Raw genomic sequence first — 53759 nt, forward strand, 5'->3', positions numbered from 1 at the left:
CATGAAGCGCTGCCGGACATGCTGTCGCTCAACAGCAGCGAATACCGCGCGGCCTACCAGGCCTTGATGAAACGGGTCGAACAGGCCCGCATGGAACTGACCAGGACCATTCTGCGCGAGCCGCGCCCGGGCCCTTCGTCACGTAGCTGACGCGTGCCCGGTACGCCGCAGGTGTTCACGCGGCGTACCGGGAACCGCTTACTGCTGGACCTGCTGGGGCGTCTCCTGCCCCATGCAGCGCACCGCCTGCTTGCGGTTGTCCACCAGCACGCCGGTCAGGCCCTTCTGTTCGGTGTCGAACAGCACCAGCACGCCATCGATGCACTGCGCCACCTGCGCCGCCGGCTTGAGCGAGATCTTGTAGTCCTCCCCCGGCACCGTCTTGAGCATGGTGTAGTCGGCCAGCAACAGTGCATCCTGGGGCTTGGCGAAATGCAGGTAGCCGTAGTACCAGAGCACGCCCACCGTACCGATGATGCTGCAGATACCGGTAATGATCAGCGGGATGGCGTTGCGTTCTTCACTCATTGCGACTTCTCGTCAGGGTAATTGGGGACTTCGGCCAGGCGCCGCAGCCCGTTGAAATGCTCGGGGTCATCCAGAAAGCGCAGCATCACCTGGCGCCAGGTCTTGTCGGCGAAGGTCTGCACATGCCCGCCACGGGTCAGTTGCAGAACCCGCGGTGGCGGCGCGGCGCGGTACAGCGCCAGGCCGTTGGCCAACGGCACGATCGGGTCGTCGATGCTGTGGAAGAACAGCTTGGGCGGCGAGCTCAGCTGGTCGATCGACCCGATGGCGCTGTCGCCATCGGGTACCAGCCACGACAACGGCACCTGGAACGGCCAGGTCAGCCAGGAAGTGCTCAGGGCAAACTGGCCCACCTTGCGGTAGCTGGCCGGCACCCCGTCGAACACCAGGGCCTTGAAGCGCTGGCGCTGCTCGGGATGCTGCGCCAGGTAGTGAATGCCCATCGCCCCGCCCAGGCTCTGCCCCAGCAGCACCAGCGGCTTGCCCTGCACTTCGGGAGCCTGCTGCAACCAGTCCAGCGCCGCGGCGATGTCCTGGTACACCGCCGGCAGGGTCGGTTCGCCCTGGGACACCCCGTACCCCCGGTAGTCCACCAGCAGCACCTGGTAGCCCTGCTCGGGCAGCCACCAGCTGGCGCCCAGATGCCAGGCCAGGTTACCGCCATTGCCATGCAGGTGCAGTACCGTGCCCTTGACCGGCACCCCGGCCTTGGCCGGCAACCACCAGCCGTGCAGGCGCGTGCCGTCCTCGGTGGTCAGGCTCACGTCGCGGTAGGCCAGCCCGGCCTTCTCGGGCGTGAACGGCAGGCCACGCTCGGGGTAGAACAACAGCGAACTGCAGCCGGCCAGGCTCAGCAGCGCGGCCAGCAGCCCGACCCGCCAGTGCTCAGAGAATGTTCGAATAATCGGCTTCAATCCGGTCCAGGCTCAGATGGTTGAGGAAGTTGGAAAAACACATCCAGGCCGACAGCGCGTTCAGGTCGCGGAACTGCTCGGGCAGGTACTTGGGTGGCTCCACCAGGCCTTCATCGACCAGTTGGCGCAGGGTGCGCATGTCTTCCAGGGTGGTCTTGCCGCAGAACAGCAACGGAATCTGCTCCAGCTTGCCCTTGCGCACGGCCAACTGAATGTAGTTGTAAACCATGATGAAGCCCTTGAGGTAGGACAAGTCCTTGGTGAATGGCAGGCCATTGGGCACCGAGCCGCGGAACACGCGGCTGGCATTGCCATAGCTTTCGGCCATTTCAAACCCCTGGGCACGGAAGAACTCGTACACCTGCATGAAGTCCGCCCCCTCCTCGACCATGTGGATGGCGCGGGTGCGGTTGGTGAGCTTGCGCAGGCGGCTGGGGTAGGAGGCAAAGGCGATCACTTCCATCAGGATCGCCAGGCCTTCCTGGGTCACCGTCGACGAGGGCGGGCCCTTGGCCAGGAAGGTGCAGATCGGCTGGTTGAGGCCGTTGAGCGTGGTGCCCACGTGCACCAGCCCTTCATGCACCTCCAGCGCGCGCACGTCGCGGCTGTTGAACATCGCGTCGCTGCGGATCTTGATGTAGTCGGCGCCCGCCGCCGCGTCGGCGACGATACCGTCGGACTCGAACACGCGGATGGTTTCCTCGGCCTCGCCGAACACCTTGTTCAGGCGGCCCTGGAGCAGCTCCACGGCCTGCTTGGCGGTGAGGTCCTTGGGTTCGTCCTTGAGGTCGCCGCGCCCGTCGATGTTGTTCAGGTAGTCCGAGAGCATCAGGCCCAGGTCGGCCAGGGTCGGGTCGCCGGCATGGAAGGCGTCGGAGGCGGCGCCGTAAAGCTCCTGGGAAATCAGGCCGAAGTCTTCGGTGCCGCGCGCCTCGAGCATGCGCACCACCATGCGGTATTCCTTGCACATGCGCCGCATGATCTGCCCGACCGGGTTGAACTGGCCGAGCTGGCGGGTGATGTCGCGCTCGATGTTCTGGAACTCGAGCTTCACCGCGCTGGAGTCGAACGACAAGGGCCTGCCCTGGTAGTAGGCGCGGTCCACGGCCGGCATTTCCCGGCCCTTGGCCTTGAGGAAACCCTGGCGAATGCTGTCGTCCCATTTCACCGCATCGAGTACGCGAATGGGGGTTTGCGCCAGGACAATGCGATCAGACAGGGTGCGTATCGTCTGCTGGTACTCGTCCACCCGAAACTCCTTGTGTTGGCCAGCCTACTTGCCGGCCCGCTGAAAACGTGCGACTTCGATGAACAGGTCGGAGTTGGCCGGGTCGTCCAGGTAGGCCAGCACCCGCGCCGCCGGGCTGTCGATGAGCACGCCCTGGCCGTTTTCCTCCGGTACCTCGATGGCGCGACCGCTCAGTTCCTTGTTCTTCAGGGCCTGGTTGATCTGCTCGACATCCAGGTTGTAGATCACCAGTTGCTTGTTGTCGATCACCTCGAACCCGCCGATCAGGAAGTTGCCCCCCAGGCGCTTGGGCACGGCGGCCGAGAGGTACCAGCGGTTGCCATGGCGGGCCACGGTGAAGGCGTAGGTTTCAGGCTTCTTGCCCTTGGCGGTGGCCACCGCCTTGTAGGCGTTGTCGCCCCTGCGGCTGATCTGCAACGTCAGCGGCTCGCCCCAGGCGTCCTTGCTGGTCCATTTGCCGAGCAGGGCCTTGGGCGCCGGCTGGTTGGTCGGGATCGGCTCGTTGAACGTCACCAGGCAACCACTCAACAGCACAAACGACAGGGCCAACAGCACACGCCAGGCTTTCATCCGATACTCCTTGAATTAGGTAGAGCCTCAGGCCGATGCCAGCACCAGATGCAGGTATCGGGTAAGGATAGCGAGCATCTGCGCTTCGGCCTGGGGTTGTGCAGCATCGAGCAGGCCCTGATATTCCATCTGCTCGATGATGGCCGTCAACACTATGGCATCTTGCTGTGGCTGGCGCGAACCCACCACCTGCAACAGCTGGCAGGTGCCGCGCAGCAGGATCTGCGCATGCAGGCGCACCAGTTCGGCCAGCCGCGGGCACAGCAGCGCTTCCTGGCGAAACGCCTGCTCGGCCATCAGGAAGTCGCGGCGGTTGTGCAACTGGCGCTGCACGTACTCGGCGCCCATCTTCGCCACTTCGTCGGCCAGCTGCGCGCGGGCGCCGGGGCTGCCGTCGCCCTTGGCGATCAGCTGGCGCAACAACACCTCGGTGTTTTCCCACAGCTTGGCCATGTAGGCCGCGCTGCGTTCGACATACTGGGCGAAGGTGTCGGTGAGCAGGTCTTCGATGTCCTTGAAATAGTAGGTGGTGGCCGACAGCGGCACACCGGCCTCGGCGGCCACCGCACGGTGGCGCACGCCGCGCACGCCATCACGCACGATGATGCGCATGGCCGCGTCGAGGATCTGCTGACGGCGCTGCTCGCTGCCCTGGCGGCTGGCCTTGCGCCCCTGGTACTGAACACTTTCGGCTACCGCTGTGGCCACGCCAGCAGCACCTTGTTGAGCCATTGCAGTCGTCACTGGGGTCTACCTCGTTGAATGCTGACTGATCGATCAGCTTGTCGCAGACATGAAAAAGCCGCCCCTAGAGGCGGCTTGTTCAAGACACTCAGGCCTGCGGGCGCATGTGCGGGAACAGGATCACGTCGCGGATCGACGGCGAGTTGGTCAGCAGCATCACCAGGCGGTCGATACCGATGCCCTCACCGGCAGTGGGCGGCATGCCGTACTCCAGGGCGCGCACGAAGTCGGCATCGTAGTGCATGGCCTCGTCGTCGCCGGCGTCCTTGTCGGCCACCTGGGCCATGAAGCGCTCGGCCTGGTCCTCGGCATCGTTGAGCTCGGAGTAGGCGTTGGCGATCTCGCGGCCGCCGATGAACAGTTCGAAGCGGTCGGTGACGTTCGGGTTCTGGTCATTGCGACGGGCCAGCGGCGACACTTCGAACGGGTACTGGGTGATGAAGTGCGGCTGCTCCAGCTTGTGCTCGACCAGCTCTTCGAAAATCATCACCTGCAGCTTGCCCAGGCCTTCGAAGCCCAGCACCTTGGCGCCGGCCTGCTTGGCGATGGCGCGGGCCTTGTCGATGTCGTTGAGGTCGTCGGCGGTCAGCTCGGGGTTGTACTTGAGGATCGAGTCGAACACCGACAGGCGCACGAACGGCTCGCCGAAGTGGAACACCTTGTCGCCGTACGGCACGTCGGTGCTGCCCAGCACCAGCTGCGCCAGCTCGCGGAACAGCTCTTCGGTGAGGTCCATGTTGTCTTCGTAGTCGGCGTAGGCCTGGTAGAACTCGAGCATGGTGAACTCGGGGTTGTGCCGGGTCGAGACGCCTTCGTTACGGAAGTTGCGGTTGATCTCGAAGACCTTCTCGAAACCACCGACCACCAGACGCTTGAGGTACAGCTCCGGCGCGATGCGCAGGAACATCGGCATGTCCAGCGCGTTGTGGTGGGTTTCGAACGGCTTGGCCGCAGCGCCACCGGGGATGGTCTGCAGCATCGGCGTTTCCACTTCCAGGAAGTCGCGCTGGATGAGGAAGTTGCGAATATGGTTGATGACCTGCGAGCGCACACGGAAGGTGTGGCGGGTTTCCTCGTTGACCATCAGGTCGACGTAGCGCTGGCGATAGCGCTGCTCGGTGTCGGTCAGGCCGTGGTGCTTGTCCGGCAGTGGGCGCAGCGACTTGGTCAGCAGGCGCACGTTGGTCATCTCGACGTACAGGTCGCCCTTGCCCGAACGGGCCAGGGTGCCTTCGGCGCTGATGATGTCGCCCAGGTCCCAGGTCTTGACCGCTGCCAGGGTTTCCTCGGGCAGGGTCTTGCGGTTGACGTAGACCTGGATGCGCCCGGTCATGTCCTGGATCACCATGAACGAGCCACGGTTGAGCATGATGCGACCGGCAACCTTGACCGGGATCGCTGCAGCTTCCAGCTCTTCCTTGGTCTTGTCGACATACTGTTTCTGCAGGTCGTTGCAGTAGCTGTCACGGCGGAAGTCGTTGGGGAAGGCGTTGCCCTTGGCGCGCTCTGCGGCAAGCTTTTCCTTGCGCAGGGCAATCAGGGTGTTTTCTTCCTGTTGCAGGTCTTGCGGGTCGAGTTTGAGGTCGCTCATGTGGTCACATTTTCCATCAGGGGTTCATTGCCCCCGCCCGCAGGCGAGGGTCTTGTAGCGGGTCGCGAAACTTACAGCCCCTGCTTGAGGCTGGCTTCCAGGTACTCGTCGATATCGCCGTCGAGCACCTTGTCGCAGTCGCTGCGTTCGACGTTGGTGCGCAGATCCTTGATCCGCGAGGCGTCGAGCACGTACGAACGGATCTGGTGACCCCAGCCGATGTCCGACTTGCTGTCTTCCAGGGCCTGCGACGCGGCGTTGCGCTTCTGCATCTCCAGCTCGTACAACTTGGCCCGCAGCATCTTCATGGCGGTGTCCTTGTTGGCGTGCTGGGAACGTTCGTTCTGGCAGCTGACCACGGTGTTGGTCGGCACGTGGGTGATACGCACCGCCGAGTCGGTGGTGTTCACGTGCTGGCCGCCGGCACCCGAGGAGCGGTAGGTGTCGATACGCAGGTCGGACGGGTTGATCTCGATTTCGACCTTGTCGTCGATCTCGGGGGACACGAACACCGCCGAGAACGAAGTATGGCGGCGTGCGCCGGAGTCGAACGGGCTCTTGCGCACCAGACGGTGCACACCGATCTCGGTGCGCAGCCAGCCAAAGGCGTACTCGCCCTTGATGTGCACGGTGGCGCCCTTGATGCCGGCCACATCGCCTTCGGACAGTTCCATGATGGTGGCGTCGAAACCACGCTTGGACGCCCAGCGCAGGTACATGCGCAGCAGGATGTTGGCCCAGTCCTGGGCCTCGGTGCCGCCGGAACCGGCCTGGATGTCCAGGTAGGCGTTGTTCATGTCCATCTCGCCGCTGAACATGCGACGGAATTCGAGCTGGGCCAGGGAGTCTTCCAGGCCCTGGAGCACTTCGACGACGTCATTGACGGCGCCTTCGTCGTTCTCCTCGACAGCCATGTCGAGCAGCTCGCGGGCGTCGACCAGGCCGCCGGACAGTTCGTCCAGGGTGTCGACGATCTGCGCCAGCATGGCGCGTTCGCGGCCCAGTTCCTGGGCGTACTCGGGCTTGTTCCAGACGTTCGGGTCTTCGAGCTCGCGGTTGACTTCGATCAGGCGGTCATGCTTGTGATCGTAGTCAAAGATACCCCCGAATGGATTCGGAGCGCTCGGTCAGGTCCTTGATGGTGTTCAGGATCGGTTGGATTTCCATGGGCGGGCAGCTCTCGTGCGTATTCTGTGAAAAGCCGGAGAGTATAAACGAGTCTGCAGGTGCGCGGCAGCCCGTCGGGCGGCCTTTGGAGAAGCCGGCGCCTGATCGCGGATCAGCCGCCCCCACAAGGGCGGCACGATGCCCGTGGGAGCGGGCTTGGCCCGCGATGGCGGTCTGTCAGGCCACCCCGACCTGATTGCGCCCGCCATTCTTGGCCTGGTACAGGCCCTTGTCCGCCGCCGAGATCAACTGTCGGCAATGGCTGCCGACTGCCGGCGTGTGGGTGGCCAGGCCGATGCTGATGGTCAGCACGCTGCCCGCCTGCGGCATGTTGTGCGAGATGGCCAGGCCCACCACGGTCTGGCGCAGCTTCTCGGCCACCAGCCGCGCCCCGCCCGGCGAAGTGTTGGGCAGCACCAGGGCGAATTCCTCGCCACCGTAGCGTGCCGGCAGGTCGCTGGGGCGGCTGCACGAGGCACGAATCGCCTCGGCCACCTGGCGCAGCGCCTCGTCCCCGGCCAGGTGGCCGAACGAGTCGTTGAAGGCCTTGAAATAGTCGACGTCGATCATCAGCAACGACAGCTGCGACTGGTCACGCATGGCCCGGCGCCATTCCAGTTCCAGGTACTCGTCGAAATGCCGGCGGTTGGACAGCCCCGTCAGGCCGTCGGAGTTCATCAGCCGCTGCAGCACCAGGTTGGTGTCCAGCAACTGCTGCTGGCTGACCCGCAGCGCCCGGTAGGCTTCGTCACGCTGCAGCAGGGTGAGGTAGGAGCGCGAGTGGTACAGGATGCGCGCGACCAGCTCGATGTTGTCGGGCAGCTTGACCAGGTAGTCGTTGGCCCCGGCGGCGAACGCGGCGCTCTTGACCAGCGCGTCTTCCTTGGACGACAGCACGATGATCGGGATGTCCTGGGTGGCCGGGTTGCTGCGGTACTCGCGCACCAGGCTCAGGCCATCGAGGCCGGGCATGACCAGGTCCTGCAGGATCACCGTGGGCTTGATCCGGATCGCCTGCGCAACTGCCTGATGCGGGTCGGCGCAGAAGTGAAAGTCGATGTTGGCCTCGTTGGCCAGGCCGCGACGCACGGCTTCGCCGATCATCGCCTGGTCGTCGACCAGCAGCACCATCGCCGAGTTTTCATTGGTGGTCGGGAACCCCACGAGCGGTAGATCATTCATGCGCGCCCTGCTCCCTGGCGAACGACCGGTTTGGTTCATTACACATCGTCATTTCGAAAAAATCTCCATCAGGCGCGGCGCAATGCGCTCCAGCGCACGTATCTCGACGGCGGCATCGATGGCCGCAGCCGCCTTGGGCATGCCGTAGACCGCACTGCTCTGCTGGTCCTGGGCGATGGTCAGAAAGCCCTGCTCGCGCATCAGCTTGAGCCCCTGTGCGCCATCGCGGCCCATGCCGGTCAGCAGTACGCCCACCGCATCGCCCTGCCAGAAGCGCGCCACGCTCTCGAAGAACACATCGATCGAAGGGCGGTAGATCGCGTTGACCGGTTCGGCGGTGTAGGCCAGGGTGCCGTCCTTCAACAGACGGATATGGTGGTTGGTGCCGGCCAGCAGCACCTGCCCGGGCTGGGGTGCTTCGCCCTCGCGGGCCAGGCGTACCGGCAGGCCGGAGGCGCTGCTCAGCCACTCGGCCATGCCGGCGGCGAACACCTGGTCGACGTGCTGGACCAGCACGATGGCCGCGTTGAAATCCTGCTCCAGGCTCTTGAGCAGCACCTCAAGCGCCGCCGGGCCACCGGCCGAGGAACCGATCGCCACCAGGCGCTGACGTTGTGCGCCCTGGCGCTGAGGGGCTGCCACTGCCCGCACACGGTTGCTGCCGTGCTGGCCGATCAGCCAGCTGATATTGAGGATCTTGCGCAACAGCGGCGCGGCCGCCTCACGCGGGTTGCCGGCGCCTACCGCCGGGGTGTCGACCACGTCCAGGGCGCCGTGGCCCATGGCCTCGAACACGCGGTGCACGTTCTGCTGGCGGTCGACCGTGACGATCACGATGGCGCAAGGGGTCCGGGCCATGATCTGGCGCGTGGCCTCCACGCCGTCCATGACCGGCATGATCAGGTCCATCAGGATCAGGTCGGGGGTGTGCTCGGCGCAGCGCTGCACCGCCTCGGCGCCATTGCCGGCCACCCAGATCACCTCGTGCTGCGGCTCGAACGCCAATGCCCGGCGCAGGGCTTCCACGGCCAGGGGCATGTCGTTGACGATGGCGATCTTCATCCCTGGGCTCCCCCGATAAGCTCCACCACGGCTTCCAGCAAGGCATCATCATGAAAACTGGCCTTGGCCAAATAGTAGTCGGCCCCGGCGTCCAGTCCACGACGACGATCTTCCTCGCGGTCCTTGTACGACACCACCATCACCGGCAACGACTGCAACCGGCTGTCGCGGCGCAGCAGGGTGACCAGTTCGATGCCGTCCATGCGCGGCATGTCGATGTCGGTGATCAGCAGGTCGAAATCCTCGCTGCGCAAGGCGTTCCAGCCATCCATGCCGTCCACCGCGACGGCCACTTCGTAACCGCGGTTGGTCAGCAGCTTGCGCTGCAACTCGCGCACGGTCAACGAGTCATCCACCACCAGCACGCGCTTGCGCGTCGCTTCGCGGGCGGCGCGCTGGCCGCGCTCGATACGTTCCAGGCGGCCGGTGCTGAGCAGCTTCTCGACCGAGCGCAGCAGGTCCTCGACGTCCACGATCAGCACCACCGAGCCGTCATCGAGCAGGGCCCCGGCCGAGATGTCCTGCACCTTGCCCAGCCGCGCGTCCAGCGGCATCACCACCAGCACGCGCTCGCCGATCAGACGCTCGACGGCCACGCCATACAGGGTGTCGCGCTCACGGATGACCACCACCTTGATGGCCTGTTCCGCCGCCTGGCTGGGCGGCCGGTTGAGCAACTGGGAGGCGGCCACCAGGCCGATGTGCCGGCCTTCATGCCAGAAATGCTGGCGCCCCTCGATCTGCACGATGGCCTCGGCGGGCAGGTCCAGGGTGCGTTCGATATGCGCCAGCGGGAAGGCGTAGGCCTCGCCCCCCACCTCGACCACCAGGCTGCGCACCACCGACAGGGTCAGCGGCACCTCCAGGTGAAAGCGGCTGCCCTTCCCGCTGTGCTGGCTGAGGTCGATGAAGCCGCGCAACTGGCGCACGCTGTGCTGCACCGCATCGAGCCCCACGCCGCGCCCGGAAACCTCGGTGACCTTGTCGCGCAGGCTGAACCCCGGCAGGAACAGGAACGTCAGCAGTTCGGCTTCGCTCATCTGCGCCACGGTGTCGGCCGGCGACAACTGGCGCTCGACGATGCTGTGGCGCAGGCGTTGCAGGTCGACGCCGCCACCGTCATCGCTCAGTTCCAATACCAGCAGGCCGGCCTGGTGCGAGGCGCGCAGGCGGATCAGGCCCTCGGCCGGCTTGCCTGCCAGCAGGCGTTGCTCGGGCAGTTCGATACCGTGGTCCACGGCGTTGCGCAGAAGGTGGGTGAGCGGCGCCTCGAGTTTTTCCAGCACGTCACGGTCGACCTGGGTCTTTTCGCCCTCGATCTCCAGACGCACCTGCTTGCCCAGCGACCGCCCCAGGTCGCGAACCATGCGGCTCTGCCCGTTGAGCACGTCGGCGAACGGGCGCATGCGGCAGGCCAGCGCGGTGTCGTACAGCAGTTGCGCGCGCTGGCTGGCCTGCCAGCCGAACTCGTCCAGGTCGGCGGCCTGCTGCTGCAGCATCTCGCGGGTTTCGCCGAGCAGGCGCTGGGCCTGCGCCAGCGCTTCCTGCACCTCCGGTCGCTGGCCGCCGGTGTCCAGCTCGGCCTTGAGCGTATCGAGGGCGCGAATGCTCTGGCCGTGCATGCGCTTGAGGCGCTGCAGGGTGGCCAGGTAGGGCTTCAGGCGCTGGGTTTCGACCAGCGACTTGCTGGACAGGTCGAGCAGGCTGTTCAGGCGCTCGGCCGTGACCCGCAGCACCCGCTCGCCGCCTTCGCTGCGCTTGCCCGGCGCAAGGGCCACGGGCTCGGCAGACGCCTCCGGTTGCGCGAGCGCCTCAGGCTCGGGCGCCGGGGGCACCAGCTGCGGCGCAGCCGGTGCGGGTTCAGGATTCTGCGTCGGCTCGGGCGCGTCGCCGATTGCCGGCCCCGTCGCCATCAGCGCACTGGCCGGATCGAGCAGCACGGCCATCTGCACCACGAAGGCCTGGACCGCCGCCTCGGTGGCCGCACCGCCCAGGGTGGCGATGCGCATCAGCAGGTCGGTGCCCTGCAGCAGCGCATCGATGTGCTCGGGGCGCAGGCGCAGGCGGCCTTCCTGGGCCTCGACCAGGCAGTCTTCCATCACGTGGGCGACGCTGACCCCGGCGTCGATCCCCACGATGCGCGCCGCGCCCTTGAGCGAGTGGGCGGCGCGCATGCAGGCCTCGAGCTGGTCACTCTGGGTAGGGTTGCGTTCCAGGGCCAGCAGGCCGGCGCTGAGCACCTGGGTCTGCGCCTCGGCCTCCAGGCTGAACAGCTCGAGCAGCGAAGCGTCGCGCATTTGCTCTGGGGTCATGACAGGCTCCGGTTCACGGCAGACAACAGCTGTTCTTCATCCAGCACCCGCACGCTGCGACCGCGCCATTGCAATACCGCTTCGGTGAAGCGTGCATCGGTGGCGGTGTCGCTGGCCGGCTGCCCGGGGTCGAGGGCATGGATACCGTCCACTTCGTCCACCGGCAGCACCACGGCGCCGCCGCTGGCACCCAGGATCAGCATGCGTGGCATGACCCGCGCCGACACCGCTACCGGGCTGCCAGGCTCGAGCCCCAGCAGGTCGCCCAGCGACAGGCACGGCACCAGCGCACCGCGCACATTGGCCACCCCCTGCAGCACCCGCGAGCGCTGGTGCGGCAAGGAGTGCACCGGCTGCAGCGGCGCCACCTCGACCAGGCAGCGGGTCGCCAGGGCCAGCCATTCCTCGCCCAGGCGAAACAGCAACAGCGAGCGCCCGACACTCACCGGTGCCTGCACATGCGTCTGCGCATGGGCGTCCTGGGCCAGCGCATAGCGGTCCAGCAGGCGCGTGGCCGCTGCCGCGTACACCTGGCAGTTGCGACAGTGAATATGCTCGGCCAGCAACGGGCAGCTCTTGTCGCCGTGCACACCGATACGGTTCCAGCAATCGTCGATGGCCTCGACCGTGGCGGCCATCACGCCCAGCTCTGCCTGGCCGCTCATCGTTCAGGCTCCCGCTCGCTGCGCTCTCGGCGCGCCGCACGCTCCTGCAGGCGCCGGGCGCCCACCTCATCGCCCTGGGACGCCAGCAGCGCCGCCAGGTGCGCCAGGGCCTCGGGGTGCTGGGGTTGCAGGTACAGCACCTTGCGGTAGTGGCTCACGGCCTGGGCCGCATCGCCGGCGGTATCGCTGAGCAGGCCCAGCCAGTAATACACCTGCGCATCCGGTGCATGCTGCTGCAGATAGCGTTCGCAGGCCGCGCGTGCCTCGTCGCTGCGGCCCTCGTTGGCCAGCGTGGCGATCTGCGCCAGCAGCTGTTCGGCGCCGGGCTTGCCGGCGGCTGGGGGCGCAACCCGGGCAGGCTGCGGTGCCGGGGCTGGCGCACGGCGCGCCAACGGCGCAGGCGCCCGCCGTGGACTGGGTGCAGGCATCGGGGGCGGCGGCGAAAGCACTGGGGGCGGCTCCTGCGGGATATGCCGTACATAGGCGAACGACTGCGCGATACCCAGCGGGCGCATGCCCATGCGTGCCAGCAGGCTGCCTTCGGCCGGGCCGATGAACAGTACGCCGTCTTCATGGGTGAGGCTTTTCAGTACGTCGAACACCCGTTGCTGGGTGGGTACATCGAAATAGATCAGCAGGTTGCGGCAGAAGACGAAGTCGTAGCTGCCCCTGCGGGTGCGCAGCGCCGGGTCGAGCACGTTGCCCACCTGCAGCTCGACCTGCTGGCGAACCCGCTCGTCGAGGCGATGGCCCTGCTCCACCTCGCTGAAGTGGCGCTGGCGGAAGGCGATGTCACTGCCGCGAAAGGAGTTGCGGCCATACACCGCCTGTTCGGCGCGGGCGATCGAGTTGGGGCTGATGTCGATGCCGTCGACGCGAAACCCGGGGCCGGCGATACCGGCATCGAGCAGGGCCATGGCAATCGAATAGGGCTCTTCACCGGTCGAACACGGCAGGCTGAGCACCCGCAGCGGCCGGGTGCCATTGAGCTCGGCCAGGCGCCTGAGGGCAAGCCCGGCCAGCGCGCTGAACGACTCGGGATAACGGAAGAACCAGGTTTCAGGCACGATCACCGCTTCGATCAGCGCCTGCTGCTCCGGGGTCGACTGCTGCAGGCGCACCCAGTAGTCGTCCAGGTCGCGGGCCTGCAGGGCAGCACAGCGCTGGCGCAGGGCCCGCTCGACCATCGGCGCGCCAACCGAGGCGACATCCAGGCCGATACGCTCCTGCAAGAAACGAAAGAACCGCTGCTCGTCGCTCATGGCTGCACCTCCACGGGCGGGTACAGCAAGGCGCGGGCCTGGTCGGTCAGCAGGTCCTGGACGCTGATGCGTTGCATCAGGCCCTGGGCATCTTCGCGCACCGGCCCCAGGTAGGGGGCCTGCAGGTTGTCGACGCCATAGGGGCGAAACTCGTCGGGGTGGCAACGCAGGGTGTCGCTGGCCTGCTGCAGGATCAGGCCCAGCAACTGCGGCTCGGCCTGCGCCTGGCCCCGGTAGTGCACCAGCACCAGCCGGGTGCTGGTACGCAGCGGCGCCGGGGTGCCGAACCCCAGGTCGCCCACGTCGATCACCGGTACCAGCGCACCGCGATGCGCCAGCACCCCCGCCACCCAGCGCGGGGTGTGGGCGATGGGCTTGAGTGGCAGGCGCGGCAGCACCTCCACTACCTCATGGGTGTCCAGGGCAAAGCGCTGCTCGCCGATACGAAATACCAGGAACAGGCGCCCTGGCGTAGGCACCGAAGTGTCGCGGCGTGACTGAAGGTCGCTCATCGGGGCTTCAGACTTTGAACCGCGACACACCACCACGGAGGCCGACCGCTACCTGGCTCAGCTCGTCGATGGCGAAACTGGCCTGGCGCAGCGACTCCACGGTCTGGCTGCTGGCATCGCCCAGCTGCGCCAGTGCATGGTTGATCTGCTCGGCACCGGTGGCCTGGGCCTGCATGCCTTCGTTGACCATCAGCACCCGTGGCGCCAGCGCCTGCACCTGGTGGATGATCTGGGTCAGTTGCTCGCCCACCTGCTGCACCTCGGCCATGCCGCGACGCACTTCCTCGGAAAACTTGTCCATGCCCATCACTCCGGCCGACACCGCCGACTGGATCTCGCGCACCATCTGTTCGATATCGTAGGTGGCCACGGCGGTCTGGTCGGCCAGGCGGCGCACTTCGGTGGCCACCACGGCAAAGCCGCGGCCATATTCGCCGGCCTTCTCGGCCTCGATGGCGGCGTTGAGCGACAGCAGGTTGGTCTGGTCGGCGACCTTGACGATGGTGACCACCACCTGGTTGATGTTGCCGGCCTTCTCGTTGAGGATCGCCAGCTTGTTGTTGACCAGGTCGGCCGCGCCCATCACCTGGTGCATGGTCTCTTCCATGCGCGCCAGGCCCTGCTGGCCGGAGCCGGCCAGTACCGAGGCCTGGTCGGCGGCGCTGGTGACCTCGGTCATGGTGCGCACCAGGTCCCGGGAGGTGGCGGCGATTTCCCGCGAGGTGGCACCGATTTCGGTGGTGGTGGCGGCCGTTTCGGTGGCGGTGGCCTGCTGCTGCTTGGAGGTGGCGGCAATCTCGGTCACCGAGGTGGTGACCTGCACCGACGAGCGCTGGGCCTGGGACACCAGCGTGGTCAGCTCGCTCATCATTTCGTTGAAGCCGGTTTCCACCGCCCCGAATTCATCCTTGCGGTCAAGGCTCAGGCGCACGCTGAGGTCACCGCCGCGCAGCTTGTCCAGCGCCCGCACGATCAGTTGCATGGGGCCGGTGATGGCGCGCATCAGCATCAGGCCGCAGATGCCGGCTGCAATGATCGCCAGCACCAGCGAGATCATCATGCTGACCTTGGCCGTGGTCACCGCGCTGACGATGGCACCGGTGGCCTGCTCGGCCGACACACGGTTGCCTTCGATCACCGTGTTCAGGTGCTTGCGGCCCTCGTTCCAGGCCGGGGTCATGCTGTCCTGCAGCAGGCGCTGGGCCTCGGCGTAGTTCTTCTGCCGGTAGGCCTCCAGCACGCTGTCGAGCAGCTTCAGGTAGCCCTGCTCCAGGCGCACGAACTCCTCGTAGCTGGACTGGTCTTCGGTGGACTGGATGGTCTTCTGGTAATCGGCCATGTTCTGCTTGAGGCGATCCTCGAAGCTCTTGTACAGCTCGGCGTCGGCATTGGTCAGCTCGCGGTGGTTGCTCAGGCCGAGCAACTGCTGGGTGTTGACGTAGCTGTCGACCCAGGCGCTGCGGATCATCGAGCTGTAGTACACGCCAGGGATGCTGTCCGAACGCACCGCCTCCTCACTGGACTCGATCGCCACCAGGCGCGAGTAGGCAGCGACCACCATCAACAGCATGATGGCAATGATCATGGCGAAGCTCGCCAGGATGCGTTGGCGCAATGTCCAGTTCTTCACAGTCAGCCCTCAAGGATTCTACGCGAGCAGAAAAATGCGCAGATTATAGCCCACGCACCTTATCTGCACGCGCTCTGGATCAAGACGGCTCGGGCAAAATGGCCTGCGCGATGGCCATATGCCCGCATTTGCTGACTCAGGCCTGGCGAACCTGTTTTTCCAGCTCGGCCTTGAGGGCCGGGTCGAGCTTGAGCTGCTTGGCCAGCTCGTCGAGGTAGGCGCGCTCCATGAAGTGTTCCTCGTCCACCAGCATGACGCTGGCGATGTACATCTCGGCCGCCATTTCCGGCGTTGTGGCGGCGCGAGCGACGTCGGCCGGGTCCAGCGGTCGGTTGAGTTCGGCATGCAGCCACTGTTGCAGCTCGTGGTCGTTGTCGAGCTTGACGAACTCGCCTTCGATCAGCGCCTTCTCGCGCTCGTCGACATGCCCGTCGGCCTTGGCCGCAGCCACCAGCGCCTTGAGGATGGCCTGGCTGTGCAATTCGACCTGGGCGGCAGGCAGGCGATCGAGGGTCTGCGGTTCGCGCTGCGGCGCACTGCCCTGCTGGGCCTGCCAGTTGCCGTAGGCCTTGTAGGCCAGCACACCGAGGGCGGCCAGGCCACCATAGGTGAGCGCCTTGCCCCCCAGGCTGCGCGCCTTCTTGTTGCCCAGCAGCAAGCCCATCGCGCCCGCCGCCAGCGCACCACCGCCGGCACCGGAGAGCAGCCCGCCCAGGCCACCGCCACCGGCGCCGCCGAGCAACCCACCCAGCCCGCCACTGCCCCCTGGCTTGGCGCTGGCACCTTTGCCGGCCTGGTTCTGCAGCAGCTCCTGGCCGGACTTTAGCAACTGGTCGAGCAAACCTCGGGTGTTCATCTGAACGTCCTCAACAAGGAAATGAAACGCCAGAGTAAAGCCTGACCTGCGTCGTCACGCTGCGCATTTGCTTCTGGATGTTGCATTCGCGGGAACGCACTACGCTAGTAGGGAATGCACCGCTGCAGCACCGTCATCACTGCCCCTGCACAATTCCAATAAAAGAGGGAACATCATGCTTGTGCACACCACCGCATTGCTTGGCGCCCTGGGCGCCGGGATCCTCGCCAGCGCCAGCCTGCAGGCCGCCGAGCCGCTCAAGGCCGTGGGTGCCGGCGAAGGGCAACTGGACATCGTGGCCTGGCCCGGCTACATCGAACGCGGCGAGAGCGACAAGGCCTACGACTGGGTCAGCGGTTTCGAGCAGGACACCGGCTGCAAGGTGAGCGTCAAGACTGCCGCCACCTCCGACGAGATGGTCAGCCTGATGACCAAGGGCGGCTACGACCTGGTGACCGCGTCGGGCGATGCCTCGCTGCGCCTGATTGCCGGCAAGCGTGTGCAGGCGATCAACACCGACCTGATCCCCAACTGGAAGCACCTCGACCCGCGCCTGAAGGACGGCCCCTGGTACGTGGTCGACGCCAAGGTCTACGGCACGCCGTACCAGTGGGGGCCGAACGTGCTGCTGTACAACACCGAGGTGTTCAAGCAGGCGCCCACCAGCTGGGGCGTGGTGTTCGAGCCGCAGGACCTGCCGGACGGCAAGCCGAACAAGGGCCGTGTGCAGGCCTATGACGGGCCGATCTACATCGCCGATGCGGCGCTGTACCTGAAGACGGCCAAGCCGGAACTGGGCATCAACAACCCCTACGAGCTCAACGAAACCCAGTACAAGGCGGTGCTCGACCTGTTGCGCCAGCAACGCCCCCTGATTCACCGCTACTGGCATGACGCAACCGTGCAGATGAGCGACGTCAAGAACGAAGGCGTGGCGGCTTCCAGCTCCTGGGGCTACATGGTCAACGGGCTCAAGGCCGACAAGCAGCCGGTGGCCTCGACCATCCCCAGAGAAGGCGCCACCGGCTGGGCCGATACCACCATGCTGCACGCCGAGGCCAAGCACCCCAATTGCGCCTACAAATGGATGGACTGGTCGCTGCAGCCCAAGGTGCAGGGCGACGTGGCGGCGTGGTTCGGCTCGTTGCCGGTGGTGCCGGCGGCGTGTTCGGGCAGTGAACTGCTGGGGGCCGACGGGTGCAAGACCAACGGTTTCGACCTGTTCGACAAGATCGCGTTCTGGCGCACGCCGCAGGCGCAAGGGGGCAAGTTCGTGCCCTATAGCCGCTGGACCCAGGACTACATCGCGATCATGGGCGGCCGTTAGGGCCTCTTCGCCGTCAAGGCCGGCCCCTGCAGGCGACTCGCACACCTGAAGGGGCCGGCCTTGACGGCAAAGCGAGCGCACCGCCCTCGCAGAACCGTGGAGTACCCCGCATGCCCCCAGCCGTACAGTTCACCCAAGTGTCCCGCCTGTTCGGCGAGGTCAAGGCCGTCGACCGGGTCTGCATCGACATCGAAGACGGCGAGTTCTTCTCCATGCTCGGCCCTTCGGGCTCGGGCAAGACCACCTGCCTGCGCCTGATCGCCGGGTTCGAACAACCCAGCCACGGCTCGATTCGCATCCACGGCGTGGAAGCCGCCGGCGTGCCGCCCTACCAGCGCGACGTCAACACGGTCTTCCAGGACTACGCGCTGTTCCCGCACATGAACGTGCGCGACAACGTGGCCTACGGGCTCAAGGTCAAGGGCGTGGCCAAGGCCCAGCGCCATGCCCGCGCCGAAGAGGCCCTGGGCATGGTGGCCCTGGCCGGCTACGGCGAGCGCAAGCCGGTGCAGTTGTCCGGCGGGCAGCGCCAGCGCGTGGCCCTGGCCCGCGCGCTGGTCAATCGTCCCCGGGTACTGCTGCTGGACGAGCCCCTCGGCGCGCTGGACCTCAAGCTGCGCGAGCAGATGCAGGGCGAGCTGAAGAAGCTCCAGCGCCAGCTGGGCATCACCTTCATTTTCGTCACCCACGACCAGACCGAGGCGCTGTCGATGTCCGACCGCGTGGCGGTGTTCAACCGCGGGCGCATCGAACAGGTCGACACGCCGCGCAACCTCTACATGCAACCGGCCACCCCCTTCGTTGCCGAGTTCGTCGGCACTTCCAACGTGCTGCGCGGCGAGCTGGCCCAACACCTGGTGGCCAGCCCGCAGCCGTTCTCGATCCGCCCGGAACACATTCGCCTGAGCGCGTCGGCCATCCCGGGCGACGTCCTCCAGCTCAGCGGCGTGCTGCACGATATCCAGTACCAGGGCAGCACCACCCGTTACGAACTGCAGCTGGACAACGGCCAGTTGCTGGCGGTGAGCCAGGCCAACAGCCAGTGGCATGCCGACGCCGCCCCCTGGCAGCCCGGCCAGCGCCTGCACGCCCACTGGCCGCGCGAGGCCATGACCGCGCTGCGCGAAACCGTGCTCGACGAGGGCCGCTGAGATGATGCGGCGCCTGGCCACCCTGCTCTACCGTCGCCCCAACCTGTACCTGGCGATGCTGTTGATACCGCCGCTGATCTGGTTCGGCGCGATCTACCTGGGCTCGCTGCTGGCGCTGCTGTGGCAAGGTTTCTACACCTTCGACGACTTCACCATGGCGGTGACGCCCGAGCTGACCCTGGCCAACTTTGCCGCGCTGCTGCAGCCATCCAACTTCGACATCATCCTGCGTACCCTGGGCATGGCGGTGGCGGTGTCGATCGCCAGCGCGGTGCTGGCGTTTCCCATCGCCTACTACATGGCCCGCTACACCCGCGGCAGCACCAAGGCGTTCTTCTACATCGCGGTGATGATGCCGATGTGGGCCAGCTACATCGTCAAGGCCTATGCCTGGACCCTGCTGCTGGCCAAGGGCGGGGTGGCCCAGTGGTTCGTCCAGCAGCTGAACCTGGAGCCACTGCTGCAATGGCTGCTCGGCATTCCCGGGGTGGGCGGCAGCACCCTGTCGACCTCGCACCTGGGGCGCTTTATGGTGTTCGTGTACATCTGGCTGCCGTTCATGATCCTGCCGATCCAGGCCGCGCTGGAGCGCCTGCCGCCCTCGCTGCTGCACGCCTCTGCCGACCTTGGCGCACGCCCGCGCCAGACGTTCGTGCAGGTGACCCTGCCGCTGGCGGTGCCGGGCATCGCCGCCGGCTCCATCTTCACCTTCTCGCTGACCCTGGGCGATTTCATCGTGCCGCAGCTGGTGGGCCCGCCCGGCTACTTCATCGGCAGCATGGTGTACGCCCAGCAAGGCGCCATCGGCAACATGCCGATGGCCGCCGCCTTCACCCTGGTGCCGATCATGCTGATCGCCGTGTACCTGACCCTCGTCAAACGCCTGGGAGCCTTCGATGCACTCTGACAACGCCTCGCCGGGGCTGCGCCTGGCCGCCTGGGGCGGGCTGCTGTTCCTGCACTTTCCGATCCTGATCATCGTGCTGTACGCCTTCAATACCGAAGACGCGGCCTTCAGCTTTCCGCCCCGGGGCCTGACCCTCAAGTGGTTCGGCGTGGCGTTTTCGCGCCCCGACGTGCTCGAGTCGATCAAGCTGTCGCTGCAGGTGGCGTGCCTGGCCACGCTGATCGCCCTGGTGCTTGGCACCCTGGCCGCCGCGGCCCTGTACCGGCGCAGCTTCTTCGGCAAGGAGAGCCTGTCGCTGATGCTGATCCTGCCCATCGCCCTGCCCGGCATCATCACCGGCATCGCCCTGCTGTCGGCGTTCAAGACCCTGGGCATCGAGCCCGGAATCTTCACCATCGTGGTGGGCCACGCCACCTTCTGCGTGGTGATCGTCTACAACAACGTCATCGCGCGTCTGCGGCGCACCTCGCAGAACCAGATCGAGGCGTCGATGGACTTGGGCGCCGACGGCTGGCAGACCTTTCGCTACATCGTGCTGCCCAATCTGGGGTCGGCGCTGCTGGCGGGCGGCATGCTGGCGTTCGCGCTGTCGTTCGACGAAATCATCGTGACCACCTTCACCGCCGGCCACGAACGCACCCTGCCGATCTGGCTGCTCAACCAGCTCAGCCGCCCGCGCGACGTGCCGGTGACCAACGTGGTGGCCATGCTGGTGATGCTGGTGACCATGCTGCCGATTCTGGGCGCCTACTACCTGACCCGTGGCGCCGAGAACGTGACCGGCAGCGACGGCAAATGACCTGAACCAGGAGGATCGAACACCATGCAAACCCGACTGCTGATCAACGGCCAGCTCGTCGCCGGCGAAGGGCCGGCCCACAGCGTGCTCAACCCCGCGCTGGGCAGCGTGCTGGTGGACATCAACGAGGCCAGCCAAGCGCAGGTGGATGCGGCGGTGCGCGCCGCCGACCATGCCTTCGACGGCTGGTCGCAGACCGCACCGAAAGACCGCGCCGCACTGCTGCTCAAGCTGGCCGACCTTATAGACGCCCATGCCGGGGAGCTGGCCAGGCTGGAATCGGACAACTGCGGCAAGCCCTACCCGGCCGCGCTGAACGACGAACTGCCGGCAATCGCCGACGTGTTCCGCTTCTTTGCCGGGGCCAGCCGCTGTCTGGGCGGCTCGGCGGCGGGCGAGTACCTGGCGGGGCACACTTCGATGGTGCGCCGCGACCCGCTGGGTGTGGTGGCGTCCATCGCGCCGTGGAACTACCCGCTGATGATGCTGGCATGGAAGATCGCCCCGGCCCTGGCCGCCGGCAACACCGTGGTGCTCAAGCCTTCGGAACAGACCCCGCTGACCGCCCTGCGCCTGGGCGAACTGGCGGCCGAGCTGTTTCCGGCCGGGGTGCTCAACATCCTGTTCGGCAAGGGCCAGAGCGTAGGTATGCCCCTGGTCACCCACCCCAAGGTGCGCATGGTGTCGTTGACCGGCTCGATCGCCACCGGCAGCCAGATCATCACCGGCACCGCCGACAGCGTGAAACGCCTGCACATGGAACTGGGCGGCAAGGCCCCGGTGATCATCTTCGACGATGCCGACATCGACGCTGCGGTGGAAGGCATTCGCACCTTCGGCTTCTACAATGCCGGGCAGGACTGCACCGCAGCCTGCCGGATCTATGCCCAGGCCGGCATCTACGACACCTTCGTGAACAAGCTCGGCGAGGCGGTGGCCAGCCTCCGGCACGGGTTGCAGGACGACCCGGACACCGAACTCGGGCCGCTGATCAGTGCCGCACACCGCGACCGGGTGGCAGCGCTGGTGGAGCGCGCCGTGGCCCAGCCGCATATTCGCCTGGTCACCGGCGGCAAGGCGGTGGCGGGCGGCGGGTTCTTCTTCGAGCCGACGGTGCTGGCCGACGCCCAGCAGGATGACGAGATCGTGCGCCGCGAGGTATTCGGGCCGGTGGTGTCGGTGACCCGCTTCGAAGACGAAGCGCAGGCGCTGGCCTGGGCCAACGATTCGGACTACGGCCTGGCCTCGTCACTGTGGACCGCCGATGTCGGCCGCGCCCACCGGGTGTCCGCCCGGTTGCAGTACGGCTGCACCTGGGTCAACACGCACTTCATGCTGGTCAGCGAAATGCCCCACGGCGGGCAGAAGCTGTCGGGCTACGGCAAGGACATGTCGATGTATGGGCTGGAGGACTACACCTGCGTGCGGCATGTGATGTTCAGGCATTGAGGCCAACGGCGCAGGCAGGCGGTACCTGCGCAGGAGGGCCGCTCGGCGGCCTTTTGGCATAGCCTTCAGTCGCGCAGGTCGGACTCGTGGATCGGCTGGTCGCGGTGGGTCGCACGCTGGTACTGCGCCGGCCATATGGCCTTCTGCCCGCCCAGGTCGTCGTCGGCATGCAGCGGCCAGTACGGGTCGCGCAGCAGCTCGCGGGCCAGCAGGATGATGTCGGCCTGGCCGGTGCGCAGAATGTGCTCGGCCTGGGCCGGCTCGGTGATCATGCCCACCGTGCCGGTGGCGATCCCCGATTCCTTGCGCACCCGCTCGGCAAAGCGTGTCTGATAGCCAGGCCCGGTGGGAATCTCGGCATTCATCGAGGTGCCGCCCGACGACACGTCGATCAGGTCGGCGCCCAGGGCCTTGAGGCGCTTGGCCAGCTCGACGGTTTCATCCGGGTTCCAGCCATCCTCCACCCAGTCGGTGGCCGATATCCGCACGAACAGCGGCAACTCCGACGGCCACACCTCGCGCACCGCCTCGGTCACCTGCAAGGTCAGGCGAATGCGGTTCTCGAACGAGCTGCCGTACTGGTCGCGACGCTGGTTGCTCAATGGCGAGAGAAACTGGTGCAGCAGGTAGCCATGGGCGGCATGCACTTCCACGACCTTGAAGCCGGCCACCAGTGCACGTCGGGCGGCTTCGACAAAGGCCTGGATCACCTCGTGGATCTGCCCTTCGCTCAATTCGGTGGGCGCCGTGTGCTGCGGGTCGAAAGCGATTTTCGACGGCCCCACCGGCACCCAGCCACCGTCCTCGGGCTTGACGCTGCCGTGCTTGCCCAGCCACGGCCGATGCGTGCTGGCCTTGCGCCCGGCGTGCGCCAGCTGGATGCCGGGCACCACGCCCTGGGCTGTGATGAAGCGGGTGATGCGTTGCAGGGGGGCGATCTGTTCGTCGCACCACAGGCCCAGGTCCTGGGCGGTGATGCGGCCCTCGGCCGTGACGGCGGTGGCTTCGGTGAAGATCAACCCGGCACCGCCGACCGCGCGGCTGCCCAGGTGGACCAGGTGCCAGTCGTTGGCCAGGCCGTCGACGCTCGAATACTGGCACATCGGCGAGACCGCAATGCGGTTGGGCAGCGTCAGTTGACGCAGGGTATAGGGCTCAAGCAGCAGGCTCATGGGGCACCTCTCCAGTCTCCGAATGGTGGACCGGACCGAGCGCCTTGGCTTCCCCGCGGCTCAGTGCCGGTCTCTGAGAGACTAGACCAGTTTGCCCACCCAGGGGTTCAGCGCGGCTCGATGTGGGCGATCATCAACTGCACCGTCTCGTTGCCGCGAAACTCGTTGACGTCCAGCTTGTAGGCCAGCTCCACCCAGCGCACGGTGGGGTTGGGCCATACCTCGCGGTCGATGCCAAAGGCGATGCCGTCGAGGGTCACCGAACCGCATTCGCTCTTGAGCACCACCTTCAGGTGACGCTCGCCCACCACCCGCTGCTGCACCAGCTGGAACACGCCATGAAACAACGGCTCGGGAAAATGCTGCCCCCACGGCCCGGCGTTGCGCAGGGCGCGGGCCAGCTCCAGGTGGAACTCCTCGACCGCCAGGCTGCCGTCGGACAGCAGCCGGCCGGTGAGGTCGTCCTCCTGCAACTGGCGGCGGACTTCTTCATCGAACGCCTGGGCGAACGCCGGGAAGTTCTCGGCCGGCAGCGACAGCCCCGCCGCCATGGCGTGCCCGCCGAACTTGCTGATCAGCTCCGGGTTGGCCGCCGCCACGGCGTCCAGCGCATCGCGAATGTGAAAGCCCGGCACCGAGCGCGCAGAGCCCTTGAGCATGCCTTCGCCGGCATCGGCAAAGGCGATGGTCGGGCGGTGATAACGTTCTTTCAGGCGCGAGGCCAGAATGCCGATCACGCCCTGGTGCCAGTCAGCCTCGTACAGGCACAGGCCGAACGGCATCGACTCCAGCGGCAGGTCCTTGAGCTGGGCCAGCGCCTCGCGCTGCATGCCCTGCTCGATGGACTTGCGGTCCTGGTTCAGTTCGTCCAGCTGCACCGCCATCTCGCGGGCCAGGGTCGGGTCGTCGCTGAGCAGGCATTCGATGCCCAGGCTCATGTCGTCCAGGCGCCCGGCAGCATTGAGCCGCGGGCCCAGGATGAAGCCCAGGTCGGTGGAGGTGATGCGCGCCGCTTCGCGCCGGGCCACCTCGAGAATCGCCTTGAGCCCCGGGCGCGCACGACCGGCACGGATGCGCTCCAGGCCCTGGTGCACGAGGATGCGGTTGTTGGCGTCCAGCGGTACCACGTCGGCCACGCTGCCCAGCGCCACCAGGTCGAGCAGCTCGCCGATGTTCGGCTGCGGGCGGTCGTCGTAGCGGCCCAGGCTGCGCAGGCGCGCACGCAGCGCCATCAATACGTAGAAGATCACCCCGACCCCGGCCAGTGCCTTGCTCGGAAACTCGCAGCCCGGCTGGTTGGGGTTGACGATGGCATCGGCCGCCGGCAGCGCATGGCCCGGCAAGTGGTGGTCGGTGACCAGCACCTTCAGGCCGGCCGCCTTGGCCGCCGCCACGCCTTCGACGCTGGAGATGCCGTTGTCCACGGTGATCAGCAGCTGCGGCGTGCGCTGCAGTGCCACCTCGACGATTTCCGGGGTCAGCCCGTAACCGTATTCGAAACGGTTGGGCACCAGGTAGTCGACGTGCGCGGCGCCCAGCAGGCGCAGGCCCAGCACGCCCACGGTGCTGGCCGTGGCACCGTCGGCGTCGAAGTCGCCGACGATCAGGATGCGCTGGCGCTGGTCCAGTGCCTCCACCAGCAGGTCTACCGCCGCGTCGATACCCTTGAGCTGCTGATAGGGCAGCAGGCGTGCCAGGCTCTTGTCCAGCTCGACGGCGCTCTGTACGCCACGGGCGGCGTACAGGCGGGTCAGCAGGGGCGGCAGGTCGCCAAGAAACGGCAGGGTGGACGGCAGTGAACGCGGTTCGATACGCATGGAGTGATCAAGGCTTCTCTGGTTTGAAAAAGGTCGGCGGGCGGATCAGCCGCGCTCGCCCAGCAGCCATTGCAGCTGGACTTCGTGCTGGCCGCGGTCGTCGGTGACGAACACCGTGCCTTCGCTGATCATCACATCCCACTTGATGGCGCGTGGCATGTCCTTGGCCAGGACTTCCAGCACCTCTTGCGGCACGGCGGCGATGTTGAGGTTCTTCAGGTTCTTGACCGCCGGGATCACCTTGGTTTCCCATACCCGCAGGCTGCCGTAGGCCAGCAGGCTGGTGCGCTCGGTGCGGCGCGAGCACCAGGTCAGGCGGTCGGCATCGGGCTGGCCGACTTCGATCCAGTGCAGCACCCGGTCATCCAGGCTTTTTTCCCACAGCGCCGGCTCGTCGACGTCCGACAGGCCGCGACCGAACGACAGCTGCTCGTTGTACCAGAGGGCATAGGCCAGCAGGCGCACGGCCATGCGCTCTTCGGTTTCCGAAGGGTGGCGGGCGATGGTCTGCTTGACGCTTTCGTACACGCCGCGGTCGAGATCGGTGAGGTTCAGTTCAAACTTGTAGGTGGTGGACGGCTGGGCCATGGACGGGCTTCTGGTAACAGGAAAAGTCGCCCAGTCTAACCGATGCGCTGGCAATCAACGAACCGAACCGTACAATCTGCGGCCAACAGCAGTATCTGCCGCTGCCGCCCTGTGATAAAAACTAGCGCTCTGCCCTGCTGCCACGGAAGCCCCATGTCGTTGCCCACCAAACCGCTTGCCGGCCTCAAAGTCATCGAACTCGGCACCCTGATCGCCGGCCCCTTCGCCTCGCGCATCTGCGCCGAATTCGGCGCCCAGGTGGTCAAGGTCGAATCGCCCGATGGCGGCGACCCGCTGCGCAAATGGCGCAAGCTGTACGAGGGCACCTCGCTGTGGTGGTTCGTGCAGGCGCGCAACAAGCAGTCGCTCACGCTCAACCTCAAGCACCCCGAAGGCCTGGCCATTCTCAAGCAGCTGCTGGGCGAGGCCGACATCCTGATCGAGAACTTCCGCCCCGGCGTGCTGGAAAAGCTCGGCCTGGGCTGGGAGGTACTGCACGCGCTGAACCCGAAGCTGGTGATGGTACGCCTGTCCGGCTTCGGCCAGACCGGGCCGATGAAAGACCAGCCCGGCTTCGGCGCGGTCGGCGAGTCGATGGGCGGGCTGCGCTACATCACAGGTTTCGAGGACCGCCCGCCGGTACGCACCGGCATTTCCATCGGCGACTCGATTGCCGCGCTGTGGGGCGTGATCGGCGCACTGATGGCGCTGCGTCATCGCGAGGTCAACGGGGGCCAGGGCCAGGTGGTCGACGTGGCCCTGTACGAGGCCATCTTCGCGATGATGGAGAGCATGGTGCCGGAGTTCGACGTGTTCGGCTTCATCCGCGAGCGCACCGGCAACATCATGCCGGGCATCACCCCCTCCTCCATCCATACCAGCGCCGATGGCAAGCATGTGCAGATCGGCGCCAATGGCGATGCGATCTTCAAACGCTTCATGCAGGCCATCGGGCGCGACGACCTGGCCGCCGACCCGGCGCTGGCCAGCAATGACGGGCGCGACCTGCGCCGCGACGAGCTGTATGCGGTGATCGACCGCTGGGCCCGCAGCGTGCCGCTGGACACCCTGATGCAGGTGCTCAACCAGGCCCAGGTGCCGGCCAGCCGCATCTATTCGGCCGAGGACATGTTCAGCGACCCACAGTTTCTCGCCCGCGAGATGTTCCTCCAGGCCAGGCTGCCCGACGGCAAGCCGTTCAAGATGCCGGGCATCGTGCCCAAGCTGTCGGACACCCCAGGCTCCAGCGAATGGGTGGGGCCGGCGCTGGGCGAGCACACCGCGCAGTTGCTGGGCGAGCTGGGCTATGACGCGGCGCAGATCGCCCATCTTCGCGAACAGGGCGCGGTCTGAGTCGCGCCATGTGCTGCAACCTGCACGGCGCACTGCTGGCTGTGCTGCTGAGCCTGCTGCCTGCCTCGAGCTGGGCCAAGGAAACCCTCACCTGGCTGTTGCGCGACCTGCCGCCGCTGACCGTGTTCGAGGGCCCCAAAACCGGCCAGGGCGCCATGGACCAGCTGCTGCCGCTGCTCATCGCGCAGATGCCCGAGTACCAGCACAGCATCGTGCGGGTCAACCGCGCGCGCGGCATGCAGATGCTCCAGGAACCCTCCTTCACCTGCGACCCCACGCTGCTGCGAACCCCGGAGCGCGAGCGCTTCGTGAAGTTCTCGATACCGGCGCTGGCTGCGCAGAGCAACATGGTGATTGCCCGCCAGAGTGACCAGGCAAGCCTTGCGCCGTACCTGCACGATGGCGAAATCGACCTGGACGCCCTGCTGGCAAGCAACACGCACAAGCTCGGTGTCGTCGGCCAGCGCAGCTACAGCCCCGCCGTGGACGCGATACTGGCCAACGCCCCGCCCGCCACCATCAGCCGCCATTACGGCAACGATGCGGTGGGCAGCCTGCTGCAGATGCAGCAGCTGGGGCGCCTGAACCTGCTGCTGGCCTACTGGCCGGAAGTGCGCTACATGAACGAAAAGCAGCCGCAGCCCCAGGCCCTGACGTACTTCCCGATCAAGGGCGTGGCGCGCTACCAGCTGACCTACGTGGGTTGCTCCGACACCCCGCTGGGCCGCGAGGCCATCAGCCACCTCGACCAGTTGCTGCGCAACCTGCGCCTGCAGACCCTGGCACCGCTGTATGCACAATGGCTAGAGCCCGACCAGCGCAAGACCTACCTCGATGCGGCGCGCGAGCTGCTGAGCCAGCACTGACCCCGGCACGCGCTTTTACCCAGGCAAAAAGAAACCCCGAGCGGTGGGGAGGCCGTCGGGGTTAAACGAGGGCTGCTTGGAGCCTCGCACGAACAGCCTGGCGGCATCGGAGCAAAATGCCGTTCAACTGTCCTTAAGCTGTCTGAGTACCTGTCTGGACAAAGGTTCCCGTCACGCCGCAACGATTTGCGCGCGGCCCTGGCGGGCATGTTTGAGGGCTGCGATCACGCAGGGTTGCAGGCGTCCTTCGTGGATGCGCAGGTCACGTTGGATACCGTCCACCAGGTCGATGAGCAGGCGCTGGTCATGCAGCTGGCTGGCCTTGACACTGCGCTGCAGCACGGTGTCGCCGGCAGGGTCGACCAGCTGCAGGTCGAAGTCGGCACTGGCATGCCGGGAGGTCAGCGTGACCTGATAGGGCGTCAATGCTTCACTTAGCAACAAGCTGATATTGTCCATCCATTCACCGTTCACGTTGTTGTTGAAGGGGGTCTTTCACTGACCCTCGGCACAGGCTGAAAGTTCTGCCGCGGCGCGCTGCACGTTCATCGAGCATGCCCGGTGCACATGACAGATTCATGCCACGGGCCCGGCCTCCGGGTGTTGCAGCAGCAACGGGTGCAACTGGCTGGGGCTGGCTGGCGCGGGGGTGCTGCCCAGCACCCGCAGGCCCGACAGCTCGATCAGTTCGACAACCCCCTGGAGCACGCTGCGCCTGGCGCCACTGAGGACAATCAGGGCACTGGCGAGGCCGTGCAGCGCCAGGTGCTCGATGAAGCCCATGCCATCGTGCTCGGGCGACAGCGGGTCACAGATGACGATATCCACCGGCCCCCGTCGTTCGAGCACACCGTGCGCCTGGAGGGTCGTTTCAGCCACGCGCACGTCGTAGATGCCCATGCCATTGAGCATCTGGTGCAGGTTCATCAGCCGATAGGCATGGGGCTCCAGAAGCAGAACCTTGAGTGAGCGCATGGGCGACTCCGGATTGGACGGGCGCCCACTCTAGGAAAGCCCGCGCGGGCGTCCCATAGGAAAAATCCGAAACCAGGGGGCGGCAACGTCCTCGTGTCGCCACGGTATCGACGCGTCGCGTCGGTTCGCCAGCAAGCCAGGTTCCTGCCGTGGCATGGCGGGCCGCGCAACAAAAAGCCCCGGGGCTTGCGCACCGGGGCCTGGTTCAACGCTGCATACCGCTGCCGTCAGAGCGGCTTGCCACGGTTGCCGTGCTGGCTGACGAAGGCCTGCACCGCTTTCAGGTCGTTGGGCAGTACCGTGCATTTCTCCTCGCGGGAGAACAGGTCGGTCAGGTGCGCCGGCAGCTCCAGGGCCTTGCCCACGCCCGCCTTCTCCACCGCCTCGGGGAACTTGACCGGGTGCGCGGTACCCAGCACCACCATCGGCGTGTCCAGGCTGCGACGGCACTCGCGGCCGGCCTTGACGCCAATCGCGGTGTGCGGGTCGAGCACTTCGCCGGTTTGCGCGAACACGTCGGCGATGGTCTCGCAGGTTTGCGCATCATCCACCGCCAGCGAATCGAACAGCTTGCGCGCCTCGGTCCAGCGGTCTTGCTCGACGCTGAAGCCGCCACCCTGCTTGAAGGTGTCCATCAGGCCGGCAATCTCGGCGCCATTGCGACCGTGCAGGTCGAACAGCAGGCGCTCGAAGTTCGACGACACCATGATGTCCATCGACGGCGACAGGGTGGCGTGCAGGGTTTCCTTGACGTACTGGTTGCCGCTCATGAATCGGTGCAGGATGTCGTTGCGGTTGGTTGCCACGATCAGCTGGCTGATCGGCAGGCCCATGTTGCGCGCCAGGTAACCGGCGAAGATGTCGCCGAAGTTGCCGGTAGGCACCGAGAACGCCACCGAACGCGCCGGGCCACCCAACTGCAGGGCGGCGTGGAAGTAGTACACGATCTGGGCCATGATCCGCGCCCAGTTGATCGAGTTCACGGCCACCAGGCGGGTGCCCTTGAGGAAGCCCTGGTCGGCGAAGCTGGCCTTGACCATCTCCTGGCAGTCGTCGAAGTTGCCTTCGATGGCGATGTTGTGGATGTTCTCGCCGAAGATGGTGGTCATCTGGCGGCGCTGAACTTCCGACACACGCTGGTGCGGGTGCAGGATGAAGATGTCGACGTTGTCACAACGCCGGCAGCCTTCGATGGCAGCCGAACCGGTGTCACCGCTGGTGGCACCGATGATCACCACGCGCTCGCCGCGCTTGGCCAGCACGTGATCGAGCAGGCGGCCGAGCAGTTGCAGGGCGAAGTCCTTGAACGCCAGGGTCGGGCCGTGGAACAGCTCCAGCACCCACTCGTTGCTGTTCAGCTGACGCAGCGGGGCAACCGCGGCGTGGGCGAACTCGCCGTAGGTTTCTTCGAGGATCTTCTTGAAGTCGGCATCGGCAATGGAGCCGGTGACGAACGGGCGCATCACCCGGAAGGCCAGCTCGTGGTACGGCAGGCCGGCCCACGAGGCGATTTCTTCCTGGGTGAAGCGCGGCAGGTTTTCCGGCACGTACAGGCCGCCATCGCTGGCCAGGCCGGCCAGCAGGACATCTTCAAAATTCAGGGCCGGTGCCTTGCCGCGGGTACTGATGTAACGCATGACCTATTCCTCTAACTCAAAGACGGCTCAGTTCAGTTGTTCGACGCGGATGCGCACAACGCTGCCAACCACATCCTGCAGGGCTTCCAGGGCGGTGATCGCGTCGTCCATGCGCTGCTCGAGCACGCTGTGGGTGAGCAGGATCATCGGCACCAGGCCATCGTGCTCCTCGACTTCCTTCTGCATGATCGACTCGATATTGATGCCGCGCTCGGACAGGATGCTCGCCACCTGGGCCAGCACGCCCGGACGATCCTTGGCCTGGATGCGCAGGTAGTAGGCGCTCTCGCAGGCTTCGATCGGCAGGATCGGGTGAGCCGACAGCGAGTCGGGCTGGAAGGCCAGGTGCGGCACGCGGTTTTCCGGGTCGCTGGTCATGGCACGGACCACGTCGACCAGGTCGGCGATCACCGACGAGGCGGTCGGTTCCATGCCGGCGCCGGCGCCGTAGAACAGGGTGGAGCCTGCGGCGTCACCGTTGACCATCACCGCGTTCATCACGCCGTTGACATTGGCGATCAGGCGGTCGGCCGGAATCAGCGTCGGGTGCACGCGCAGTTCGATGCCATTGGCCGTGCTGCGGGCCACGCCCAGGTGCTTGATGCGGTAGCCCAGCGCTTCGGCGTAGTTCACGTCGGCCGTGGTCAGCTGGGTGATGCCTTCGGTGTAGGCCTTGTCGAACTGCAGCGGGATACCGAAAGCGATGGACGCCAGGATGGTGAGCTTGTGCGCGGCGTCGATGCCCTCGACGTCGAACGTCGGGTCGGCCTCGGCATAGCCCAGCGCCTGGGCTTCGGCCAGCACGTCGGGGAAGGTGCGGCCCTTCTCGCGCATTTCGGTGAGGATGAAGTTGCCGGTGCCATTGATGATACCGGCCACCCAGTTGATGCGGTTGGCCGACAGGCCTTCGCGGATCGCCTTGATCACCGGGATGCCGCCGGCCACGGCCGCTTCGAAGGCGACGATGACGCCCTTCTCGCGCGCCCTGGCGAAGATTTCGTTGCCGTGCACGGCAATCAGCGCCTTGTTGGCGGTGACCACGTGCTTGCCGTTCTCGATGGCCTTGAGCACCAGCTCGCGGGCAATGGTGTAGCCGCCAATCAGTTCAATGACGATATCGATCTCGGGGTTGCTCGCGACCTCGAACACATCAGCGGTAATGGGGGTACCGGTAATCTGGCAGTTCGGGTTTGGCGTACGCATGGCGATTTGTGCCACTTCGATTCCACGCCCGGCGCGGCGGGCAATCTCCTCGGCGTTACGCTGAAGTACATTGAAGGTACCGCCACCGACGGTCCCCAACCCACAGATGCCTACTTTGACCGGTTTCACTGTGAACTCCCCATTGAACGACCGGCCATGCGCCGGTCGAAAAAACAGCCGTCTCCCCATGGTGACGGCTCACTGATTGAATTACTTGCTTGCGGTCAATGCCAGCTTGGCCACTTGCGGGGCCGGCTGATAACCCGGGATCACCTGACCGTCCTCGAGCACGATGGCCGGCGTGCCATTGACGCCGATCGACTGCCCCATCTGGAACTGCTTGCTGACCGGGTTCTCGCACTTGGCGGCCTTGATTTCCTTGCCGTCGACCATCTTGTCCATGGCCGCCTTGCGGTCGGTGGAACACCATACCGCCTGCAGCTGCTGGTCACCCGACGAGCCCAGGCCCTGACGCGGGAAGGCCACGTAGCGCACCTCGATGCCGCGCTTGTTCAGCTCGGGCACTTCGGCATGCAGCTTGTGGCAGTACGGGCAGGTGGTGTCGGTGAACACGGTGATGTGCGACTTGGTTTCGCCCTTGGCAGGGTAAACCACCATTTCGGAAGCCGGAATCGCATTGATGGTCTTGGCGATGGCCACGCGCTCGGCCTTTTCGGTCAGGTTGACCGGCTTGCCGTCCTGGATCTGGAACAGATAGCCCTGTACCAGGAACTGGCCGTCGGCGCTGGCGTACAGCACACGGCCGCCCTTGAGCTTGACCTCGTACAGGCCGTTGACCGGGCTGGCAGCGATGCTGTCGACCGGTATTTCCGACTCCAGCGACTGCAGCGACTTGCGAATCGCCTGCTCGGCATCGTTGGCCGCAGCCACGGCGAAGGAACTGGCCAGCGCCAGGGCGGCGGCGGCTAAAATCTGGGTCACGCGCATGAAAACTCCTGAAGGCGGACAGGGGGCCGAAAGCGGAACAGACGTACCGAAAAACGGCCGCGATCCAGGGCCCGGGTGTAAACCGCGAAAGCGTACCACATTCGCCGCCCTGCATTGACTGCTGGCGACGCATGCAATGTGCGATCAGCGCTCAGCCGCGCGGGTGATGACGGGCATGCAGTTCCTGCAGGCGGGCGCGGGCCACATGGGTGTAGATCTGGGTGGTCGACAGGTCGCTGTGGCCCAGCAGCATCTGCACCACGCGCAGGTCGGCGCCGTGGTTGAGCAGGTGGGTGGCGAAGGCATGGCGCAGGGTGTGCGGCGACAGCGCCTTGCCGATCCCGGCCACCTGGGCCTGGTGCTTGATGCGGTGCCAGAAGGTCTGGCGGGTCATCTGCTCGCCACGCTGGCTGGGGAACAGGACATCGCTGGAGCGGCCGTTGAGCAGTTCGACGCGGCCGTCGCGCAGGTAACGTTCTACCCACACCACCGCCTCCTCCCCCATCGGCACCAGGCGCTCCTTGCTGCCCTTGCCCATCACCCGCAGCACGCCCTGGCGCAGGTTGACCTGATCGAGGGTCAGGCTCACCAGCTCGGTGACGCGCAGCCCGCAGGCATACAGCACCTCGAGCATGGCGCGGTCGCGCTGGCCGATGGCCTCGCCAAGGTCGGGAGCCTTCAACAGGGCCTCCACATCGGCCTCGGACAGCGACTTGGGCAACGGCTTGCCCAGTTGCGGCATGTCGACCTGCAGGGTCGGGTCGAGGGCGATCAGCTTCTCGCGCAGCAGGTAGCGGTAGAAGCCACGCGCGCCCGACAGGAACCGCGCCGTGGAACGGGGCTTGTAGCCCTGGTCGAGGCGCCATGCCAAGTGGTCCAGGATCAGCTCGCGACCAGCATCGGGCAACACCATGCCACGTTCCTGAAGCCAGCCGTTGAACAGGGCCAGGTCGCTGCGGTAGGACGCTCGGGTGTTGTCGGAAAGCCCCTTCTCCAGCCACAGGGCGTCGAGGAACTGGTCGATCAGCGGGTGGTCGATGGCGGGCATGAAGACTCGGTGGTAGGCCGTAAAAATACCGCTAGTCTTCCATAACACCGCCGGCATAGGGAGCCCGAATGAACGAACAAGAGATATTGCTGGCATTCGGCGGGATCGGTGTCGCGGCCCTGGGCTGCCAGTGGCTGGCCTGGCGGCTGAAGCTGCCGGCGATCCTGTTCCTGCTGCTCAGCGGCATAATGGCCGGGCCGATCCTGGGTTGGCTCGACCCGCAGGAACTGTTCGGCCCGCTGCTGATGCCGCTGGTGTCGCTGGCGGTGGCGCTGATCCTGTTCGAGGGCAGCCTGACCCTGCACCTGTCGCAATGGCGCGAGATCGGCACGGTGGTGCGGCGCATGGTGACCCTCGGCGCGCTGTCCACCTGGGTGGTGATCAGCGCGGCCACCCACTGGCTGCTGGGGTTCGACTGGCTGCTGGCGATCCTGTTCGGCACCCTGACCCTGGTCACCGGGCCGACCGTGATCGTGCCGATGCTGCGGGTGGTACGGCCCAAGGCGGCGGTGGCCAACATCCTGCGCTGGGAAGGCATCGTCATCGACCCGATCGGCGCCCTGCTGGCGGTGGTGGTGTACAGCTTCATCATTGCCAGCGCCGCTGGCGACGGCCTGAGCCAGAGCCTGCTGACGTTCGCCGGGGTGATCCTGTGCGGCAGCGCCTTCGGCGTGGCCGGTGGCTGGCTGCTGGGCCAGGTGATCCGCCATCAATGGCTGCCCGAGTACCTGCACAACCTGGCCTCGCTGGCAGCGGTGCTGGGGATCTTCATCGCCTCCAACCAGGTGATGCACGAGTCGGGGCTGCTGGCGGTGACCCTGATGGGCATGTGGCTGGCCAACATGAAGGGCGTGGATGTGCGCCAGATCCTGCACTTCAAGGAGAACCTCAGCGTGCTGCTGATCTCCGGCCTGTTCATTCTGCTGGCGGCGCGCCTGGACTTGAATGCCCTGCTCGGCCTGGGCCCTGCGGTGCTGGCCCTGCTGCTGGTGATCCAGCTGATTGCGCGGCCGCTGAACGTGGCGCTGTCGACCTGGGGCTCGCAGCTCAACTGGCGCGAGCGTGCGCTGCTGGCCTGGATCGCCCCGCGCGGCATCGTGGCCGCGGCAGTGTCGGCGATTTTCGCGATACGCCTGGACGAGGCCGGGCACGCGGGGGCCTTGCTGCTGGTGCCACTGACGTTCGCGGTGATCATCGGTACGGTGGTGCTGCAAAGCGCCACGGCGCGGCCGCTGGCGCGCCTGCTCAAGGTGGCCGAGCCTGCCCCCAGCGGGTTTCTGATCGTGGGCGCCAACGCACCAGCCAGGGCCCTGGGCACGGCCTTGCAACAACTGGGCAGCCGGGTGCTGCTGGCCGATTCGAGCTGGGAGAACATCCGCGCGGCGCGCATGGAGGGGTTGCCGACCTATTTCGGTCACCCGGCCTCGCAGCATGCCGATGCGCACCTGGACCTTGTAGGCCTGGGGCACCTGCTGGGGCTGTCGCCGGCGGGCGAGCTCAACACCCTGGCATGCACGCGCTTTCGACATGATTTCGGGCATCAGCGTCTGTTCGTGCTGGCCAGCGGGCTGGAGCGCCAGCGCAGCGACAAGCACCGCGCCAGTGACGAACATCGCGGGCGCCTGTTTGGCAGCCAGGCGTTGACCTATGTGCAACTGGCCAACCTGTTCAACCAGGGCGCCGAGCTGTACACCACACACCTGACCGAGGCGTTTGGCTGGGCGGACTACCAGGCGTTGCATGGCGATCGCGCGACCTTGCTGTTTGCCCGCGATGCCAGTGGCTGGGTGTATGTGGTAGGGCCGGATACGGCGTTGAAACCGGGGCCTGGGTGGACGCTGGTGGCGCTGGTCCAGCCGCAGGCAGGTTGATCGCGCGGGCTTGTTGGCCGTTCAGAAGCCGGGCAACACCGGCACCGGCCGCTTGTCTTCGTCGATGGCGACGAAGCTGAACAACCCGTGAATCGCCTTCTCGCGACTGTCGCAGCTCATGCTTTCGACAAACACCTCCACCTCGACCTTCAGGCTGGTGGTACCCACCTTCACCACAGTCCCCACCAGTTCCACGATCGAGCCGGCGGCAATCGGGTGCTTGAAGTCGATGCGGTCGGTCGACACCGTCACCAGCGGCAAGCGGCAGAAGCGCGTGGCGGCAATGAACGACACCTCGTCCATCCACGCCAGCGCGGTGCCGCCGAACAGGGTGTTGTGATGGTTGGTGGTCGAGGGGAACACCGCCTTGGTCACGCGGGTCACCGACAACTGGGTACGGCGCTGGATCTCTTGCTCTCTACTGTTCATGACATCTCTGAAACACGAATGACGGACAACAAAAAAGCAGCCCGAAGGCTGCTTTCTTTTCGCATGGCGGTCCCGTGCCCGCCGGTCAAACTAGCCTCAGGCCAGTTTTTCCTTGATGCGAGCGGCTTTGCCGGACAGGTCGCGCAGGTAGTACAGCTTGGCTTTACGCACGTCACCACGACGTTTCACGGCCAGGCTGTCGATCTGCGGGCTGTAGGTCTGGAAAGTACGCTCTACGCCAACACCGTTGGAGATTTTACGAACAGTGAAAGCACTGTTCACACCACGGTTACGCTTGGCGATAACAACACCTTCGAACGCCTGCAGACGCGAACGGTCGCCTTCCTTCACTTTCACCTGAACGACAACAGTGTCGCCTGGGGCAAAGGTCGGGATCTCTTTGGTCATCTGCTCGGCTTCGAGTTGCAGAATGATTTTGTTGGTCATGCTGTGCTCCTAAGATAGGTCGTCAGACCCACCATCGATACGTTAACTATCGTCCCGCTCTCGGAGATACTCCTCGAGCAGCTTCTTCTCTTCTCCAGAAAGTGAGCGACTTTCCAGAAGATCGACGCGTCGTTCATAGGTCCGCCCAAGGGACTGCTGTAAACGCCAGCGCCGGATGTGTGCATGGTTGCCACTGAGCAACACGTCGGGAACACGCTGATCCGCATACACCTCCGGTCGGGTGTAGTGCGGGCAATCGAGCAGACCATCGGTGAAGGAGTCTTCCTCCGCCGAGTCCGCATGCCCTAAAGCTCCGGGCAGCAGCCGCGTAACCGCATCGATCAGGACCATCGCCGGCAGCTCGCCGCCAGACAGTACATAGTCGCCAATCGACCACTCTTCATCGACATGAGCCTGAATGAACCGCTCGTCAATGCCTTCATAACGACCTGCGATGAGAATCAACGACTCTGCATTCGCCAGTTCGCGTACCGCCGACTGATTCAGCTGACGGCCTTGTGGCGACAGGTAGATCACCTTCGCCGCTTCCCCTGCCTGCTGCCTGGCCTGAACCAGCGCATCTTCCAGGGGCTTGATCTTCATCACCATGCCCGGACCACCGCCAAACGGCCGATCATCCACGGTGTGGTGGCGATCTGTGGTGTAGTCCCGCGGATTGTGGCAGGTCAGTTGCAACAACCCCTGCTTCACCGCGCGGCTGGTAATGCCGTACTCACTGATGGCCGAGAACATCTCGGGGAACAACGTAATGACTTCGACACGAAGGCTCGCCATCGTCTAGAAGTCCGCGTCCCATTCCACCCTCATTTCGCCTGCAGCCAGGTCGACCCTCAACACGCACTGCCCGGTATAGGGCAACAGGCGTTCACGATCATCCAGGCTGCCCACGCAGGGCTTGACCACCATTACATCGTTCGCGCCGGTCTCCAACAGGTGATCAACCGTGCCGAACAGCTGTTCGTCCTGGTTGATGACTTTCAGACCTACCAACTGGTACCAGTAGTACTCGTCTTCGGTCAGGTCGGGCAAAAGGCTACGCGAGATGCAAATCTCGTAACCGCTCAGAAGACGGGCTTCATCGCGATCGTCGAGGCCTTTGAGCTTGGCAACCAGATCCTTTTGAGTGGATCGGCCGCTGACCAGCTCGACCTGCTTGACCACACCTTCGCGCCGGAGCGTCCAGTTGCGGTAATCCAACAGGTTTTCAATCGGATCGGTAAAGGAAAAGACCTTCACCTCGCCGCGAACGCCGTGAACCGAAAAAATCTTGCCAACAACGATCAGGTCATCAGCTTTTTCTGGCGTCGCGCTCATACTATTCAGGCAGCAGCCTTAGCAGCATCTTTCAGCAGTTTTGCAACGCGCTCGGATGGCTGTGCGCCAACGCTCAGCCAGTGAGCAACGCGATCCTGCTTAACGGACAGGCGAACTTCCTGGCCACGAGCGATAGGGTTGAAGAAACCAACCTGCTCGATGTGCGAACCGGTAACCGGGTTACGCGAGTCGGTCACGGTCAGGGTGTAGAATGGGCGCTTTTTGGAGCCGCCACGGGCAAGACGGATGGTTAGCATAGAACATCGTTCCTGTAGTCGGTGCTGCAAATCATAATGCACAGCGGGCACACGGGTGCCCGAAAGGCCGCATATTCTCAAGGAATACACGGACTTTTGCAAATGCCTTTTAACGGCGAGCGACAAGCCGCCGTGCTGATCTGCGAATGAGCCGCTTCTGTATATAGAAGGCGGCACGGGTCCCGCCAGCGGCGGGGTTCCGGTCGGTGCCCCACGGGAGGCACCGGCCTGAATGTGGTTACAGCTTGGGCATGCCGCCGCCAGGCAGCATGCCGCCAAGGCCGCGCATCATCTTCGACATGCCGCCCTTGGTGGAAAACTTCTTCATCATCTTCTGCATCTGCTTGTGCTGCTTGATCAAGCGGCCGATGTCCTGCACCTGGGTGCCCGAGCCCATGGCGATGCGGCGCTTGCGCGAACCGCTGATCAGCTCGGGGTCGCGGCGCTCGGCCGGGGTCATGGAGTTGATGATCGCCTCCATCTGCTTGAACTGCTTCTCTGCCGCGCCCTGGGCATTGCCCATCTGCGACAGGTTGACGCCGCCGATGCTCGGCATCTTGTCCATCAGGCCGCTCAGGCCGCCCATGTTCTTCATCTGCTGCAGCTGGTCGCGGAAGTCCTCGAGATCGAAGCCCTTGCCCTTCTTCAGCTTCTTGGCCAGCTTGTCGGCCTTTTCCTTGTCCAGGGTCTGCTCGGCCTGCTCGATCAGGCTGAGCACGTCGCCCATGCCCAGGATCCGCGAGGCAATGCGGTCCGGGTGGAACGGTTCGAGCGCTTCGCTCTTCTCGCCCATGCCGATGAACTTGATCGGCTTGCCGGTGATCGCGCGTACCGACAGCGCGGCACCGCCACGGGCATCACCGTCGACCTTGGTCAGGATCACGCCGGTCAGCGGCAGCGCCTCGCCAAACGCCTTGGCGGTGTTGGCGGCGTCCTGGCCGGTCATGGCATCGACCACGAACAGGGTCTCGATCGGTTTGACCGCAGCGTGCAGCTGCTTGATCTCGCCCATCATCTCGGCATCGATGTGCAGACGCCCGGCGGTGTCGACGATGACCACGTCGATGAACTTGAGCTTGGCTTCGCGAATCGCCGCCTCGGCGATGGCCACCGGCTTCTGGGTGATGTCCGACGGGAAGAAGGTCACGCCGATGTCGTTGGCCAGGGTTTCGAGCTGCTTGATGGCCGCCGGACGGTACACGTCGGCCGACACCACCATCACGCTCTTCTTCTTGCGCTCCTTGAGAAAGCGCGCCAGCTTGCCGGCGGTGGTGGTCTTGCCCGCACCCTGCAGGCCGGCCATCAGCACAACGGCAGGCGGCGCGCTGTTGAGCGCGAGGTCTTCGTTGGCCGCGCCCATCAGCTCTTCGAGTTCGGCCTGGACGATCTTCACGAACGCCTGGCCAGGCGTCAGGCTGCGCGACACCTCGGTGCCGACCGCGCGCTCCTTGACCTTGTTGACGAAATCCTTGACCACCGGCAGGGCGACGTCGGCCTCGAGCAACGCCATGCGCACTTCGCGCAGGGTGTCTTTAATATTGTCCTCGGTGAGCTTGGCTTTACCGGTGACATGGCGCAGCGTCTGTGACAGACGGTCGGTCAGGTTTTCAAACATGGGGATCCTTTCAGGCTCTGTAGAACCGAGGTTTATCAGCTGCCCCTGGCGCATTCGGCCAGCCTTGGGCAAGGGCAGGCCGGCGATTATAGCGAAGACTCGCGCACGCGCACACCATGGCGTCGGCCACCAGTCTTCCTTGGCAGGCGCGTTGTATGCCAAACTCAGGGCCTTTCGGGCTTGCCTAACAGGACTTATGCTCCCCTTGTCACCCAGCTTGCTACCCAATCTGATCGCCGCCTGCCTGTACGCCGCCGCGATTTTCTATCAAGGCACCCGCCTGGCCCGAGGCACCAAGGCCGACAAGCGGCTGCTCGGAATGCTCGGCGCCTTCGCCGTGGTCGCTCAGGGCACCGCGTTGTGCTGGCAGCTGCTCACGCCGCTGGGCCTGAGCCTGGACTTCTTCAGCGCCGCCAGCCTGATCGCCACCGCGGTGATTGCCCTGACCCTGGTCGCCACCCTGCGCATCCCGGTGGAGAACCTGTTGCTGCTGCTGTTCCCGCTGGGCCTGCTGACCGCGCTGATGGCGCAGTTCGCGCCCTCGGGCACGGTGCCGCTGGTCAACGAGGAGCCCGGCATCCTGGCGCATATCCTGCTGTCGATCCTGGCCTACGGGCTGTTCACCATCGCGGTGTTCCAGGCCTTGCTGCTGCTGGTGCAGGATTACCAGCTCAAGCACAAGCACCCCTCGGGCCTGATCCGCAACTTCCCGCCGTTGCAGACCATGGAGAGCCTGCTGTTCGGCTTCCTGTGGGCCGGCTGGGCGCTGCTGTCGCTGTCGCTGATCTCCGGCTGGCTGTTCCTGGACAACCTGTTCGCCCAGCACCTGGTGCACAAGACCCTGCTCGCCTGCGTGGCCTGGATCGTCTTCGGCGTCCTGCTGTGGGGCCGCACCCGCCTGGGCTGGCGCGGTCACAAGGCGATCCGCTGGACCCTGGCCGGTTTCTGCCTGCTGATGCTGGCGTATTTCGGCAGCAAGCTGGTACGCGAATTCATTCTGCATATCTGACAGGCGACCTATGAACACTCTGCCGTTAGGCCCACAGGTCGCGGTACTGGCACTGACCCTGGTGTGGTCGGCGCTGTTCAGCGCAGTGGATGCCGCCCAGCAGCAACAGGGCGGCACCCGCCGCAATGGCCCCAGAAGCGAACGTGCACTGATGCTGGGCGCCACCCTGGGCAAGCTGCTGGTGTTCGCCCTGGCCTCGCTGCTGGGCTTTGCCCATGCCGGCGAGCGCGGCTTCTGGCTGGCCTGCGCGGCAGCGGCACTGGCCGTGCTGGTGCTCACCGACTACCTGCCCCGCCAGCTGGCCCGACGCTACCCCGACGCCCTGCTGGGCCTGGGCGAGAGCCTGCTCAAGGTGCCGCTCATGTTGCTGCAGCCACTGGCATGGCTGCTCGATGGCGTTGCACGCCTGTTGCTGCGCCCCTTCGCGGGCAAGGTCACGGCCGTCACCCAGCATGACAATCGCCACGACACCCCCGGCGCCTCCGGTGCGCCGGACGAGGAACATGCCCAGCACAGGAGCGACCTGCTCGGCAGCCTTCAGGCGCTGGACAAGGTGACGGTCAACGACATCCTGGTGCCGCGCAACGATGTCGACGGGATCAACCTCGACGAGCCGATCGAAAAGATCATCGAGCAACTGATCGTCAGCCGTCACACCCGCCTGCCGGTGTTCCACAGTGATATCAACCAGGTCGAGGCGATCCTCAACACGCGTCAGATCAGCCACCTGCTGCCCAAGGCCGAGCTGACCCTGGCCAACCTGCTGGCGGCGTGCTACGAGCCATACTTCGTGCCCGAAAGCACCCCGCTGCAGTTGCAGCTGCTGAACTTTCACAAACAGCAGCGGCGCCTGGGCGTGGTGGTGGACGAATATGGCGAAGTGCAGGGCATCGTCACCCTGGAAGACATTCTTGAAGAGATCGTGGGCGAGTTCGAGGAAGAGCACAGCCTGGACAACCCGCACATTCACCCGCAGCCCGATGGGCGCTACGTGATCGAGGGCAACATTTCGATCCGCGAGCTCAACCGCAGCCTGGGCTGGCACCTGCCCAGCGACGGCCCGAAAACCCTGAACGGCCTGGTGACCGAGGCGCTGGAAAGCATCCCTGCCAGCGCGGTGTGCCTGAAAATGGGCCGTTATCGCATGGAAATCCTCGAAACCGAGGACAATTGCGCCAGCCGCATACTGGTCTGGACCGTTTCCCGCTAGCTATACTCGAGCCCGCCGGCGCTTGCCCGCGGCAGGTGCCGGAGCCTTCGCAGCACTCGACAGGGAAACGTTCATGACGACCAGCAGCACCTATAACAACAACGATGAAACCGCAGCGCCCCCAGTCAACTCGCCCGCCCGGGTAGCCACGGCCAGCTTCATCGGCACCGCCATCGAGTTCTACGACTTCTACGTATACGCCACGGCAGCGGCCCTGGTGATCGGCCCGGTGTTCTTCCCGCAGACCTCGGGCACCGCGCAGATGCTCTCGGCCTTCCTCACCTTCGGCATCGCGTTTCTGGCGCGCCCGCTGGGTTCGGCGCTGTTCGGCCATTTTGGCGACCGCATCGGTCGCAAGTCGACGCTGGTGGCCTCGCTGCTGCTGATGGGCATCTGCACCACGCTGATCGGCGTGCTGCCGGGTTACGACAGCATTGGCGCCTGGGCACCGATCCTGCTGTGCCTGCTGCGCTTCGGCCAGGGCCTGGGGCTGGGCGGCGAATGGGGCGGTGCAGCGCTGCTGGCCACCGAGAACGCGCCCAAGGGCAAGCGGGCGTGGTTCGGCATGTTCCCGCAGCTGGGCCCTTCGATCGGCTTTCTGGCGGCCAACGGCCTGTTCCTGACCCTGGCCATGACCCTTTCCGACGAGCAGTTCCGCAGCTGGGGCTGGCGCATTCCGTTCCTGCTCAGCGCCGCGCTGGTGATCGTGGGGCTGTATGTGCGGCTCAAGCTCGAGGAGTCGCCGGTGTTCGCCAAGGCCGTGGCGCGCCACGAGCGGGTGAAGATGCCGGTGGTCGAGCTGTTCGCACAGTACTGGGCGCCGACCCTGCTGGGCGCGGCGGCGATGGTGGTGTGCTACGCGCTGTTCTACATCTCGACGGTGTTCTCGCTGAGCTACGGGGTATCGACCCTTGGCTACAGCCGCGAGACCTTTCTGGCACTGCTGTGCTTTGCGGTGGTGTTCATGGCCCTGGCCACGCCGCTGTCGGCCTGGCTGAGCGACCGATACGGACGCAAGCCGGTGCTGATCGTGGGTGGGGTGCTGGCCATCCTGTCGGGGTTCACCATGGAGCCGCTGCTGACGTCGGGGTCGACCGCGGGCGTGGCGCTGTTTCTGGCCATCGAACTGTTTCTGATGGGGGTGACGTTCGCGCCGATGGGGGCGCTGCTGCCTGAGCTGTTCCCCACCCACGTGCGCTATACCGGGGCCTCGGCGGCGTACAACCTGGGCGGGATCGTCGGAGCCTCGGCGGCGCCGTTCTTTGCACAGAAGCTGGTGGCCATGGGCGGCCTGAGCTGGGTGGGCGGGTATGTGTCGGCGGCGGCAGTACTGAGCCTGATTGCAGTGCTGTGCCTGAAAGAGACCCGGCATACGGAGCTCTGAAGACGGGCTGCTGCGCAGCTATCGCGGGTCAGGCCCGCTCCCACAGGCATCATCACTGTTTCTGTGGGAGCGGGCCTGACCCGCGATGACGTACTAAAGCCTTACAGCTCTACGCTGACTGCCTGCGAAGCCCGGGTCGCCTTGGCCCGCGCGGCTTCGATCGACTCGTCACGCGCCAGGCACACGCCCATGCGCCGCTGGCCATTCACCTCTGGCTTGCCGAACAGGCGCAGCGCCGTGTCCGGCTCGCTCAGCGCCGCGCCGAGGTTGGCGAAGGCGGTCTGCTGCGAAGTGCCTTCCACCAGAATCACTGCCGAAGCCGACGGCCCGAACTGGCGAATCAGCGGAATCGGCAGGCCCAGGATCGCCCGCGCATGCAGCGCGAACTGCGAAAGGTCCTGGGAAATCAGGGTCACCAGGCCAGTGTCGTGCGGGCGCGGCGAGACTTCGCTGAACCACACCTGGTCGCCCTTGACGAACAGCTCCACGCCGAACATGCCGCGACCACCCAGGGCCTCGGTCACCGCACGCGCCACGCGCTCGGACTCGGCCAGCGCCTTGGGGCTCATCGCCTGCGGCTGCCACGACTCCTGATAATCGCCCTTCTCCTGGCGATGCCCGACCGGCGCGCAGAAGGTGGTGCCGCCCACATGGCGCACGGTGAGCAGGGTGATCTCGTACTCGAAGTCGATGAAGCCCTCGATGATGACCCGGCCCTTGCCGGCACGCCCGCCTTCCTGGGCATAGTCCCAGGCAGCCTGCACGTCATCGACGCCCTTGAGCAGGCTCTGGCCCTTGCCCGACGAGCTCATCACCGGCTTGACCACACACGGGAAGCCGAGGTCTTCGACGGCCTTGCGGTAGTCTTCGAAGGTGTCGGCAAAGTGGTAAGGCGAGGTTGGCAGGTCCAGCTCCTCGGCGGCCAGGCGGCGGATGCCCTCGCGGTTCATGGTCAGCTGCGCGGCGCGTGCGGTCGGCACCACGGTAAAGCCTTCGGCTTCCAGCTCCACCAGGGTGGCGGTGGCGATGGCTTCGATTTCCGGCACGATGTAGTGCGGCTGCTCGGCCTCGATCACCGCGCGCAGGGCGGCGCCATCGAGCATGTTGATCACGTGGCTGCGGTGCGCCACCTGCATGGCCGGGGCATCGGCGTAACGGTCCACGGCAATCACTTCAACGCCCAGGCGTTGCAGCTCGATCACCACTTCCTTGCCCAGTTCGCCACAGCCACACAGCAGTACTCGGGTCGCGGTCGGCGACAAGGGGGTTCCGATACGGGTCATCTCAGGTCCTCAGAGGGAAGGAATCCAGGGCCGCCCCAGCACGGTGCAACCCGGTGAAAAGAAGCGCCATTTTACATGGCGCAGGCGTTCTTGCGTGCGCGCCAGGCCATCGCCAGCCACACCACCGTCACCCCGGCGAACTTGGAGCCCAGCGCGGTACCGACCACGGCCGGGGTCAGTGCGCCGATCATGCCGAAGAAGATGAAGGTATCCAGCGGGATGCTCAGCGCCGAGCTGAGCCACAGGCGGTCATGCAACGGGCGCTTGGTGATGCTGAACACCAGCCAGTCGATCAGCTCCGATACCGCGAACGCGGTGGCGCTGGCCAGGGCAATGGCAGGCTCGGAGGTGATATAGGACAGCACCAGGGCGCCAAGCATGGCCAGCAGGGCGCCGTGGCCGAAGCGGGTCTGCACCATGTCGCGCAGGATGAACACCAGCCCGCCCCAGGCGGACCAGATGACGTCCAGGTGCGGGGCACTGGAGAACGCGTAGTTGATCAGCACCACGCTGGCGATATAAGCAATCAGAAAGAACATAGAAACACCGGTTGGCAAGCCGTACAGGGTACTTGAGTGCCCCCGCACGGCCAAGCCCGGGATCAGCCGGCGGCCTTGCCCACCGTCATCACCAGGCCCGCCGCCACGGCGCGCTCATGGCACAGCACCAGCACCTGGCGCCGTTCGTCGTTGGCCATGCGGCCCCAGCGCGTGATCTCGCTGGCGGTGCGCTGGCAGCCGGTGCAGATATCCTGCTCGTCCAGCGCGCAGATGTGCACGCAAGGCGAGGCCACCGGTCGTTCAGGGCTGCTCATCAGTCCTCCTGGGGTACAAGGTCACGGGCATAGCGCTGGGCGTTGTGCACATAGTGGGCAGCGCTGGCCTCGAGCAGTTGCTGCTGCGCCGGGGTCAGTTCGCGCACCACCTTGCCCGGCGAGCCGACCACCAGCGAACCATCGGGAATCTCGCGCCCCTCGGGCACCAGCGCATTGGCGCCGATGATGCAGTGCTTGCCGATGCGCGCACCATTGAGGATCACCGCACCGATGCCCACCAGGCTGTAGTCGCCGACCGTGCAGCCATGCAGCATGGCGTTGTGGCCGACCGTCACGCCCTTGCCCAGGGTCAGTGGCCAGCCCATGTCGGTGTGCATCACCGTACCGTCCTGCACGTTGCTGTTCTCGCCGATGTCGATCAGCTCGTTGTCGCCGCGCAGCACCGCGCCGAACCAGACGTTGGCCCCCGCCTGCAGGCGTACCTTGCCGATCAGCGTGGCGGTGGGCGCTACCCAGCTCTGTGGGTGGGTTTCGACGCGCAGGTCGCCCAGACGGTATTTCATGCGTGGTTCCTCACGGTGGGAAGGCGGCGGGTGGGCCCGCTCATCTTGTAGGGGTGCGCTCAGGCGGGTGGTGCAGGCTGATGCGCGCATCGTAAAGCAGGTTGACCAGCTCGACGATCATGATCGCCGACAGGCCCCAGATCTTGTACTCGCCGAAACGGTAGCTGGGCACGTACCAGCTGCGGCCCTGGTAGTCGATGCGGTGGGTATGGTCGCGCGGGTCCTGGCGGAAGAACTCCAGCGGCACGCTGAACACCGCGGCAATCTCGGCATCGTTGGCGCGGTACTCGACATAGTCGGGAATCAGCCCGACAAACGGCGTGACCTTCAGCCCGTGCAACGAAACCAGCGGGCTCAGCGGGCCGATGACTTCGACCAGCCCGGGCGGCAGGCCGATTTCCTCCTCGGCCTCGCGCAGCGCGGTGAACACCAGGTCCGGGTCTTCGGGGTCTCGCCGCCCGCCGGGGAAGGCCACTTCGCCGCCATGGGTCGAGAGCCCCTTGGCGCGCAGGGTCAGCACCAGTTCGGGCGACTCGCTGCGGGTGATGGGCAATAACACGGCAGCCTCGGGGAACCGACGATCGGTCTCCAGGGTGCCCGGCGTGTGACTGCTCATTCGGCGAAGTAACTCGTCCAGCATGGTCTCTCTCGTTCTGTCGGGTCTCTGCATGATGCACCAAAGGCGCAGCCCGCCCAAGCCCCCGCGACAATCGCGCTTGCGGGCCTGCGCGCACTGGCGCGAAGATAGGCGCAGCCACCAGGAAGATAAGCATGAATTACTGCAGTGCGTGCGGCAAACCGGTCACTCATCGCATCCCCGACGGCGACAACCGCCTGCGTCATGTCTGCGATCATTGCCATACCATCCATTACCAGAACCCCAATATCGTCGCCGGCGTGCTGCCCAGCCATGGCAGCCAGGTGCTGCTGTGCCGACGCGCCATCGAGCCGCGGCGTGGCTACTGGACCCTGCCGGCCGGCTTCATGGAAAACGGCGAGACCATGGAACACGCCGCACGCCGCGAGGCCGACGAGGAAGCCTGCGCGCGCCTGGGGCCGATGGCCCTGTACCAGCTGTTCGACCTGCCGCACATCAACCAGGTGCACGTGTTCTACCGCGCCGAGCTGGCCGACCTGGCATTTGCGGTGGGCGTCGAGAGCCTGGAAGTGCGCCTGTTCGAGGAAAGCGAGATCCCCTGGGACGAGCTGGCTTTCAGGACCGTGAGTCGTGCCCTAGAATGCTACTATCTCGACCGCCAGGGGCAGCATTACCCGGTACGCACCGAATGCCTGTCCCCGCGGGTCGAACCGCTCACTTGAACCCATACGTCGCCACTTTCAGGGATACCGTTTCATGCGCTGGTTGCTTGCCCTCTTCTGCCTCGGTGTGGCGTCGGTGTCCCAGGCGGCGTTTACCGAAACCATTGTGCGAAAACCGCTTGGCCAGGTGACGCCCTCGACCCCGGCGCCCACCCCCTCCGGCGCCCCGTTGATCGACAAGGTGCTGGTGATCAAGTCCGAACGCCGCCTGCAACTGATGAGCGGCGACACCTCGATGAAGAGCTACCGCATCTCGCTGGGCAAGCAGCCCACCGGTGCCAAGCTGCGCGAGGGCGACAAGCGCACGCCCGAGGGGTTGTACTGGCTCGACTGGCGCAAGGTGTCCGACCGTTACAACCTGGCCATCCACGTCTCCTACCCCAATGTCAGCGACTCGGCCCGTGCCCGCCGCGAAGGGGTGAAGCCGGGCAGCATGATCATGATCCACGGCACACCGGACAGTGCGGACTACCCCGAGGCGCTGTTCCACACCCTGGACTGGACCGAAGGCTGCATCGCCATGACCAACCGCGACATGCGCGAAGTGTGGAACCTGGTCAGCGACGGCACGCTGATCGAGATTCGGCCCTGACCGAGCGTGCCCCTTCCCCGGCTCCTACCTGCCGCCCCCCCAAACCTGCAGGAGCCGGCCTTGCCGGCGAAAAAGCGCCCACTGGCGAATCACCAATTGAAGGACCACCGCACCGCGTGCTCTCCGGCCTGCAGCCACTGCCCGCCGACCAGCACCGGATACAGTGCCGCCCCCTGCTCCACCTGCCCTTGCAGCGTACCGCCTGCCACCCCCGCATCCAGCGCCAGGTGGTGCTGCCCCGCCGCCGCCAGTCGCGCCGATAGCCGCCAGCCTTCGTTGCACACCACGCGCACCTCGCCGCGCCCCAGGGCCAGCGTCCATGGCGCCACCAGGGCCAGCTGATCCGCCACCAGCGCACCCTGCCCGCTCACGCACCGCGCGCCACGCCCACTCAGTGCCAGTTGCCCCGACCACTCCCCCCCCAGGCGATACGCCGAAGCCACACGGCTGGCCGGCCCCTGCGGCATGACGCTCGCTTGCCAGTCCCACGGCCAGCCGCGCAATACCAGCCCCCAGCGCTGGCCCTGATACCCTGCCTGCACCTGCACCGCCCACGGGCGCACCTGCCAGCTCAACGGGCCAACGTCGCCGATCCGCCCGGCCTGCCCCTGCCACACGCTACCGGCCACGCCCTGCGCAGGCCACGGCGCAGCCTTGAACAACCAGCGCGCCGGCAACCCCGCCAGCAACGTCAGGCAGAACACCAACAGCATCCACCCCAACCTCCTGCGGCTCATCGCGCCAGCACCAGATCGAAACTCAGGCCCGACGGCGCCTGCTCCAGCCCCCATTGAAGCGGCTGAACGCCTTCACGCTGCAAGCTCAGCAACCACGCCTGAAGCCGCCGCTCGTCCTTGACCTGGCCGCGCACCTGCCACCCCGCGTCAACCGGCTGCACGTCGCTGAGCACGAGCTGCTGCGCCGCAGCCGACTGCTGCAATCGCTCCAGCGTCACCTCGGCGCCTGAGTGCATGGCCGTCGCCGAGGCGGCCAGTTCGCGCCACTGCGAAAGCTCGCGCCATTGGCCAAGGCCCTCGCGCACCACCAGGCTCAACAGCAAGAGGGCCACTGCGGTCCAGGCCAGCGGCATCAACCAGCGCCGTGCGGTGACGCTGCTCATGCTCCTGCCCCCAGGTCGAACACCAGTTGCACGGCATCCGCCGTGGTGGGCTGCACCGCCACCTGCGCCCCGGCACTGGCGGCCATGGCAGCCCACGGCGTGTCCGACGGTGCCTGCGCACCCTGCAACTGCAAGGTCCAGCGTGTGCCATCAAAGCGCGCACGCTGCAGCCGCCAGCCAGGCTGCGCCGAAAGCCACTGCACCATGGCGCCCTGCAATGCCTCCAGCTGGCGCAGTCGCAGGTTGCGCTCATCCCGCGTCTGGCGCTCGCGCTTGAGCCACTGCGTAGCCTGGCGCGGGGTGCTCAGCGGCCCGGTCACGGCCACCACCTGCGCCTTGTACAGCGTGGCCTGGCGCCACTGCAGGCCGAGCCACAGGGCACACCACACCACACCCAGCACGGCGCAGGCCGTCGCCAGGCGCCGTTGCCCCTGTGCCAGGTGCGGTCGCGCGCGGGGCGTGCGGCGCAGCTCGAACAGGCCGGGCAGACGTTCCAGCGCCGCCAGCGACGCCGGCCACGCGCCCTCGAATGCCTGCACCTGCCTGTCGCACCACACCGGCGGCGGGGTTGCCCCCAGCGCCGTCGGCCAGGCCAGCCACGCCTGGCGCCGGTCGGCGCCACAACTCTTGAACAGGCTCAGGTCCGGGCTGCGTCGCCAGCACCAGGCATCGCCGGGGGCAAGCTCCGGCAGCAGCTGGAACTCCGCCCAGCAGCGCTCGACCTGCAGGCCCCAGCCCTGGCAAGCCTGCAACCAGCCCGCCAGGCGTTGCCGGTCAATCACCGCCAGCTCAAGCCATCCCGAACCTCGCGACACACAACCGACATGGATCGCCTCGGCTGGCTGCAACACGCGATCTTCAAGCAGCAATGGCCACTCTTCACGCTTGAGACCCGGCGGCGCCTGCAAATGGAAGTGCGCGCATTCACTGCCCGGCACCACCAGCGCCACGCGACCGGCACCTTCCGGCGGTTGCCCGTGCCCCGCGCGCAGCACCTCACCGGCCCGCACCTGCAGCCAGCTCCAGCCGGCCTCATCGGGGCGCACCAGCAACCACGACCCAGGCTGGCGCCGTCGCCAGTATCGAATGTCAATCATTGGCTCTCCGGCAGGGCAAACGTACACACATAGGGGGCTCCATCACGCTGGAACTCGAGCCGTACACCACGATCGGGCGCAGCGCGTTCGGCAGAGGGCCAGGCCAGCCAACGGCTGCCCTGGCGAAACTCGAAAACGGGGCTGGACACCCCGGCCAGGCTGTCGCGCAGCACCCAGTGCGGGCGCTCGACGGCATACAGGTCGGCAGAGGTCTCCAGCAGCAGGCGTGCATCGCGCCGGTCATAGCGCAGGCGTTGGCGCTGCAAGCGCGAGCCGCCTTCGGCCGCCGGCCACGCCGCCAGCGCCACCCATTGCAGCTGCAACTCGGCAGGCTGCCAGTCCAGCCAGTTCAAGGCCAGGGGCAGGCGCTGCTCGTACAACTGGCGCAGCACCGTGGCGTCGAAGCGGCGCTCCAGCCCCAGGCAGAAGCTCAGCACCGGGCTCGCCTGCGGCGCTTGGTCGAGTCGCTCACGTACGCTCAGCCAGCCATTGACCAGCGCCGCCAGCAGCACACCCAGTACAGCGGTCAGTGCCAGCGCCACCAGCAGTTCGAGCAGGGTCAGGCCCTGCTGCCTGCGCCTCACGGGCGCACCAGAAACAGGCGGTACTGACCCAGCGGCTCACGTTCATCGCGGTCGGCAAACAGGCGCAGTTCGCCACCGCGCAGGTTGCGCACGCCGGTGGAACCCAGTTGCAACCGCCAGTGGCAGGTGCCCGGCCCCTGACGCAGCTCGCCGCTACTCAGTGCCTGCGCCGGCCAGTACTGCTCCACCACAAAGCGCGCCTGCAGTTCCCGGGCACACAGGCTGCCCAGCCAATGCTGCTGCACGCCCTGCTGCACCACCAGGCGCTGACGCAGTACCTGGCTGCTGATGATCGCCATGGTCGCGGCGATGCCCAGGGCCACGCTCACTTCGAGCAGAGTGAAACCACGCTGGCGAGCCTTCATGGCACGTTCACCACCTGCAGGCCGGCAGCATGACGCCAGTGCCAGCGCTGCCGGCCCTCGGCCCAGCGCCACTCCAGCCTCACCGGTCGGGCCAGCCCGGAGGGGGTGAACATCACCCGTGGCGTGCTGCCCGCAGGCCAGTCCGGGCGCAGCCCGGCCGGCCACTCGCCCAGCGCCACCGGCTCCACCTGCCACTGGTCGCCCTCGACCAGGCGCACGAACTCGGGCCGCTGCCCGTTCCAGCGCAGGCCGCGCACCTGCCCGCCATGCAGGGCCAGGTCGGCCTGCGCCCGCGACGCCGCGGCCAGGCGCTCCAGGGCCTGGTGCAAAGGCGCCTTGGCACTGTCGAGCGAGGCCACCGCCAGGGCGCTCATCAACCCGGCGATGGCGATCACCACCAGCAGCTCCAGCAGGGTGAAGCCACGCTGGGCCGGCATGCCTAGAGGTCCCAGTTACCGATGTCGGCATCGATCCCCTCGCCGCCCTCCACCCCGTCGGCACCCAGCGAATAGATGTCGATGCGCCCATGCTGCCCCGGCGCCCGGTACTGGTACGGTGTGGCCCACGGGTCCTGAGGGAGCCTGCGAATATAGCCATCGGCCCGCCAGGCACGCGGCACCGGCTCGGCCTGCGGCTTGCTCACCAGGGCCGACAGCCCCTGCTCGGCGGTGGGGAAGCGCAGGTTGTCGAGGCGGTACATGTCCAGCGCCTGCTCCAGGCTCGACAGGTCGGCCATTACCTTCTGCTTCATGGCCTTGTCCTGGCTGCCCAGCACACTGGGCGCCACCAGCGCGATCAGCAGGCCGATGATGAAGATCACCACCATGATTTCCATCAGGGTGAAGCCGTGCTGGCGGGAACGTCGTGTCTGCATGGTAGTGCTCCTATTAAAGTGTGAGGCCCTGGTTGAGCTGCATGATCGGCAACAGCACCGCCAGCACGATGAACAGCACCACCGCGCCCATGACCAGGATCATCAGCGGCTCGAACAACGCCATCACGGTGTCGACCTGACGGGCAAAGCCGCGCTCCTGGTTGTCGGCCACGCGCTCGAGCATGTCGGGCAAGGTGCCGCTGGCCTCGCCGCTGGCGACCATGTTCAGCAGCATCGGCGGGAACTGCCCGCTGGCATCCAGCGCGCGGTGCAGGCTGACGCCGCCTTGCACATCGACCTGCACCCGCTCCAGCGCCAGGCGAATGCGTCGGTTTTCCAGGGTGGCGGTGGCCACCTGCAAGGCTTCGAGCAGCGGTACCCCGCTGCCGACCAGAATCGCCAGGCTGCGCGACAGCCGCGCGCTTTCCAGCACCCGCAGCAGCGCACCCACGCGCGGCAGGCGCAACAGCAGGTCGTCACGGCGCAGGCACCAGTGCGGCCGACGCAGCAGCCGCGCCGCGCCTGCCGCACCCAGCACCGCGGCGCCCAGCAGCCACGGCCCGGCCAGCAACAGCGCTTCGCTGGCGCCGATCAGCAGGCGCGTGATCAACGGCAGGCTCTGCCCGGAATGGGCGAATTGTTCGGTCAGCCTGGGCACCACGAAGCTCATCAGGCCGACCACCACCGCCAGCGACACCCCCATCAGCACGCACGGGTAGATCAGCGCGGTACGCGCCTTGTGCTGCTGACGCTGCACCTGCTCAAGGTGGTCGGCCAGGCGTTCCAGCACCTGGGCCAGGCGCCCCGAGCGTTCGCCGGCCTCGACCAGCGCGCAGTACAGCGCTGAAAACACCCCGCCCTGGCGTGCCAGGCTGCGGGCCAGGCCCAGCCCCTCTGCCAGCGCGCCGCGCACCCCCACCAGCAGATTGCGCAAGGCCGGCTCCACCAACTGCCGCTCAAGGGTGGCCAGGGCATCCACCAATGCAATGCCGGCCCCTGTCAGCGTGGCCAGTTGCCGGGTCAATTCACACAGCTGTGCGCGGCTCACGCGCTGGCGCCGTGGCAACACCTGCGCGTTGCCCTGCACCTGCAACTGGCGCGCGAACAGCCCCTGTTCGCGCAGCAACTGGCGGGCATGGCGCTCGCTTTCGGCCTGCAGGCTGGCCTTGAGGGTGCGCCCGGCGAGGTCAACGGCCTGGTATCGGTAGGTCGGCATGGCTCAGCCCTGCACCGCGCGCAGCACTTCGGCCAGGCTCGTCTGGCCCTGGCGCAGGCACTCGCTGGCCATGCCGGCCAGGCTCTGGCGCCGGCCCTGCAGATGCGCCTGCATGGCCACCTCACTGGCCCCGTCATACAGCAGGCCGATCAGCCCGGCGTCCAGCTCGATGAACTCATACAGCCCCAGCCGGCCGCGATAGCCGCTGCCCTGACACTGTGCGCAGCCCACTGCGTGATAACTGTGCTCAAGCTCGACCAGCTCCGGCCACAACGCCCGCTCGGCCGCCTGCAATGGCTGCGCCACGGCGCAACTGCACAGGCGCCGCACCAGGCGCTGGGCCATGACCCCGCGCAGGCACGAGGCAATCAGAAAAGGCTCCACGCCCATGTCGCGCAGGCGCGTCACCGCGCCCACCGCACTGTTGGTATGCAGGGTCGAAAGCACCAGGTGGCCGGTGAGGCTGGCCTGCACCGCAATCTGCGCGGTTTCGCGGTCGCGGATTTCGCCAAGCATGATCACATCCGGGTCCTGGCGCAGAATCGCGCGCAAACCGCTGGCGAAGGTCAGCCCGGCACGCGGGTTGATGGCGGTCTGGCCGATGCCGGTGATGGCGTACTCCACCGGGTCCTCGACGGTGAGGATATTGCGGCTGCCGTCGTTCAGGCTGTTGAGGCTGGCGTACAGCGTGGTGGTCTTGCCCGAACCGGTCGGGCCGGTGCTCAGCACGATACCGTTGGGTCGCCCCAGGCAGGCGCGCAGGCCCGCCTCGACGGCACCGGGCATGCCCAGGTTGCCCAGCGAGAGCAGGCTGGCCTGCTTGTCGAGCACGCGCATCACCACTCGCTCGCCGTGGATACCCGGCAGCGTCGAGACACGCACATCGACCTCGCGCCCACCCGAGCGCAGGGTGATGCGCCCGTCCTGGG

At 66.1% G+C, this 53759-nt stretch carries 58 protein-coding genes (2 of these 58 cut by a window edge); 14 read left to right on the top strand and 44 right to left on the bottom strand.

All coding sequences use genetic code 11. The features are described from left to right. Nucleotides 1-150: the 3' portion of an NEL-type E3 ubiquitin ligase domain-containing protein gene (locus ACPRTJ_RS04305; RefSeq protein ID WP_426428197.1), read on the top strand. It extends 4431 nt beyond the left edge of the window; the window shows 150 of its 4581 coding nt (coding positions 4432-4581); the start codon falls outside the window, past its left edge; its stop codon occupies nt 148-150. Between the two features lie 48 nt (nt 151-198). Here the strand turns inward: ACPRTJ_RS04305 and ACPRTJ_RS04310 are convergent, their stop codons facing one another. The 15 genes from ACPRTJ_RS04310 to ACPRTJ_RS04380 all read right to left on the bottom strand — a co-directional run bounded on the left by ACPRTJ_RS04310 (nt 199) and on the right by ACPRTJ_RS04380 (nt 16244). Then, a complete protein-coding gene (locus ACPRTJ_RS04310; protein WP_043863218.1) occupies nt 199-528 on the bottom strand; it encodes a hypothetical protein in 330 nt (109 codons plus the stop codon). After that, nucleotides 525-1442, bottom strand: a complete 918-nt coding sequence (locus ACPRTJ_RS04315; protein ID WP_043863217.1) for an alpha/beta hydrolase — start codon at nt 1440-1442, stop codon at nt 525-527. Before ACPRTJ_RS04315 ends, ACPRTJ_RS04310 begins: the two co-directional genes overlap by 4 nt. Then, entirely contained in the window at nt 1414-2691 is a 1278-nt protein-coding gene (locus ACPRTJ_RS04320) for a flavohemoglobin expression-modulating QEGLA motif protein (RefSeq protein ID WP_043863216.1), read from the bottom strand. Before ACPRTJ_RS04320 ends, ACPRTJ_RS04315 begins: the two co-directional genes overlap by 29 nt. Nucleotides 2692-2715: 24 nt before the next feature. Continuing rightward, nucleotides 2716-3261, bottom strand: a complete 546-nt coding sequence (locus ACPRTJ_RS04325; RefSeq protein ID WP_253086890.1) for a hypothetical protein — start codon at nt 3259-3261, stop codon at nt 2716-2718. 27 nt (nt 3262-3288) lie between these two features. Next, nucleotides 3289-3993 (bottom strand): TetR/AcrR family transcriptional regulator, encoded by a 705-nt coding sequence (locus tag ACPRTJ_RS04330; protein ID WP_043863214.1) that lies wholly within the window; start codon nt 3991-3993, stop codon nt 3289-3291. 100 nt (nt 3994-4093) lie between these two features. After that, a complete protein-coding gene (gene lysS / locus ACPRTJ_RS04335) occupies nt 4094-5596 on the bottom strand; it encodes a lysine--tRNA ligase (RefSeq protein WP_043863213.1) in 1503 nt (500 codons plus the stop codon). A 71-nt stretch (nt 5597-5667) separates the two neighbouring features. Next, nucleotides 5668-6763 (bottom strand): peptide chain release factor 2 gene (gene prfB / locus ACPRTJ_RS04340; protein WP_100633065.1). Its coding sequence is split into 2 segments (ribosomal slippage): nt 5668-6690 and nt 6692-6763, totalling 1095 coding nucleotides; the frame shifts between segments, so codons are not numbered across the junction. A gap of 177 nt (nt 6764-6940) precedes the next feature. Continuing rightward, nucleotides 6941-7945, bottom strand: coding sequence for a response regulator (locus ACPRTJ_RS04345; RefSeq protein WP_196932096.1), 1005 nt, complete (start codon nt 7943-7945; stop codon nt 6941-6943). A gap of 48 nt (nt 7946-7993) precedes the next feature. Continuing rightward, nucleotides 7994-9007, bottom strand: a complete 1014-nt coding sequence (locus tag ACPRTJ_RS04350; RefSeq protein ID WP_043863210.1) for a chemotaxis response regulator protein-glutamate methylesterase — start codon at nt 9005-9007, stop codon at nt 7994-7996. Beyond that, nucleotides 9004-11319 (bottom strand): hybrid sensor histidine kinase/response regulator, encoded by a 2316-nt coding sequence (locus ACPRTJ_RS04355; RefSeq protein WP_426428201.1) that lies wholly within the window; start codon nt 11317-11319, stop codon nt 9004-9006. Before ACPRTJ_RS04355 ends, ACPRTJ_RS04350 begins: the two co-directional genes overlap by 4 nt. Continuing rightward, nucleotides 11316-11984 carry a chemotaxis protein CheW gene (locus ACPRTJ_RS04360; protein ID WP_043863208.1) on the bottom strand — a complete coding sequence of 223 codons (669 nt, stop codon included), beginning with the start codon at nt 11982-11984 and terminating at the stop codon, nt 11316-11318. The genes ACPRTJ_RS04355 and ACPRTJ_RS04360 overlap by 4 nt, the downstream gene beginning before the upstream one ends. Next, on the bottom strand, nt 11981-13246 hold the full coding sequence (locus tag ACPRTJ_RS04365; protein WP_078480084.1) for a CheR family methyltransferase: 1266 nt from the start codon (nt 13244-13246) through the stop codon (nt 11981-11983). Before ACPRTJ_RS04365 ends, ACPRTJ_RS04360 begins: the two co-directional genes overlap by 4 nt. Then, complete coding sequence (locus ACPRTJ_RS04370; RefSeq protein WP_426428204.1) at nt 13243-13758, bottom strand: chemotaxis protein CheW; 516 nt, start codon at nt 13756-13758, stop codon at nt 13243-13245. The genes ACPRTJ_RS04365 and ACPRTJ_RS04370 overlap by 4 nt, the downstream gene beginning before the upstream one ends. A gap of 7 nt (nt 13759-13765) precedes the next feature. Further along, nucleotides 13766-15343 carry a methyl-accepting chemotaxis protein gene (locus tag ACPRTJ_RS04375; protein WP_231390573.1) on the bottom strand — a complete coding sequence of 526 codons (1578 nt, stop codon included), beginning with the start codon at nt 15341-15343 and terminating at the stop codon, nt 13766-13768. Between the two features lie 181 nt (nt 15344-15524). Then, nucleotides 15525-16244, bottom strand: a complete 720-nt coding sequence (locus tag ACPRTJ_RS04380; protein ID WP_054915019.1) for a tellurite resistance TerB family protein — start codon at nt 16242-16244, stop codon at nt 15525-15527. Nucleotides 16245-16419: 175 nt separating this feature from the next. Between ACPRTJ_RS04380 and ydcS the strand changes: the two genes are divergently transcribed. From ydcS to ACPRTJ_RS04405, 5 genes are all read left to right on the top strand, one after another. Further along, nucleotides 16420-17571, top strand: a complete 1152-nt coding sequence (gene ydcS / locus ACPRTJ_RS04385; protein WP_426428206.1) for a putative ABC transporter substrate-binding protein YdcS — start codon at nt 16420-16422, stop codon at nt 17569-17571. A gap of 110 nt (nt 17572-17681) precedes the next feature. Next, nucleotides 17682-18722, top strand: a complete 1041-nt coding sequence (locus tag ACPRTJ_RS04390; RefSeq protein ID WP_426428208.1) for an ABC transporter ATP-binding protein — start codon at nt 17682-17684, stop codon at nt 18720-18722. Between the two features lies 1 nt (nt 18723). Beyond that, nucleotides 18724-19629 carry an ABC transporter permease gene (locus ACPRTJ_RS04395; RefSeq protein WP_054915022.1) on the top strand — a complete coding sequence of 302 codons (906 nt, stop codon included), beginning with the start codon at nt 18724-18726 and terminating at the stop codon, nt 19627-19629. Further along, the gene (locus ACPRTJ_RS04400) at nt 19619-20428 is read left to right on the top strand and encodes an ABC transporter permease (RefSeq protein ID WP_043863200.1); all 810 of its coding nucleotides are present in this window, start codon (nt 19619-19621) and stop codon (nt 20426-20428) included. Before ACPRTJ_RS04395 ends, ACPRTJ_RS04400 begins: the two co-directional genes overlap by 11 nt. A gap of 24 nt (nt 20429-20452) precedes the next feature. Further along, a complete protein-coding gene (locus tag ACPRTJ_RS04405) occupies nt 20453-21877 on the top strand; it encodes a gamma-aminobutyraldehyde dehydrogenase (protein ID WP_426428210.1) in 1425 nt (474 codons plus the stop codon). A gap of 65 nt (nt 21878-21942) precedes the next feature. Here ACPRTJ_RS04405 and ACPRTJ_RS04410 read toward each other — a convergent pair whose 3' ends face one another. The 3 genes from ACPRTJ_RS04410 to ACPRTJ_RS04420 all read right to left on the bottom strand — a co-directional run bounded on the left by ACPRTJ_RS04410 (nt 21943) and on the right by ACPRTJ_RS04420 (nt 25454). Beyond that, on the bottom strand, nt 21943-23049 hold the full coding sequence (locus tag ACPRTJ_RS04410) for an NADH:flavin oxidoreductase/NADH oxidase (protein ID WP_426428212.1): 1107 nt from the start codon (nt 23047-23049) through the stop codon (nt 21943-21945). A 107-nt stretch (nt 23050-23156) separates the two neighbouring features. After that, entirely contained in the window at nt 23157-24866 is a 1710-nt protein-coding gene (gene recJ, locus ACPRTJ_RS04415) for a single-stranded-DNA-specific exonuclease RecJ (protein ID WP_104571844.1), read from the bottom strand. Between the two features lie 45 nt (nt 24867-24911). Then, nucleotides 24912-25454 (bottom strand): YaeQ family protein, encoded by a 543-nt coding sequence (locus ACPRTJ_RS04420; protein ID WP_054915026.1) that lies wholly within the window; start codon nt 25452-25454, stop codon nt 24912-24914. A gap of 153 nt (nt 25455-25607) precedes the next feature. On the opposite strand from ACPRTJ_RS04420, the gene ACPRTJ_RS04425 reads away from it, so the two are divergent. Both ACPRTJ_RS04425 and ACPRTJ_RS04430 read left to right on the top strand, forming a co-directional pair. Next, nucleotides 25608-26807, top strand: a complete 1200-nt coding sequence (locus tag ACPRTJ_RS04425; RefSeq protein WP_043863195.1) for a CaiB/BaiF CoA transferase family protein — start codon at nt 25608-25610, stop codon at nt 26805-26807. A gap of 8 nt (nt 26808-26815) precedes the next feature. Beyond that, nucleotides 26816-27673, top strand: a complete 858-nt coding sequence (locus ACPRTJ_RS04430; RefSeq protein ID WP_043863194.1) for a TIGR02285 family protein — start codon at nt 26816-26818, stop codon at nt 27671-27673. Nucleotides 27674-27844: 171 nt separating this feature from the next. Here ACPRTJ_RS04430 and ACPRTJ_RS04435 read toward each other — a convergent pair whose 3' ends face one another. The 6 genes from ACPRTJ_RS04435 to xerD form a co-directional block, all read right to left on the bottom strand. Beyond that, a complete protein-coding gene (locus ACPRTJ_RS04435) occupies nt 27845-28132 on the bottom strand; it encodes a DUF3509 domain-containing protein (RefSeq protein WP_054915027.1) in 288 nt (95 codons plus the stop codon). Nucleotides 28133-28249: 117 nt separating this feature from the next. Further along, nucleotides 28250-28648 carry a hypothetical protein gene (locus tag ACPRTJ_RS04440; RefSeq protein WP_426428215.1) on the bottom strand — a complete coding sequence of 133 codons (399 nt, stop codon included), beginning with the start codon at nt 28646-28648 and terminating at the stop codon, nt 28250-28252. A gap of 227 nt (nt 28649-28875) precedes the next feature. Then, a complete protein-coding gene (gene thrC, locus ACPRTJ_RS04445) occupies nt 28876-30285 on the bottom strand; it encodes a threonine synthase (RefSeq protein ID WP_054915029.1) in 1410 nt (469 codons plus the stop codon). A 27-nt stretch (nt 30286-30312) separates the two neighbouring features. Next, nucleotides 30313-31617, bottom strand: coding sequence for a homoserine dehydrogenase (locus ACPRTJ_RS04450; protein WP_043863191.1), 1305 nt, complete (start codon nt 31615-31617; stop codon nt 30313-30315). 81 nt (nt 31618-31698) lie between these two features. Then, nucleotides 31699-32436 carry a bifunctional protein-disulfide isomerase/oxidoreductase DsbC gene (gene dsbC, locus ACPRTJ_RS04455; protein WP_043863190.1) on the bottom strand — a complete coding sequence of 246 codons (738 nt, stop codon included), beginning with the start codon at nt 32434-32436 and terminating at the stop codon, nt 31699-31701. 151 nt (nt 32437-32587) lie between these two features. Continuing rightward, entirely contained in the window at nt 32588-33484 is an 897-nt protein-coding gene (gene xerD / locus ACPRTJ_RS04460; RefSeq protein ID WP_426428216.1) for a site-specific tyrosine recombinase XerD, read from the bottom strand. Between the two features lie 68 nt (nt 33485-33552). Between xerD and ACPRTJ_RS04465 the strand changes: the two genes are divergently transcribed. Beyond that, nucleotides 33553-35355: a cation:proton antiporter gene (locus tag ACPRTJ_RS04465; protein ID WP_054915032.1), complete on the top strand. Its 1803-nt coding sequence runs from the start codon at nt 33553-33555 to the stop codon at nt 35353-35355. Nucleotides 35356-35376: 21 nt separating this feature from the next. On the opposite strand, the gene ACPRTJ_RS04470 is transcribed toward ACPRTJ_RS04465, so the two are convergent. The 6 genes from ACPRTJ_RS04470 to ffh form a co-directional block, all read right to left on the bottom strand. Continuing rightward, nucleotides 35377-35784 carry an acyl-CoA thioesterase gene (locus tag ACPRTJ_RS04470; RefSeq protein ID WP_043863187.1) on the bottom strand — a complete coding sequence of 136 codons (408 nt, stop codon included), beginning with the start codon at nt 35782-35784 and terminating at the stop codon, nt 35377-35379. Nucleotides 35785-35880: 96 nt separating this feature from the next. After that, the gene (rplS, locus tag ACPRTJ_RS04475; protein ID WP_043863186.1) at nt 35881-36231 is read right to left on the bottom strand and encodes a 50S ribosomal protein L19; all 351 of its coding nucleotides are present in this window, start codon (nt 36229-36231) and stop codon (nt 35881-35883) included. Nucleotides 36232-36273: 42 nt separating this feature from the next. Further along, nucleotides 36274-37026 carry a tRNA (guanosine(37)-N1)-methyltransferase TrmD gene (trmD, locus tag ACPRTJ_RS04480; RefSeq protein WP_043863185.1) on the bottom strand — a complete coding sequence of 251 codons (753 nt, stop codon included), beginning with the start codon at nt 37024-37026 and terminating at the stop codon, nt 36274-36276. A gap of 3 nt (nt 37027-37029) precedes the next feature. Continuing rightward, the gene (rimM, locus tag ACPRTJ_RS04485) at nt 37030-37566 is read right to left on the bottom strand and encodes a ribosome maturation factor RimM (RefSeq protein WP_426428220.1); all 537 of its coding nucleotides are present in this window, start codon (nt 37564-37566) and stop codon (nt 37030-37032) included. Nucleotides 37567-37571: 5 nt separating this feature from the next. Further along, complete coding sequence (rpsP, locus tag ACPRTJ_RS04490; protein ID WP_028942918.1) at nt 37572-37823, bottom strand: 30S ribosomal protein S16; 252 nt, start codon at nt 37821-37823, stop codon at nt 37572-37574. Between the two features lie 238 nt (nt 37824-38061). After that, entirely contained in the window at nt 38062-39438 is a 1377-nt protein-coding gene (gene ffh, locus ACPRTJ_RS04495; RefSeq protein ID WP_043863183.1) for a signal recognition particle protein, read from the bottom strand. A gap of 196 nt (nt 39439-39634) precedes the next feature. Between ffh and ACPRTJ_RS04500 the strand changes: the two genes are divergently transcribed. From ACPRTJ_RS04500 to ACPRTJ_RS04510, 3 genes are all read left to right on the top strand, one after another. Next, complete coding sequence (locus ACPRTJ_RS04500; protein ID WP_043863182.1) at nt 39635-40447, top strand: cytochrome C assembly family protein; 813 nt, start codon at nt 39635-39637, stop codon at nt 40445-40447. Nucleotides 40448-40457: 10 nt separating this feature from the next. Continuing rightward, nucleotides 40458-41657, top strand: a complete 1200-nt coding sequence (locus tag ACPRTJ_RS04505) for a transporter associated domain-containing protein (protein WP_088514564.1) — start codon at nt 40458-40460, stop codon at nt 41655-41657. A 73-nt stretch (nt 41658-41730) separates the two neighbouring features. After that, on the top strand, nt 41731-43041 hold the full coding sequence (locus tag ACPRTJ_RS04510; RefSeq protein ID WP_043863180.1) for an MFS transporter: 1311 nt from the start codon (nt 41731-41733) through the stop codon (nt 43039-43041). Between the two features lie 101 nt (nt 43042-43142). Here ACPRTJ_RS04510 and purT read toward each other — a convergent pair whose 3' ends face one another. From purT to ACPRTJ_RS04535, 5 genes are all read right to left on the bottom strand, one after another. Then, nucleotides 43143-44324, bottom strand: a complete 1182-nt coding sequence (gene purT / locus ACPRTJ_RS04515) for a formate-dependent phosphoribosylglycinamide formyltransferase (RefSeq protein WP_043863179.1) — start codon at nt 44322-44324, stop codon at nt 43143-43145. Between the two features lie 71 nt (nt 44325-44395). Further along, entirely contained in the window at nt 44396-44863 is a 468-nt protein-coding gene (locus ACPRTJ_RS04520; RefSeq protein WP_043863178.1) for a VUT family protein, read from the bottom strand. A gap of 62 nt (nt 44864-44925) precedes the next feature. After that, the gene (locus tag ACPRTJ_RS04525) at nt 44926-45138 is read right to left on the bottom strand and encodes a DUF1289 domain-containing protein (protein ID WP_043863177.1); all 213 of its coding nucleotides are present in this window, start codon (nt 45136-45138) and stop codon (nt 44926-44928) included. Continuing rightward, nucleotides 45138-45662 (bottom strand): gamma carbonic anhydrase family protein, encoded by a 525-nt coding sequence (locus ACPRTJ_RS04530; protein WP_054915036.1) that lies wholly within the window; start codon nt 45660-45662, stop codon nt 45138-45140. The genes ACPRTJ_RS04525 and ACPRTJ_RS04530 overlap by 1 nt, the downstream gene beginning before the upstream one ends. Nucleotides 45663-45702: 40 nt before the next feature. Continuing rightward, a complete protein-coding gene (locus ACPRTJ_RS04535; RefSeq protein WP_043863175.1) occupies nt 45703-46302 on the bottom strand; it encodes a CoA pyrophosphatase in 600 nt (199 codons plus the stop codon). 131 nt (nt 46303-46433) lie between these two features. On the opposite strand from ACPRTJ_RS04535, the gene ACPRTJ_RS04540 reads away from it, so the two are divergent. Both ACPRTJ_RS04540 and ACPRTJ_RS04545 read left to right on the top strand, forming a co-directional pair. Beyond that, the gene (locus tag ACPRTJ_RS04540) at nt 46434-46982 is read left to right on the top strand and encodes an NUDIX hydrolase (RefSeq protein ID WP_043863174.1); all 549 of its coding nucleotides are present in this window, start codon (nt 46434-46436) and stop codon (nt 46980-46982) included. Nucleotides 46983-47016: 34 nt separating this feature from the next. Continuing rightward, a complete protein-coding gene (locus ACPRTJ_RS04545) occupies nt 47017-47574 on the top strand; it encodes a L,D-transpeptidase family protein (RefSeq protein WP_054915039.1) in 558 nt (185 codons plus the stop codon). Nucleotides 47575-47663: 89 nt separating this feature from the next. Here ACPRTJ_RS04545 and ACPRTJ_RS04550 read toward each other — a convergent pair whose 3' ends face one another. The 9 genes in view from ACPRTJ_RS04550 to ACPRTJ_RS04590 are tightly spaced (at most 20 nt apart) and all read right to left on the bottom strand, a layout consistent with a single transcriptional unit that may run on beyond the window. Continuing rightward, entirely contained in the window at nt 47664-48287 is a 624-nt protein-coding gene (locus ACPRTJ_RS04550; RefSeq protein ID WP_157811421.1) for a general secretion pathway protein GspN, read from the bottom strand. 20 nt (nt 48288-48307) lie between these two features. Next, nucleotides 48308-48694 (bottom strand): type II secretion system protein GspM, encoded by a 387-nt coding sequence (gene gspM, locus ACPRTJ_RS04555; RefSeq protein ID WP_054915041.1) that lies wholly within the window; start codon nt 48692-48694, stop codon nt 48308-48310. Continuing rightward, a complete protein-coding gene (locus ACPRTJ_RS04560; protein ID WP_278929001.1) occupies nt 48691-49791 on the bottom strand; it encodes a type II secretion system protein GspL in 1101 nt (366 codons plus the stop codon). The genes gspM and ACPRTJ_RS04560 overlap by 4 nt, the downstream gene beginning before the upstream one ends. Next, nucleotides 49788-50375 (bottom strand): prepilin-type N-terminal cleavage/methylation domain-containing protein, encoded by a 588-nt coding sequence (locus ACPRTJ_RS04565; RefSeq protein WP_043860624.1) that lies wholly within the window; start codon nt 50373-50375, stop codon nt 49788-49790. The genes ACPRTJ_RS04560 and ACPRTJ_RS04565 overlap by 4 nt, the downstream gene beginning before the upstream one ends. Then, nucleotides 50372-50740 (bottom strand): type II secretion system protein, encoded by a 369-nt coding sequence (locus tag ACPRTJ_RS04570; protein WP_054915043.1) that lies wholly within the window; start codon nt 50738-50740, stop codon nt 50372-50374. Before ACPRTJ_RS04570 ends, ACPRTJ_RS04565 begins: the two co-directional genes overlap by 4 nt. Beyond that, on the bottom strand, nt 50737-51177 hold the full coding sequence (gene gspH / locus ACPRTJ_RS04575) for a type II secretion system minor pseudopilin GspH (protein WP_054915044.1): 441 nt from the start codon (nt 51175-51177) through the stop codon (nt 50737-50739). The genes ACPRTJ_RS04570 and gspH overlap by 4 nt, the downstream gene beginning before the upstream one ends. Before the next feature lie 2 nt (nt 51178-51179). Continuing rightward, a complete protein-coding gene (gene gspG, locus ACPRTJ_RS04580; RefSeq protein WP_043860627.1) occupies nt 51180-51614 on the bottom strand; it encodes a type II secretion system major pseudopilin GspG in 435 nt (144 codons plus the stop codon). 13 nt (nt 51615-51627) lie between these two features. Continuing rightward, nucleotides 51628-52830, bottom strand: a complete 1203-nt coding sequence (gspF, locus tag ACPRTJ_RS04585; RefSeq protein WP_043860628.1) for a type II secretion system inner membrane protein GspF — start codon at nt 52828-52830, stop codon at nt 51628-51630. A gap of 3 nt (nt 52831-52833) precedes the next feature. Further along, nucleotides 52834-53759: the 3' portion of a GspE/PulE family protein gene (locus tag ACPRTJ_RS04590; protein WP_078480108.1), read on the bottom strand. Its footprint extends 523 nt past the window's final position; 926 of the gene's 1449 nt are visible here — the last part of the coding sequence; the start codon falls outside the window, past its right edge; it ends in the stop codon at nt 52834-52836.

Origin of the sequence: Pseudomonas palmensis (assembly GCF_049942755.1) — a bacterium.
Lineage (GTDB): Bacteria > Pseudomonadota > Gammaproteobacteria > Pseudomonadales > Pseudomonadaceae > Aquipseudomonas > Aquipseudomonas palmensis.

What these genes read in the sequence shown, in the direction of transcription:
- ydcS (WP_426428206.1), top strand. Translation starts at nt 16,420, where the DNA reads ATGCTTGTGCACACCACCGCATTGCTTGGCGCCCTGGGCGCCGGGATC.
- lysS (WP_043863213.1), bottom strand. Translation starts at nt 5,596, where the DNA reads ATGAGCGACCTCAAACTCGACCCGCAAGACCTGCAACAGGAAGAAAAC.
- ACPRTJ_RS04530 (WP_054915036.1), bottom strand. Translation starts at nt 45,662, where the DNA reads ATGAAATACCGTCTGGGCGACCTGCGCGTCGAAACCCACCCACAGAGC.
- ACPRTJ_RS04500 (WP_043863182.1), top strand. Translation starts at nt 39,635, where the DNA reads ATGCTCCCCTTGTCACCCAGCTTGCTACCCAATCTGATCGCCGCCTGC.
- ACPRTJ_RS04400 (WP_043863200.1), top strand. Translation starts at nt 19,619, where the DNA reads ATGCACTCTGACAACGCCTCGCCGGGGCTGCGCCTGGCCGCCTGGGGC.
- ACPRTJ_RS04560 (WP_278929001.1), bottom strand. Translation starts at nt 49,791, where the DNA reads ATGATTGACATTCGATACTGGCGACGGCGCCAGCCTGGGTCGTGGTTG.
- ACPRTJ_RS04355 (WP_426428201.1), bottom strand. Translation starts at nt 11,319, where the DNA reads ATGACCCCAGAGCAAATGCGCGACGCTTCGCTGCTCGAGCTGTTCAGC.
- ACPRTJ_RS04570 (WP_054915043.1), bottom strand. Translation starts at nt 50,740, where the DNA reads ATGAAGGCTCGCCAGCGTGGTTTCACTCTGCTCGAAGTGAGCGTGGCC.
- rpsP (WP_028942918.1), bottom strand. Translation starts at nt 37,823, where the DNA reads ATGCTAACCATCCGTCTTGCCCGTGGCGGCTCCAAAAAGCGCCCATTC.
- recJ (WP_104571844.1), bottom strand. Translation starts at nt 24,866, where the DNA reads ATGCGTATCGAACCGCGTTCACTGCCGTCCACCCTGCCGTTTCTTGGC.
- trmD (WP_043863185.1), bottom strand. Translation starts at nt 37,026, where the DNA reads ATGGCGAGCCTTCGTGTCGAAGTCATTACGTTGTTCCCCGAGATGTTC.
- ACPRTJ_RS04525 (WP_043863177.1), bottom strand. Translation starts at nt 45,138, where the DNA reads ATGAGCAGCCCTGAACGACCGGTGGCCTCGCCTTGCGTGCACATCTGC.
- ACPRTJ_RS04510 (WP_043863180.1), top strand. Translation starts at nt 41,731, where the DNA reads ATGACGACCAGCAGCACCTATAACAACAACGATGAAACCGCAGCGCCC.
- ACPRTJ_RS04380 (WP_054915019.1), bottom strand. Translation starts at nt 16,244, where the DNA reads ATGAACACCCGAGGTTTGCTCGACCAGTTGCTAAAGTCCGGCCAGGAG.
- ACPRTJ_RS04465 (WP_054915032.1), top strand. Translation starts at nt 33,553, where the DNA reads ATGAACGAACAAGAGATATTGCTGGCATTCGGCGGGATCGGTGTCGCG.
- ACPRTJ_RS04370 (WP_426428204.1), bottom strand. Translation starts at nt 13,758, where the DNA reads ATGAGCGACCTTCAGTCACGCCGCGACACTTCGGTGCCTACGCCAGGG.
- ACPRTJ_RS04425 (WP_043863195.1), top strand. Translation starts at nt 25,608, where the DNA reads ATGTCGTTGCCCACCAAACCGCTTGCCGGCCTCAAAGTCATCGAACTC.
- ACPRTJ_RS04330 (WP_043863214.1), bottom strand. Translation starts at nt 3,993, where the DNA reads ATGGCTCAACAAGGTGCTGCTGGCGTGGCCACAGCGGTAGCCGAAAGT.
- ACPRTJ_RS04360 (WP_043863208.1), bottom strand. Translation starts at nt 11,984, where the DNA reads ATGAGCGGCCAGGCAGAGCTGGGCGTGATGGCCGCCACGGTCGAGGCC.
- ACPRTJ_RS04365 (WP_078480084.1), bottom strand. Translation starts at nt 13,246, where the DNA reads ATGAGCGACGAGCAGCGGTTCTTTCGTTTCTTGCAGGAGCGTATCGGC.
- ffh (WP_043863183.1), bottom strand. Translation starts at nt 39,438, where the DNA reads ATGTTTGAAAACCTGACCGACCGTCTGTCACAGACGCTGCGCCATGTC.
- purT (WP_043863179.1), bottom strand. Translation starts at nt 44,324, where the DNA reads ATGACCCGTATCGGAACCCCCTTGTCGCCGACCGCGACCCGAGTACTG.
- gspG (WP_043860627.1), bottom strand. Translation starts at nt 51,614, where the DNA reads ATGCAGACACGACGTTCCCGCCAGCACGGCTTCACCCTGATGGAAATC.
- ACPRTJ_RS04540 (WP_043863174.1), top strand. Translation starts at nt 46,434, where the DNA reads ATGAATTACTGCAGTGCGTGCGGCAAACCGGTCACTCATCGCATCCCC.
- ACPRTJ_RS04405 (WP_426428210.1), top strand. Translation starts at nt 20,453, where the DNA reads ATGCAAACCCGACTGCTGATCAACGGCCAGCTCGTCGCCGGCGAAGGG.
- rimM (WP_426428220.1), bottom strand. Translation starts at nt 37,566, where the DNA reads ATGAGCGCGACGCCAGAAAAAGCTGATGACCTGATCGTTGTTGGCAAG.
- ACPRTJ_RS04520 (WP_043863178.1), bottom strand. Translation starts at nt 44,863, where the DNA reads ATGTTCTTTCTGATTGCTTATATCGCCAGCGTGGTGCTGATCAACTAC.
- ACPRTJ_RS04435 (WP_054915027.1), bottom strand. Translation starts at nt 28,132, where the DNA reads ATGGACAATATCAGCTTGTTGCTAAGTGAAGCATTGACGCCCTATCAG.
- ACPRTJ_RS04395 (WP_054915022.1), top strand. Translation starts at nt 18,724, where the DNA reads ATGATGCGGCGCCTGGCCACCCTGCTCTACCGTCGCCCCAACCTGTAC.
- ACPRTJ_RS04310 (WP_043863218.1), bottom strand. Translation starts at nt 528, where the DNA reads ATGAGTGAAGAACGCAACGCCATCCCGCTGATCATTACCGGTATCTGC.
- ACPRTJ_RS04390 (WP_426428208.1), top strand. Translation starts at nt 17,682, where the DNA reads ATGCCCCCAGCCGTACAGTTCACCCAAGTGTCCCGCCTGTTCGGCGAG.
- ACPRTJ_RS04535 (WP_043863175.1), bottom strand. Translation starts at nt 46,302, where the DNA reads ATGCTGGACGAGTTACTTCGCCGAATGAGCAGTCACACGCCGGGCACC.
- ACPRTJ_RS04325 (WP_253086890.1), bottom strand. Translation starts at nt 3,261, where the DNA reads ATGAAAGCCTGGCGTGTGCTGTTGGCCCTGTCGTTTGTGCTGTTGAGT.
- ACPRTJ_RS04345 (WP_196932096.1), bottom strand. Translation starts at nt 7,945, where the DNA reads ATGAATGATCTACCGCTCGTGGGGTTCCCGACCACCAATGAAAACTCG.
- dsbC (WP_043863190.1), bottom strand. Translation starts at nt 32,436, where the DNA reads ATGCGCGTGACCCAGATTTTAGCCGCCGCCGCCCTGGCGCTGGCCAGT.
- ACPRTJ_RS04410 (WP_426428212.1), bottom strand. Translation starts at nt 23,049, where the DNA reads ATGAGCCTGCTGCTTGAGCCCTATACCCTGCGTCAACTGACGCTGCCC.
- rplS (WP_043863186.1), bottom strand. Translation starts at nt 36,231, where the DNA reads ATGACCAACAAAATCATTCTGCAACTCGAAGCCGAGCAGATGACCAAA.
- ACPRTJ_RS04550 (WP_157811421.1), bottom strand. Translation starts at nt 48,287, where the DNA reads ATGCTGTTGGTGTTCTGCCTGACGTTGCTGGCGGGGTTGCCGGCGCGC.
- ACPRTJ_RS04350 (WP_043863210.1), bottom strand. Translation starts at nt 9,007, where the DNA reads ATGAAGATCGCCATCGTCAACGACATGCCCCTGGCCGTGGAAGCCCTG.
- ACPRTJ_RS04545 (WP_054915039.1), top strand. Translation starts at nt 47,017, where the DNA reads ATGCGCTGGTTGCTTGCCCTCTTCTGCCTCGGTGTGGCGTCGGTGTCC.
- ACPRTJ_RS04375 (WP_231390573.1), bottom strand. Translation starts at nt 15,343, where the DNA reads ATGATCATTGCCATCATGCTGTTGATGGTGGTCGCTGCCTACTCGCGC.
- ACPRTJ_RS04420 (WP_054915026.1), bottom strand. Translation starts at nt 25,454, where the DNA reads ATGGCCCAGCCGTCCACCACCTACAAGTTTGAACTGAACCTCACCGAT.
- ACPRTJ_RS04470 (WP_043863187.1), bottom strand. Translation starts at nt 35,784, where the DNA reads ATGAACAGTAGAGAGCAAGAGATCCAGCGCCGTACCCAGTTGTCGGTG.
- ACPRTJ_RS04505 (WP_088514564.1), top strand. Translation starts at nt 40,458, where the DNA reads ATGAACACTCTGCCGTTAGGCCCACAGGTCGCGGTACTGGCACTGACC.
- gspH (WP_054915044.1), bottom strand. Translation starts at nt 51,177, where the DNA reads ATGCCGGCCCAGCGTGGCTTCACCCTGCTGGAGCTGCTGGTGGTGATC.
- ACPRTJ_RS04440 (WP_426428215.1), bottom strand. Translation starts at nt 28,648, where the DNA reads ATGCGCTCACTCAAGGTTCTGCTTCTGGAGCCCCATGCCTATCGGCTG.
- gspM (WP_054915041.1), bottom strand. Translation starts at nt 48,694, where the DNA reads ATGAGCAGCGTCACCGCACGGCGCTGGTTGATGCCGCTGGCCTGGACC.
- ACPRTJ_RS04430 (WP_043863194.1), top strand. Translation starts at nt 26,816, where the DNA reads ATGTGCTGCAACCTGCACGGCGCACTGCTGGCTGTGCTGCTGAGCCTG.
- thrC (WP_054915029.1), bottom strand. Translation starts at nt 30,285, where the DNA reads ATGCGTTACATCAGTACCCGCGGCAAGGCACCGGCCCTGAATTTTGAA.
- gspF (WP_043860628.1), bottom strand. Translation starts at nt 52,830, where the DNA reads ATGCCGACCTACCGATACCAGGCCGTTGACCTCGCCGGGCGCACCCTC.
- xerD (WP_426428216.1), bottom strand. Translation starts at nt 33,484, where the DNA reads ATGCCCGCCATCGACCACCCGCTGATCGACCAGTTCCTCGACGCCCTG.